Source organism: Paraburkholderia solisilvae, assembly GCF_902859875.1.
GTDB classification, from domain to species: Bacteria; Pseudomonadota; Gammaproteobacteria; order Burkholderiales; family Burkholderiaceae; genus Paraburkholderia; species Paraburkholderia solisilvae.
Genome location: NZ_CADIKF010000059.1, coordinates 1 through 45,713 on the forward strand (window position 1 = coordinate 1; position 45,713 = coordinate 45,713).

Annotated in this window: 44 protein-coding genes and 1 pseudogene; 24 read left to right on the top strand and 21 right to left on the bottom strand. The window is 64.4% G+C overall.

Annotated elements, in window-relative coordinates:
- From HV675_RS26970 to HV675_RS26980, 3 genes and pseudogenes are all read right to left on the bottom strand, one after another.
- A pseudogene (locus tag HV675_RS26970) lies at positions 1-396 on the bottom strand (hypothetical protein); the annotation flags it as partial.
- Positions 397-1,089: 693 nt separating this feature from the next.
- Positions 1,090-1,848, bottom strand: a complete 759-nt coding sequence (locus HV675_RS26975) for an alpha/beta fold hydrolase (RefSeq protein WP_175114517.1) — start codon at positions 1,846-1,848, stop codon at positions 1,090-1,092.
- Positions 1,845-2,882, bottom strand: coding sequence for a M14 family zinc carboxypeptidase (locus tag HV675_RS26980; RefSeq protein WP_175114518.1), 1,038 nt, complete (start codon positions 2,880-2,882; stop codon positions 1,845-1,847). The genes HV675_RS26975 and HV675_RS26980 overlap by 4 nt, the downstream gene beginning before the upstream one ends.
- 279 nt (positions 2,883-3,161) lie before the next feature.
- On the opposite strand from HV675_RS26980, the gene phnC reads away from it, so the two are divergent.
- From phnC to HV675_RS27000, 4 genes are all read left to right on the top strand, one after another.
- Positions 3,162-4,007 carry a phosphonate ABC transporter ATP-binding protein gene (gene phnC, locus HV675_RS26985; RefSeq protein ID WP_377700606.1) on the top strand — a complete coding sequence of 282 codons (846 nt, stop codon included), beginning with the start codon at positions 3,162-3,164 and terminating at the stop codon, positions 4,005-4,007.
- Between the two features lie 66 nt (positions 4,008-4,073).
- On the top strand, positions 4,074-5,057 hold the full coding sequence (phnD, locus tag HV675_RS26990; RefSeq protein WP_175114519.1) for a phosphonate ABC transporter substrate-binding protein: 984 nt from the start codon (positions 4,074-4,076) through the stop codon (positions 5,055-5,057).
- Positions 5,054-5,884, top strand: coding sequence for a phosphonate ABC transporter, permease protein PhnE (gene phnE / locus HV675_RS26995; RefSeq protein ID WP_175114520.1), 831 nt, complete (start codon positions 5,054-5,056; stop codon positions 5,882-5,884). Before phnD ends, phnE begins: the two co-directional genes overlap by 4 nt.
- Positions 5,885-6,172: 288 nt before the next feature.
- Positions 6,173-7,459, top strand: coding sequence for a 4-aminobutyrate--2-oxoglutarate transaminase (locus HV675_RS27000; RefSeq protein WP_175114521.1), 1,287 nt, complete (start codon positions 6,173-6,175; stop codon positions 7,457-7,459).
- Positions 7,460-7,490: 31 nt separating this feature from the next.
- Here HV675_RS27000 and lipA read toward each other — a convergent pair whose 3' ends face one another.
- The 5 genes from lipA to HV675_RS27025 are packed head-to-tail and all read right to left on the bottom strand — an operon-like array spanning position 7,491 to position 12,801.
- The gene (lipA, locus tag HV675_RS27005; RefSeq protein WP_175114522.1) at positions 7,491-8,480 is read right to left on the bottom strand and encodes a lipoyl synthase; all 990 of its coding nucleotides are present in this window, start codon (positions 8,478-8,480) and stop codon (positions 7,491-7,493) included.
- A gap of 2 nt (positions 8,481-8,482) precedes the next feature.
- The gene (locus tag HV675_RS27010) at positions 8,483-9,601 is read right to left on the bottom strand and encodes an acetoin dehydrogenase dihydrolipoyllysine-residue acetyltransferase subunit (RefSeq protein ID WP_175114523.1); all 1,119 of its coding nucleotides are present in this window, start codon (positions 9,599-9,601) and stop codon (positions 8,483-8,485) included.
- 40 nt (positions 9,602-9,641) lie between these two features.
- Positions 9,642-10,646, bottom strand: a complete 1,005-nt coding sequence (locus HV675_RS27015) for an alpha-ketoacid dehydrogenase subunit beta (RefSeq protein ID WP_175114524.1) — start codon at positions 10,644-10,646, stop codon at positions 9,642-9,644.
- Positions 10,647-10,705: 59 nt separating this feature from the next.
- A complete protein-coding gene (locus HV675_RS27020) occupies positions 10,706-11,689 on the bottom strand; it encodes a thiamine pyrophosphate-dependent dehydrogenase E1 component subunit alpha (protein ID WP_175114525.1) in 984 nt (327 codons plus the stop codon).
- Positions 11,690-11,745: 56 nt separating this feature from the next.
- Complete coding sequence (locus HV675_RS27025) at positions 11,746-12,801, bottom strand: ATP-NAD kinase family protein (protein ID WP_175114526.1); 1,056 nt, start codon at positions 12,799-12,801, stop codon at positions 11,746-11,748.
- Between the two features lie 414 nt (positions 12,802-13,215).
- Here HV675_RS27025 and HV675_RS27030 point away from each other — a divergent pair, with 414 nt between their 5' ends.
- Positions 13,216-15,180, top strand: a complete 1,965-nt coding sequence (locus HV675_RS27030) for a sigma-54-dependent Fis family transcriptional regulator (protein ID WP_175114527.1) — start codon at positions 13,216-13,218, stop codon at positions 15,178-15,180.
- A 72-nt stretch (positions 15,181-15,252) separates the two neighbouring features.
- Here the strand turns inward: HV675_RS27030 and HV675_RS27035 are convergent, their stop codons facing one another.
- Together HV675_RS27035 and HV675_RS27040 are read right to left on the bottom strand one after the other, a co-directional pair.
- Positions 15,253-15,522, bottom strand: a complete 270-nt coding sequence (locus HV675_RS27035) for a hypothetical protein (RefSeq protein ID WP_175114528.1) — start codon at positions 15,520-15,522, stop codon at positions 15,253-15,255.
- 112 nt (positions 15,523-15,634) lie between these two features.
- Entirely contained in the window at positions 15,635-16,615 is a 981-nt protein-coding gene (locus tag HV675_RS27040) for a helix-turn-helix transcriptional regulator (protein WP_175114529.1), read from the bottom strand.
- Positions 16,616-16,766: 151 nt separating this feature from the next.
- Between HV675_RS27040 and HV675_RS27045 the strand changes: the two genes are divergently transcribed.
- From HV675_RS27045 to HV675_RS27055, 3 genes are all read left to right on the top strand, one after another.
- Complete coding sequence (locus HV675_RS27045) at positions 16,767-17,093, top strand: putative quinol monooxygenase (RefSeq protein WP_175114530.1); 327 nt, start codon at positions 16,767-16,769, stop codon at positions 17,091-17,093.
- Positions 17,090-18,415 carry an APC family permease gene (locus HV675_RS27050; protein ID WP_175114531.1) on the top strand — a complete coding sequence of 442 codons (1,326 nt, stop codon included), beginning with the start codon at positions 17,090-17,092 and terminating at the stop codon, positions 18,413-18,415. Before HV675_RS27045 ends, HV675_RS27050 begins: the two co-directional genes overlap by 4 nt.
- A gap of 266 nt (positions 18,416-18,681) precedes the next feature.
- A complete protein-coding gene (locus HV675_RS27055) occupies positions 18,682-19,080 on the top strand; it encodes a DUF2917 domain-containing protein (RefSeq protein WP_175114532.1) in 399 nt (132 codons plus the stop codon).
- Positions 19,081-19,205: 125 nt separating this feature from the next.
- Here the strand turns inward: HV675_RS27055 and HV675_RS27060 are convergent, their stop codons facing one another.
- Both HV675_RS27060 and pcaF read right to left on the bottom strand, forming a co-directional pair.
- Entirely contained in the window at positions 19,206-19,796 is a 591-nt protein-coding gene (locus HV675_RS27060; protein ID WP_175114533.1) for a hypothetical protein, read from the bottom strand.
- Between the two features lie 229 nt (positions 19,797-20,025).
- On the bottom strand, positions 20,026-21,228 hold the full coding sequence (gene pcaF, locus HV675_RS27065; RefSeq protein ID WP_175114534.1) for a 3-oxoadipyl-CoA thiolase: 1,203 nt from the start codon (positions 21,226-21,228) through the stop codon (positions 20,026-20,028).
- A 502-nt stretch (positions 21,229-21,730) separates the two neighbouring features.
- Between pcaF and HV675_RS27070 the strand changes: the two genes are divergently transcribed.
- Positions 21,731-22,516 carry an IclR family transcriptional regulator gene (locus HV675_RS27070; RefSeq protein WP_175114535.1) on the top strand — a complete coding sequence of 262 codons (786 nt, stop codon included), beginning with the start codon at positions 21,731-21,733 and terminating at the stop codon, positions 22,514-22,516.
- 49 nt (positions 22,517-22,565) lie between these two features.
- On the opposite strand, the gene HV675_RS27075 is transcribed toward HV675_RS27070, so the two are convergent.
- The 4 genes from HV675_RS27075 to phnF form a co-directional block, all read right to left on the bottom strand.
- A complete protein-coding gene (locus tag HV675_RS27075) occupies positions 22,566-23,756 on the bottom strand; it encodes a M20 aminoacylase family protein (protein WP_175114536.1) in 1,191 nt (396 codons plus the stop codon).
- 79 nt (positions 23,757-23,835) lie between these two features.
- Positions 23,836-24,381, bottom strand: a complete 546-nt coding sequence (gene phnN, locus HV675_RS27080) for a phosphonate metabolism protein/1,5-bisphosphokinase (PRPP-forming) PhnN (RefSeq protein ID WP_175114537.1) — start codon at positions 24,379-24,381, stop codon at positions 23,836-23,838.
- A 2-nt stretch (positions 24,382-24,383) separates the two neighbouring features.
- Positions 24,384-25,154, bottom strand: a complete 771-nt coding sequence (locus tag HV675_RS27085) for a DUF1045 domain-containing protein (protein WP_175114557.1) — start codon at positions 25,152-25,154, stop codon at positions 24,384-24,386.
- Between the two features lie 17 nt (positions 25,155-25,171).
- On the bottom strand, positions 25,172-25,924 hold the full coding sequence (gene phnF, locus HV675_RS27090; protein ID WP_175114538.1) for a phosphonate metabolism transcriptional regulator PhnF: 753 nt from the start codon (positions 25,922-25,924) through the stop codon (positions 25,172-25,174).
- 173 nt (positions 25,925-26,097) lie between these two features.
- Here phnF and phnG point away from each other — a divergent pair, with 173 nt between their 5' ends.
- The 10 genes from phnG (at position 26,098) to HV675_RS27140 (ending at position 36,324) form a co-directional block, all read left to right on the top strand.
- Complete coding sequence (gene phnG / locus HV675_RS27095) at positions 26,098-26,595, top strand: phosphonate C-P lyase system protein PhnG (protein WP_175114539.1); 498 nt, start codon at positions 26,098-26,100, stop codon at positions 26,593-26,595.
- A 101-nt stretch (positions 26,596-26,696) separates the two neighbouring features.
- The gene (gene phnH / locus HV675_RS27100; protein ID WP_175114558.1) at positions 26,697-27,338 is read left to right on the top strand and encodes a phosphonate C-P lyase system protein PhnH; all 642 of its coding nucleotides are present in this window, start codon (positions 26,697-26,699) and stop codon (positions 27,336-27,338) included.
- A complete protein-coding gene (locus HV675_RS27105) occupies positions 27,338-28,549 on the top strand; it encodes a carbon-phosphorus lyase complex subunit (protein ID WP_175114540.1) in 1,212 nt (403 codons plus the stop codon). The genes phnH and HV675_RS27105 overlap by 1 nt, the downstream gene beginning before the upstream one ends.
- Positions 28,546-29,526 carry an alpha-D-ribose 1-methylphosphonate 5-phosphate C-P-lyase PhnJ gene (locus tag HV675_RS27110; RefSeq protein ID WP_246270568.1) on the top strand — a complete coding sequence of 327 codons (981 nt, stop codon included), beginning with the start codon at positions 28,546-28,548 and terminating at the stop codon, positions 29,524-29,526. The genes HV675_RS27105 and HV675_RS27110 overlap by 4 nt, the downstream gene beginning before the upstream one ends.
- Positions 29,523-30,305: a phosphonate C-P lyase system protein PhnK gene (gene phnK, locus HV675_RS27115; RefSeq protein WP_175114541.1), complete on the top strand. Its 783-nt coding sequence runs from the start codon at positions 29,523-29,525 to the stop codon at positions 30,303-30,305. The genes HV675_RS27110 and phnK overlap by 4 nt, the downstream gene beginning before the upstream one ends.
- 8 nt (positions 30,306-30,313) lie before the next feature.
- Entirely contained in the window at positions 30,314-31,090 is a 777-nt protein-coding gene (gene phnL / locus HV675_RS27120) for a phosphonate C-P lyase system protein PhnL (RefSeq protein ID WP_175114542.1), read from the top strand.
- A 26-nt stretch (positions 31,091-31,116) separates the two neighbouring features.
- Positions 31,117-32,250, top strand: a complete 1,134-nt coding sequence (locus HV675_RS27125) for an alpha-D-ribose 1-methylphosphonate 5-triphosphate diphosphatase (protein WP_175114543.1) — start codon at positions 31,117-31,119, stop codon at positions 32,248-32,250.
- Positions 32,251-32,631: 381 nt separating this feature from the next.
- Positions 32,632-33,414, top strand: a complete 783-nt coding sequence (locus HV675_RS27130; protein WP_175114544.1) for an ABC transporter substrate-binding protein — start codon at positions 32,632-32,634, stop codon at positions 33,412-33,414.
- 243 nt (positions 33,415-33,657) lie between these two features.
- Entirely contained in the window at positions 33,658-34,773 is a 1,116-nt protein-coding gene (locus HV675_RS27135) for a succinylglutamate desuccinylase/aspartoacylase family protein (protein WP_175114545.1), read from the top strand.
- A 390-nt stretch (positions 34,774-35,163) separates the two neighbouring features.
- Entirely contained in the window at positions 35,164-36,324 is a 1,161-nt protein-coding gene (locus tag HV675_RS27140; protein WP_175114546.1) for a porin, read from the top strand.
- Positions 36,325-36,505: 181 nt separating this feature from the next.
- On the opposite strand, the gene HV675_RS27145 is transcribed toward HV675_RS27140, so the two are convergent.
- Together HV675_RS27145 and HV675_RS27150 are read right to left on the bottom strand one after the other, a co-directional pair.
- Positions 36,506-36,829, bottom strand: coding sequence for a type II toxin-antitoxin system HicB family antitoxin (locus tag HV675_RS27145; protein ID WP_175114547.1), 324 nt, complete (start codon positions 36,827-36,829; stop codon positions 36,506-36,508).
- Positions 36,819-37,001: a toxin HicA gene (locus HV675_RS27150; RefSeq protein ID WP_175114548.1), complete on the bottom strand. Its 183-nt coding sequence runs from the start codon at positions 36,999-37,001 to the stop codon at positions 36,819-36,821. Before HV675_RS27150 ends, HV675_RS27145 begins: the two co-directional genes overlap by 11 nt.
- A 210-nt stretch (positions 37,002-37,211) precedes the next feature.
- Between HV675_RS27150 and HV675_RS27155 the strand changes: the two genes are divergently transcribed.
- From HV675_RS27155 to HV675_RS27165, 3 genes are all read left to right on the top strand, one after another.
- Positions 37,212-37,595: a DUF6232 family protein gene (locus tag HV675_RS27155; protein ID WP_175114549.1), complete on the top strand. Its 384-nt coding sequence runs from the start codon at positions 37,212-37,214 to the stop codon at positions 37,593-37,595.
- A gap of 172 nt (positions 37,596-37,767) precedes the next feature.
- Positions 37,768-38,106 (top strand): hypothetical protein, encoded by a 339-nt coding sequence (locus HV675_RS27160; RefSeq protein ID WP_246270569.1) that lies wholly within the window; start codon positions 37,768-37,770, stop codon positions 38,104-38,106.
- A gap of 138 nt (positions 38,107-38,244) precedes the next feature.
- Positions 38,245-39,315, top strand: coding sequence for a hypothetical protein (locus HV675_RS27165; protein WP_175114550.1), 1,071 nt, complete (start codon positions 38,245-38,247; stop codon positions 39,313-39,315).
- 124 nt (positions 39,316-39,439) lie between these two features.
- Here the strand turns inward: HV675_RS27165 and HV675_RS27170 are convergent, their stop codons facing one another.
- Positions 39,440-41,893 (bottom strand): glycogen/starch/alpha-glucan phosphorylase, encoded by a 2,454-nt coding sequence (locus HV675_RS27170; protein ID WP_175114551.1) that lies wholly within the window; start codon positions 41,891-41,893, stop codon positions 39,440-39,442.
- A 292-nt stretch (positions 41,894-42,185) separates the two neighbouring features.
- Between HV675_RS27170 and HV675_RS27175 the strand changes: the two genes are divergently transcribed.
- A complete protein-coding gene (locus tag HV675_RS27175; protein WP_175114552.1) occupies positions 42,186-42,413 on the top strand; it encodes a hypothetical protein in 228 nt (75 codons plus the stop codon).
- Between the two features lie 357 nt (positions 42,414-42,770).
- The gene (locus tag HV675_RS27180) at positions 42,771-44,183 is read left to right on the top strand and encodes an MFS transporter (RefSeq protein ID WP_175114553.1); all 1,413 of its coding nucleotides are present in this window, start codon (positions 42,771-42,773) and stop codon (positions 44,181-44,183) included.
- Here HV675_RS27180 and ltaE read toward each other — a convergent pair.
- Together ltaE and HV675_RS27190 are read right to left on the bottom strand one after the other, a co-directional pair.
- Positions 44,168-45,172, bottom strand: coding sequence for a low-specificity L-threonine aldolase (gene ltaE, locus HV675_RS27185; protein ID WP_175114554.1), 1,005 nt, complete (start codon positions 45,170-45,172; stop codon positions 44,168-44,170). The two genes, HV675_RS27180 and ltaE, sit on opposite strands and share 16 nt — an antisense overlap.
- Before the next feature lie 137 nt (positions 45,173-45,309).
- On the bottom strand, positions 45,310-45,713 hold a 404-nt coding region (locus HV675_RS27190), incomplete at its 5' end, for a murein hydrolase activator EnvC family protein (RefSeq protein WP_175114555.1).

Consider the following 45,713-nt stretch of genomic DNA (forward strand, 5'->3'; position numbering starts at 1 on the left):
GGCCCCGCCCGCACCGCCATTGCCGCCGACACCGATGCCGCCGAAGCCTGCGGCGCCCCGGCCGCCACGTCCGCCCGCGGCGCTGCCGTAGTTGGTTGCGACGTTGCCGATATTAGTGACGCCGACATTGCTCACGGTGCCGTCGAGCCGGCTCAAGGCGACGACCTTCGTCGTGTTGTACGAGTCCTGCCACAGGTTCGCGCCCGACGCGATTTCGTTCGCGTTGCTGCCGGTGGTCGCACTTTGCGTCGATGCGGCCGAACTCGTCAGCGTGTTGCTGCCGCCGGCCGCCGTCTGGTCGCACGACGAGTCATTGCTGCTGCATGGATTTGCCATTGCGTAGCCGCTGAAGCCGAGGGCGAGAGCTGCGGCGGTCGCCAGTAAAGTTTTTCGCATGAGATCCTCCTGACAGGATGGGGGGCGGCTTGGCAGCATTACGCCAATCCGCGACACTCCCTGCATAGGCGGTGCCATGCGCGCAAACGTTTGACGGAAAAAGGCTGAATGGCGTTTTCTCGTAACGCCTTATAATTTATCCAGGGTTTACACTCTCGCTTTACGTTTCCATTCTGAAACATTCAAATTGACATTTCATCTTTAAACCGTTTTTATGCGTCTTTATAATTTATTTAAATTCAACCGGTTAGACTGCTTCACCATTCAATATTCCAGAATTAAAAAACGTTTCTTTTTTGTTGGGTAAGTCCCCCGTTTAGCCCGTCAAGCGCGCCTTCACTACGCATAGGTCATGCCGGAAGTCCTTGCCAGAAGCGGATCCGATCACCTGGTCCGCCACTTTGGCCCAGACTACAAGCCACCCGGCATGGCTCTGGAAATGTATCTTTTACGATTTCCTTAACGTCACCGGGTACATTTCCCGGTGCATTTCTTCCCATTCCCAAAAATCCGTCAACTTATATTACAAAGCAAGTGCATCCTGCAAAGTTGTCCAGCACACAAAAGATAACAATCCTTTTTAAAAATGGTTAGTTAACGTTATTTAATTTCAAATATAAATGCTAGCTTTCATTACGCGAAATATGACTGGCAAACGGCTTCCGTCATTCGACGTCGGCCATCACGCGGCAATCAGGACGCGTGCTGACGCAAGCCGTCATGCAGTTGTTCGACGACCCACGCCGGGTCGTCGTGCGGCAGATCGTGGCCGGCGTCAGCATGCTGCCGGTGCGGCGCCCGCCATGCTGCGGCGATGCTCGCCGAGCAGGCCGGATCGACGAGCGCGTCCGCTGCCGATGAAAGAATCAGCGTGCGGCACGACGGCGGCTGCAGCGCCGCGCGAAACGAAGCCGCGGCGATCAACTGGCGTAGCGCATTCGCACGGCTGACCGGCGCGCTGCGTCGAATCGCGATCCACGCGTCGAGGTCGTCGGCGAGCGTACGGCGGTTGTTGCAGGTCAACGCATGAATCGCGCTTTCCGCGGCGCGCGGATCGCGCCAATGCGCGGCGATCCGCATCAGCACCGGCCAGGCATGCGGGCGCAGCCGTTCGTACGGCCGGTTGAACGGCCGCATGCTGGTGTTGATCAACGCGAGCGATTCGATTTCGTGCGGATGCCGCTGCGCCCAATCGGTTGCGACCATTCCGCCGAGCGACATCGCAAGCAGACGGTACGGCCCCGGCACGCCGCTGTCGAGCGCCACGAGACGCACGAAACCAACCATATCGGCGACGCTGCGATACGAGTGCAAGGCCGCGAATTCGCCGTTGCCGGGCAGATCGACCGGCAGCACGCGCGCGCCGTCGAACGCGTCGCTCACGCGCTGCGGCAACGTGCCCCAGTGGCGCGTTTCGCGTGTCAGGCCGCGCAACATGATCCATGCGCTCATACGCGCTTCGCCTGGTACCAGTAGTCAAAGGCGCGCTGCAGCAGTTGCTGGCGCGCCGCGCCTTGCGGCAGCCAGCGCTGCGACGAATACGCGGCGCGTGTCAGAAAGTCGAGCAGATTCGCGTGCCGCCGCAGCACACGCGCGGTGCGATGCGCCTTCACCGGATTGAACATGCCTTGCCGCGAGAAAATCTGCCGCGGGTTCTTCTTGATCCACAGCCACGAACCGAGTTCGAGTGTCATCGGCAGGAAAATGCTGGAGGGCGGCCGCCTGTCATACGCGCAGTCCCACAAATCGCCATGCAGCAGATACTGATGGCTTTGCGGTTCGAACAGGTAACCATGGTGAGGATGCGCGTGCTCGAACATCGTCTTCAGCGCGTACATTTCCGGCAGATGCGGCATCGCACGGCGCGTGCGCGCGTAGGGAAACCAGATGCTGTCGCGCCAGCCGTAACCGGAATGGCAGTCGAGCGCGAAACTGAGCGGACGTGACGCGAGTTCGTTTGCCACCACCTGCAGCAGCGCCGCCGCTTCCGGTTCCATCGGCGCGCCGCGCCGGCCGCGATACCACGGCAGCCACGAGCCGAGGCGCTGTCCGCCGGCGAGCCACGGCACATGTTCGTCGGCATCCTGCGGGCCGTTGCGCATCAGATCGACGCCATTCGGATTCGCACGCGTAGCGGCCCACATCCCCCCCGGATTGACGATCGGCACAAAAATCAGACGAATCGATTGCAACTGGCGCACCAGCAGTTCATCCCATTCGAGACGGCCGACCAAAGAACGCATGTAATCGAGCACGAGCTGCGAGCCGATCCGTTCGAGCCCATGGATGCCGCCGAAAAATCCGATGGCGGGCGCAAGCGGGTCCGTCGAGCCGATGCTCGCGGTGAACACAGCGAACGTTCTGCCTTGCACCCGCGCTTCGCAGGCTTTGCGAATCTCGAAGAGTGCGCTGCTGCCTTCGAGTATGGCCTGCAGTTCTTCGTACTCCGCGAATGTGTCGGGCAAAAAGCTGAGAACCTGTTGCATGGCGGCGCCGGCGTGAAAGGCTGCGTTTTTGGGGACGGCTCATGCACTGACCCCTTCAAATATAGCCTGTCCGGTACCGAAATAAATGACAGCGGCGCGAAGTGCGTGACGCCTCGTCACATGGTTGACACATGCATTCGCGCCGCGCCGCGCCCCGGATTTACGTTCTGATACATATAGTCGTCTAGACGTTGCGACACCTTCACCGAACGGTCATAGTCGCTTCCTAGAATGTGCCCGAACGTCCCGGTGCTAGCCGGCGTCATCGACAGGATATCTATGGAAGCCATCCGCATCGAACGTTTGAGCAAGACGTTCAGTAACGGCCGCAAAGCGCTCGACGAAATCGACTTGCGTGTCGAGCCCGGCGAAATGGTTGCGCTGATCGGCGCGTCGGGTTCGGGTAAATCGACCTTGCTGCGGCAAATCGCCGGCTTCACGGTGTCCGATGCGCAACCGTCGCAGATTCAGATTCTCGGCCGGCCGATTCAGCAGAACGGCCGCATCGTGCGTGAAGTGCGGCGCATTCGCCGCGATATCGGCTTCGTGTTCCAGCAGTTCAATCTCGTCAACCGGATGACGGTCGAAACCAACGTGCTGGTCGGCGCGCTCGCGCGGCTGCCGCTGTGGCGACGGTTGACGGGCGCCTTTCCGCGCGGCGAACGCGAACTGTCGCTCGCCGCGCTGCGTGAAGTCGGCATCGGCGACCATGCGCGCGAACGCGCAGGCAATCTGTCCGGCGGCCAGCAGCAGCGCGCGGCGCTTGCGCGCGCGCTCGTGCAACAGGCGCGCATCATCCTCGCCGACGAGCCGATCGCGTCGCTGGACCCTGAATCGTCGCGCCGCGTGATGGAAATGCTGCGCAAGCTGAACACCGAACATCGCCTGACTGTGCTGGTTTCGCTGCATCAAGTCGATATCGCGATGCAGTACTGCGCGCGCACCGTTGCGTTGCGCAAAGGCAAGGTCGTCTACGACGGCCGGTCGGCCGACCTCACGCCCGCACTGTTGCAACAACTGTATGGCGACGACGCGCGCGAACTGCTCGACGAACACGCCAGCGACGACGCACCGCTTGCGTCGGAGTCGTACCCGTTTGCGCTCGATGCGGCGCATTCCACGTGATGCCGCGCAAGCGGACGCACGCTTCCAAGCTGTTCCATAACGACCCACCATCGGGATTCAGACCTCATGAAATTCTTGCGCTCACTGATCGTCGGCGTAGCCGCATTTGCCTGCGTCGCCGCTCACGCTGAAGACCCCAGCCAGGACCTCAGTTTCGGCATCATCTCGACGGATGCGTCGAGCACGCTGCGCCAGCGCTGGCAGCCGCTGATCGATGACCTGAACAAAAAAACCGGTCTTCACGTGAAGGCGTTCTTCGCGACCGACTACGCGGGCATCATCGAAGGGATGCGCTTCAACAAGGTTCAGATCGGCTACTTCGGCAATGCGTCGGCGATGGAAGCCGTGGACCGCTCGAACGGCGAGGTCTTCGTGAAGACGGTCAACGCGAACGGCGAAGGCGGCTACTACTCGCTGCTGATCACGAACGTGAACAGCCCGTACAAGACGCTCGATGACGTATTCAAGAACACGAAGAACCTGAACCTGGGCTGGGGCGATCCGAACTCGACGTCCGGTACGCTGATTCCGGGCTACTACCTGTTCGCGAAGCGCGGCGTGCCGGTGACGCCGGCGTCGTTCAAGACGTTGCTGCCGTCGAGTCATGAAGCGAACCTGCTCGCGGTCGTCAACAACAAGATCGACGTGGCGACGAACAATACGATGGAAGTCGACCGCCTGCAGCAGCAACATCCGGACAAGTTCGCGCAGGTGCGGGTGCTGTGGAAATCGCCGCTGATTCCGAGCGACCCGCTGGTGTGGCGCAAGGATCTGCCGCAAGCGACCAAGGACAAGTTGCGCGACTTCTTCATCAACTATGCGAAGACCGATCCGCACGAGAAGGAAGTGATGAAGAATCTGACCACCTTTAGCGGCTTCGTTGCATCGTCGAATGCGCAGCTGATTCCGATCCGCCAGGTGGCGCTGTTCCAGCAGAAGCAAAAGCTCGAGGCGGACAAGAACCTGTCCGACGCGGAGCGCAAGACGCAAATGGCCGCGCTCGATGCGCAACTGAACGCGCTCAACAGCGAGGCTGCGAAGCAACAATGAACTCTGCCGACCTGACCTCCGGTCGCGGCGCGCAACAGAAGGCGGCCGCCGCGACTGACGCGGCGGCCGCGGGCAAGCGCAGCTGGGGCTCGACGTTCAGCTGGATCGCGTTGATCGCGGTGCTCGGACTGTCGTGGCACGCCGCCGACATGCGACCGCTCGATCTGTTTACCGACGCGGGCAATATGGGAACCTTCGCGAAAGAGTTCTTCCCGCCCGACTTCAGCGACTGGCGCATCTATGCGCACGAGATGATGGTGACGCTGGCGGTCGCAGTGTGGGGCACCGCGCTTGCGATCGTCTGCGCGATTCCGTGCGGCTTGATGTCGGCGCACAACATGGCGCCGGTGTGGGTTGTGCAGCCGATGCGGCGCGCGATGGACGCTTGCCGCGCGATCAACGAGATGGTGTTCGCGATGCTGTTTATCGTCGCGGTGGGTCTCGGTCCGTTTGCCGGTGTACTCGCATTGTGGGTGCATACGACCGGCGTGCTCGCGAAGCTGTTTGCGGAAGCGGTCGAAGCGATCGATCCGCGCCCGGCCGAAGGCGTGCGCGCGACCGGCGCGACGAGTCTCGACGAGATTATCTACGGCGTGCTGCCGCAGGTGTTGCCGCTGTGGATCTCGTACACGCTGTACCGGTTCGAGTCGAATGTGCGCTCGGCGATGGTGGTCGGGATGGTCGGCGCGGGCGGGATCGGCGTGGTGCTGTATGAAGCGATCCGCTCGTTCGATTATGCGCAAACCTCCGCGGTGCTGATCATAGTGATCCTCGTGGTAACGGCGATCGACCTGTTGTCCGCGAAATTGCGGGAGCGGGTGATCTGACGCAGGCGCGGTCGGGCGCACAGCGAATGCCGCGCTGCTGCCCGACCGCAACAAAAACTGTGCGAACGCACGGTTTCTGGAAAAATACGACACGGCTCAAGCAGAAACCGTTCGATCGCACAGTTTCAGTCAGACGCGGGCAAGCAGGCCCCTCCTTCTCCGCCACTCGTCGAAGTGGCTCCCCCATTCTCTCCAGAATGGCTCTGAAATTGAGAGCCAAACCTGTCTATAGTCGCGCCATATAGCGCGCCATGTGAGCGTCCGCCCATCCGACAGGAGGAGATTCCCATGAACAATGCCGACCTGAACGCCCGCAAGAATGCCGCCACGCCGCGCGGCGTCGGCGTGACGTGTGATTTCTACGCGCAACGTGCCGAAAACGCGGAATTGTGGGACATCGAGGGACGCCGCTTTATCGATTTCGCCGCCGGTATCGCGGTCAACAACACCGGGCATCGCCATCCGAAAGTGGTGGCCGCGATGCGTGCGCAGCTCGACCGTTTCACGCACACCGCGTATCAGGTCGTGCCGTACGCGTCGTATATCGAGCTTGCCGAACGGATCAACGCCCGCGCGCCTGGCGACTTCGCGAAAAAGACCGCCTTCTTTACGACCGGCGCCGAAGCGGTGGAAAACGCCGTCAAGATCGCGCGCGCCGCGACTGGACGGCCCGGCGTAATCGCGTTCAGCGGCGCCTTTCATGGCCGCACGCTGATGGGCATGGCGCTGACCGGCAAAGTCATGCCGTATAAGGCCGGATTCGGCCCGTTCCCGTCCGATGTGTTCCATGCGCCGTTTCCGAACCCGCTGCACGGCGTGACGAGCGCGGACTCGCTCAAGGCGCTCGACACGCTGTTCAAGGCCGACGTCGACCCGAAGCGCGTGGCGGCCATCATCTTCGAACCGGTGCAGGGCGAAGGCGGTTTCTATCAGGCGCCCGCCGATTTCGTCAGCGCGTTGCGCAAGCTGTGCGACCAGTTCGGCATCCTGCTGATCGCTGACGAGGTGCAAACCGGTTTTGCCCGCACCGGCAAGCTGTTCGCCATGCAGCACTACGACGTCGCGCCGGACCTGATGACGATCGCCAAGAGCCTCGCGGGCGGCATGCCGCTATCGGGCGTGGTGGGTCGCGCGGACATCATGGACGCGGCCGCGCCCGGCGGGCTGGGCGGCACCTACGCGGGCAACCCGCTCGCGGTGGCCGCCGCGCTGGCGGTGCTCGACGTGATCGACGAAGAGCAACTGTGCGAGCGAGCGGACCGGCTCGGCGAAAAACTCAAGGCAAAGCTCACCGACGTGCGAGGCAGCGTGCCGCAGATCATCGATGTGCGCGGCCCCGGCGCAATGGTCGCCGTCGAATTCTGCCGGCCCGGCACGCACGAGCCGGATGCCGACTGCGCAAAGCGCGTACAGGCGCGCGCACTCGAGCGCGGACTTCTGCTGCTCGTGTGCGGCGTGTATTCGAACGTGATCCGGTTTCTGTTTCCGTTGACGATTCAGGATGCGGTGTTCGATGAAGCCCTCGTCATTCTCGACGACGTATTGAAGGAGACGTCGCGCGCCGCGGTTGCGTGATCGGATTGCATGACCGGATTGCCCGATCAGATCACCTGAGGCCCACCTCGTCCGCGTGATATGAAGACCGCACGAGCGGACCCGCGACGACCTCCTTGAAGCCGAGCCGCCGTCCTTCGTCGCGCCACGCGTTGAACATTGCGGGCGGCACATATCGCCGCACCGGCATATGAAACGCCGACGGCGCCAGATACTGGCCGATCGTCAGTATGTCGACGTCGCGCGAGCGAATGTCGCGCATCGTATCGAGTAGCGCGTCGTCGGTTTCTCCGAGCCCCGCCATCAATCCCGACTTCGTCAGCATGCCCGGACGCGCGCGCTTCACGCGCGCGAGCAGTTCAAGCGAACCTTCGTAACTCGCTCCCGCACGCGCGGCCCGATAGAGCGACGGCACCGTCTCGATGTTGTGATTGAACACGTCAGGCCAGGCCGCAGACAACGCATCGAGCGCGCGCTCGATACGGCCGCGAAAATCCGGCGTCAGCAGTTCGATGCGAATGCCCGGCACGCGCTCGCGCAGCAGCGCGACACAACGCGCGAAATGGGCAGCGCCGCCGTCGCGCAGATCGTCGCGATCCACCGATGTGATCACCACATAGCGCAAACCGAGCGCCGCCACCGCATCGGCGAGGCGCGCGGGTTCTTCATCATCCAGCGCCGCCGGCCGCCCGTGCGCGACATCACAGAATGCGCAGCGCCGCGTGCATACGCCGCCCATGATCATGAATGTCGCGGTCCGCTGCGCGAAACATTCGCCGATATTCGGGCACATCGCCTCTTCGCACACCGAATGCAACCGGTGTGCACGCAGAATCGCCGCCATGCCGGCCACCGTCTCGCTCATCATCGGCTTCGCATGCAACCACGGCGGCTTGCGCAATATGTCCGCGCGCGGCGGCGGCACAACCTTCACCGGAATGCGCGCGAGCTTGTCGCGGCTGCGCAGGCCGTGCTGACCGAGCGCCGTCGCGCCCGGCTCATGCGTTTGCTGTTGCACCTGCGTTTGACGCGCGGCGGCCATTGTCACGTTCCTCCAAAGAAGTCGTTCAACAGCCGGTTCACTTCCGACGCCGCCTCCATATGCACCATATGGCCCTTGCCTGCGAGCACGTGCACGCGCACGTCGCCGGGCAAACCTTGCGCGTGCCGCGCGGGGATAATCTGATCCTGCTCGCCCCAGATCACCATCGCGCGCGGCGCGAGCGCGCCGACGCGGTCGCGGTAGAGGGTCTGCTGCACGCCGTCGACGAACGCGAGCGCCGCGATCTTCTGCAACGCATCGTTGACGCCCTCGAGCCGTTTGTACTTCACGATGTCTTCGATCATCTGCCGCGTGACGAGCGCCGGGTCCGCGAAAAGCTGCAGCATATGCGGCTTCAGCGTATGGCGGCTGCTGCCCGCGACAAAGCCTTCGATATACGCGCGGTTGATCTCCTCCCCGAGCCCCGCGCCGCTGATCAGCACGAGCGACGCGACACGCGCGGGCGCTTTCGCGGCGATCGTCATCGCCACCAGACTGCCCATCGAATGACCGACCAGATGCGCGCGCTCGATGCCGCGGTCGTCGAAAAACGCGAGCGCCGCATCGGCCAGTTCGTCGACGCTGCCGGTGTCGACCGCCTTGCCCGATTCGCCGTGTCCCGGCAAATCGAGCGCCCACACCGTGCGGTGCGCGGCCAGATCCGCATGATTGAACATCCATGCGTTCAGATCGCCGCCGAAGCCGTGGATCAGCACTGCGGGCGTGAACGCGCCGTCGCCGATCTTCAGGAAGCGCACCGTGCGCCCGCCGATCTGCACTTTCTCCGGTTGCGGTCCCACGTCGGCATCCGCCGCGGCGAGCGGTACGAAATCGCGCTGGAATGCGGCCACCGCTTCGTCGATCTGCGCATCCGGCGCCTCCGCATCGGCAACCACGCCGAGCAGCGCGCCGACCGGCAAGGTGTCGCCCTCCTGCGCGATCTGCCGGCGCAATATGCCGTCGAACGCGCACTCGACGCCCGACGAAATCTTGTCGGTCTCGACGTCGAGCAGTTCATCGCCGCGGCTTACCTTGTCGCCGACCGATTTCAGCCAGCCGTTGACCTGGCCCTGCTCCATCGATAAGCCCCACTTGGGCATCGTAATCATGTGAATCGGCATTGCTCGGTTCCTCGCTCAGTGTGGACGCTCAATTGGCCACTCAATGGGCCGCTTTCGTGACCGCCGCGGCGATCTGGTCCGCCGACGGGATGTACAGATCTTCGAGCACGCCGGCAAACGGCGCGGGCGTATGCGGCGCGGTCACGAGTTCGATCGGCGCCTTCAGCGCATGAAACGCCTTCTGCGCGACGAGCGCCGCGATATCGGTCGCAATCGAACAACGCGGGTTCGACTCGTCGACGACAATCACGCGGCCGGTGCGCTCCACGCTTTCGAGGATGGTTTCCTCGTCGAGCGGCGAGGTCGTGCGCAGATCGATGATCTCGGTGTGGATGCCGTTTTTCGCGAGCTTGTCGGCGGCTTCCGTCGCGAAGTGGACCATGCGGCCATATGTGACGATCGTCGCATCGTCGCCTTCGCGCACGATGTTCGCTTCGCCGAACGGAATCGTGTACAGCTCTTCGGGCACGTCGCCCTCACGACCGTACAGCAATTTATGCTCGCAGAAAATGACCGGATCGTTATCGCGGATCGCCTGGATCATCAGGCCCTTCGCGTCATACGGCGTCGACGGGCACACCACTTTCAGTCCCGGTACATGCGTAAACAGCGAGGTCAGCATCTGCGAATGCTGGGCCGCCGCGCGCAAGCCCGCGCCCTGCATCGTGCGAATCACGACCGGCGTCACCGCCTTGCCGCCGAACATGTAGCGGAATTTCGCGGCCTGATTGAAGATCTGATCGAAACAGACGCCCATGAAATCGATAAACATCAGTTCCGCGACCGGCCGCATCCCGCACGCTGCCGCGCCGACTGCGGCGCCAATAAAGCCGCCTTCCGACAGCGGCGTATCGAGCACGCGCCCCGGATACTTGTGATAGAGCCCTTTCGTCACGCCGAGCACGCCGCCCCACGCATCGTGCTCGCCGGGCGCGCCTTCGCCGCCCGCGTTGTCCTCGCCCATCACGATGACGCTTTCGTCGCGCGCCATCTCCTGGCTCAAGGCCTCGTTGATTGCCTGTGAAAAGCTGATCTTGCGTGCCATGTCTGTCTCCGGAATTGTGACTGGTCGTCGCGCGTGGTTGGCCACCCGCCGTTAGTGCGTTACGGGTACGACACGTACACGTCGGTCAGCAGATCCTCCGCACCCGGCAGCGGCGCCGCCTTCGCTTCGCTCACCGCGCTATCGATCAGCTGCTTCACTTTCGCGTCCACCTCGCGCAGCTCCGCGGCGCTCAGCATCTCCGCCCGCACGACGCGCTCCTCGAAGCGCTTCAGGCAATCCTTCTCGTCGCGCAGTTTCTGCACTTCGCCCGCCGCGCGATAGGTTTGCGCATCACCTTCGAAATGGCCGAAATAGCGCGACAGCTTCATTTCGACAAGCGTCGGTCCACCACCGCCTCGCGCGCGCTCGATCGCCTCACCAACCGCTTCATGCGCGGCGAAAAAATCGAAACCGTCGACAATCACCCCCGGCATGCCGAAACCGCTCGCCCGATCGGCGATGTTGTCCGCCGCGACCGCCCACGACGATGACGTCGACTCCGCATAGCCGTTGTTCTCCGCGATAAAGATCGCGGGCAGACGCCAGATCGACGCGAGATTCATCGACTCGAAAATCACGCCCTGATTCGATGCGCCGTCGCCGAAAAAGCACACGCCGACGCCGCCGTTCTTCTTGTACTTCGCCGCGAGCGCCGCACCGCACACGAGCGGGCCGCCCGCGCCGACAATGCCGTTGGCGCCGAGCATGCCCTTCGACAGATCCGCGATATGCATCGACCCGCCCTTGCCGCGGCACACGCCTGTCGTGCGGCCGTAAATTTCGGCCATCATCCCGCGCACGTCGACGCCCTTTGCGATGCAATGGCCGTGTCCGCGGTGCGTGGTCGCGACGTAGTCGGCGTCGTTCAGATGCAGCATCGTGCCGACCGCGGATGCCTCCTCGCCCGCGTACAGATGCACGAAGCCCGGAATCTCGCCGGTCGCGAACTCGACATGCAGCCGCTCCTCGAACTCGCGGATCGTGCGCATCAGCCGGTACGCTTCCAGCAGCCTGTCCTTGCTCAACTGACTCGAAACAGCCATGGTGTGTCTCCTTTCGATTGGTCATACCGCGGCATGAACCGCTCCTGTCGTACCTGTCATTGGCGATGCGCGGCCATCTCGCGCATCAGTTGCCGCGACGCCGAGAAGCGCAGCGTGCGGCCCACGTCGACCGTCAACGGCCCGGCCCAATCCAGCGCGATCTCGTAGCGGTCGCCGCGCTCTATTTCGATTTCGCGTTCGCCGTCGAAGGCGAGCGTGCCGTGCCCCGCATCGATCGGCAGCCACTCGCCCACTTCAAGCCGGTCGCAGGTGCGCATCGTCACCTGCTCGACACGGCCCGGCGCGATCGGCGCAAAGATCGGCACGCCCGGGCCGCCGTTGTGCGCGAACGTCAGGTACAAGCCATGCGATGCGCTGCGCTCGACCGGCGCCCATGCGCCGCCGATCGACGACAAACCAATTCCGTCGGGCGCCGCGAACGTGAGAAACAGCGACTCGATATCGGCGGGCTCGGAGATCGCGCGTGCGCCGATAAAACGCTGGCGGCTCACGCACACGTCGACAAGCGCGATTTCTTCGCGGCCGCGATTCGGGCCATCGACGCAGCGCACGACAAGGCGCTTGTTGCGCGTCAACGCGACATCGGGCGGCACGACGCCGGCCGCGACGAGCGCGCCGGCGAGGCCCGCGATGGTCGCTTCGCGCATCTCGGGAAACGCATTGTTGGTGCCGGTGGAAAGCGTCAGCAACGGCACGCTGCCGCAATGCGCGGCGACCGCGCGATGCGTGCCGTCGCCGCCCAGCACCGCGATCAGATCGACACCCGCGCGCACCATATGAGCGACGCCGACGTGGGTATCCGTCACGCTGTCGGTAATCGGCAGTTCGAGAAACTCGACGTCGGGCCAACGTTCCGGATTACCGAGTGCCGCATGCGTATCGAGTGCGCGGCGCAACAGCGCGGCCACGCCGGTCTTGTCGCGCAGCGTCAGCACGCGGCCGTGCCCGAGCATGCCGAGACCGGCCAGCAGGCGCACGACCATATTCGCCTTCTCCGCGGTGGGAAAGACGGATGCATGCGTCGTCAGCCTGCGGATGTCGCGTCCCGAAGCGGGGTTCGCGATCACGCCGACGGTGATGGGCGATGGCAACGGTTGTCTCCTTCTGGATGAGCGCTACGCGTCACGTTTTTTTCGAAACCCATCACCGCAAAGGCCATGCCAAAAATTTTCTGCACTCCGTTCCATGCTGCGAGCCGCCACCGCCAAGGCTCGCAACGAAAGCGATCGAACGTCGAGCGGTTTGCAAACGCGACATGACGCGCTGCAGGAAGCGCGAGGTGTCTCACACGCCGCATGCGCCAAGCATTCCGAATCATCTGCAATCAGCGCGATGCCATGCTCCGCCTGACATCGGCACACCATCGACGCCGCACGCTCCGTCTCACCCGGCGCTGAGACAAACGTCTCAACCGTCTCGCGTGCTGCGTTGCAGTGTGATCGCGCGGCACAGATGTGCTACAAGAAGGTCCCACTCCAGCGTGCGCCGCTCGACGGGAGCCAGCCATGCCTTATGTGTCTCCAACGCAGCACATCGATCGTGTGCGGGGCGCCATCGAAGGACGCTTGCCCGCGCCGGCCAGTTCGCCCGACGCGCAACGGCTCGTCTCCTCATGGCAGCGCTCGTACGAGCAATACCGGCTCGATCCGGGCTCGGTGGTCGGGCCGCGCGTGCTTACGTCTGCGGAATTGCGGGAAGTGCAAGGCAAGGAAGAAGCCTTTCTGCGCGCATCGGGGCAATGTTTGACGCGGCTGCATGACATGATTCGCGTCGCCGACTATTGCGTGCTGCTGACCGACGCGCACGGCGTGACCATCGACTACCGGATCGACCGTGACCGGCGCAGCGATTTCAAGCATGCCGGACTCCATATCGGTTCGTGCTGGTCGGAGCGCGAGGAAGGCACCTGCGGCGTCGCCAACGTACTGACCGATCTCGCACCGATCACGGTGCACAAGGTCGATCATTTTCGCGCGGCTTTTACGACGCTCACCTGCAGCGCGTCGCCGATTTTCGCGCCGACCGGCGAGCTGATCGGCGTGCTCGATGCATCGGCGGTGCAGTCGCCGGACCATCGCGACAGCCAGCGGCTCGTGTTTCAGCTCGTGCGGCAAAGCGCGACGCTAATCGAAGACGGCTATTTCCTGAACCAGACCGCGCAGCATTGGGTGCTGTTCGGCCATCAGAGCCGCGACTTCGTCGAGGCGCAGCCCGAAGTGCTGATCGCGTTCGACGAGTGCGGCAATATCGCCGCATCGAACCGCAAGGCGCGGGAATGCATCGCAGGCCTCGCCGGGCCGCGTCACGTCGACGAAATCTTCGATACCTCCACGCTTCATCTGCACGATGTCGCGCGCAGCGACACAATCGTGCCGTTGCGCTTGCGCGCAACCGGCGCACTGCTCCATGCGCGCATTCGCGAACCGCTCAGGCGCGCGTCGCGCACCACACACGCGACGGCATCGCCGGGCGACCTGCATGACGCCGGAGGTCATCGTCATGCTGACTCGCAGCGCGAGCTCGGCGCGCTCGGCGGCTTTCTGCGCAGCCGCGACGCGCGCATCGCGCGCAACGCCGAAGTCGCATTGCGTATCGCCGGCAAGCGGCTGCCGATTCTGCTCCTCGGCGAAACCGGCGTCGGCAAGGAAGTGTTCGCGCATGCGCTGCACGATGCGGGCGCACGGCGCGCGCGTCCGTTTGTCGCCGTCAATTGCGGCGCGATTCCGGAGGCGCTGATCGAAAGCGAACTGTTCGGCTATGCGCCCGGTGCATTTACCGGCGCGCGCAGCCGCGGCGCACGCGGCAAGATCGCGCTCGCGCATGGCGGCACGCTGTTTCTCGACGAGATCGGGGATATGCCGCTCAGCCTGCAAACCCGTTTGCTACGGGTGCTCGCGGAAGGGGAAGTGATGCCGCTCGGCGGCGATACACCGGTACACGTGGACATCGACGTGATCTGCGCGACGCATCGCGACTTGCCGCGCATGGTCGCCGACGGCGCGTTCCGCGACGATCTGTACTACCGGCTCAGCGGCGCGACGCTGCAGATGCCGCCGTTGCGCGAACGCGCCGACGTGCTCGACATCGTGCATGCGGTATTCGAAGAGGAAGCGCAAAGCGCCGGTCATGCGCTGACGCTCGATCCGCGCCTTGCCGAACAGCTGTGCGGCTTTAGCTGGCCGGGCAATATCCGGCAGTTGCGCAATGTGCTGCGCTACGCGTGCGCGGTTTGCGATTCGACACGCGTCGAATTGCGCCATCTGTCACCGGATGTGGCCGCAGTGCTTGCGCCCGGCAACCCCGCGGTCCCGGCGCTTGCGCAGGTCGGCGACGAACGCGCACGTATTGTCGATGCACTGACGCGGCATCAGTGGCATCCGAACACGGCGGCCGATGAACTGGGTATCTCTCGCGCTACGCTGTACCGCCGTATCGCAAAGCTGGGCATTGTCGGGCCACATCGTCGCTAGTTCCGTAGCATGTCCGCGCCCTGCGCCATAGTTTTTCGGTGCGCTTTCCGCGGACTTTCAGCCTCGCACCGGTTACTGCTCGGCCAGTTTGCTGCGGCTGCGGCTGCGGCCGTAACGGCGGCGTCCGCGTCCCACATCCTGAACCTCAGCGACGGTGTCGCTCGCCAGTTCGGCATAGCGCCCATGGCGCGCGGCACGCGTCAGCAACTTTTGAGGAATGCCGGTTGCCAGCAGATATGTCGTGTATGCGCCGAATCCCACCGCCGCAATCGCCAGAAAAACAAGTTGCATAACGCCTCCAGAATCCTTCCGCGCACTTGCGCGGCTGTACAGGATCGACATTACAGGAGCGACAGCGCCGCAGGAGGCACACTTTGGCGGGTTGGCCGGAATTACAGTTCGGTTGGCAGAAAAGAGACGTATCGCGTACCGACGAGCGGGCTCACGCGCCGCGCTACGCGGCGTTGAGCGCCGCGACGCGTTGCGCGAGGCGCCTTAACCGCGCGCGCAGTTCCGGTGGTTCGAGCACCTGAACGTGCGCTGCAAAGCCAAGCAGTTGCTCGGCCGCATAGTCGAGCTGTTCGACCGGCAGCGTGACCTCCTGCCAGCCGTCGTCGTCCGGCGGCGCGCCTTGCGCCTGCTCGACCGCCGCGGCGCCGAGCCGGGACAGCCGCGTCATGCCTTCCTGCGTCAGCCGCAAACGCGCGACATGCTTGAGCAGACTCTTTTCGAACGTCGCGACCGAGCTCGCCCACTCACTGCGCAGATCAAAGCCGGCGGGCCGCTCGAAGGTTTCGTCGAGCACATTCAGCTGCGCAATGCTGGCAACCTTGTAGATGCGCATCTGCGTGCGCGCCCGCGCGACCAGGTACCAATCGCCGGCTTTCAGCACCAGACCCAGCGGATCGCGAATGCGCTCGCGTTCGGGTTCGCCGTCCGTTCCGTTCAACGATGCCCAGCTCTGGTACTGCATCGCGATCCGCTTCTGCTCCCACACCGCGCCGGCGAGCAGCGTCAGCTGCGGCACCTGCGCAGGCCGCCGATACCAGCCGACCGGATCGATATGCAGCCGCGAGCCGATACGCGACGCATCGGGCGCCGCATCGGGCAGCGCGGTCACGAGCTTCAACTGCGCCGCGCGCAACTGCTCGGACAAACCGAGGTCGGTCGCCGCGCCGGCGAGACCGGCAATCGACAGCGTCTCGGCCTCCGCTTTCGTGATGCCGGTCAGCCGTGCCCGGTAACCGTCGAGCAGCGTAAAGCCGCCGCCCGGGCCGCGGTCCGCGTACACCGGCACGCCCGCCGCGCTCAGCTGGTCGATATCGCGGTAGACCGTGCGCACCGACACGTCGAATTCCTCGGCGAGCGCCTGCGCGGTCACGCGGCCTTTGACCTGCAGCAACAGCAGCATCGATACGAGCCGGCCCGGACGCAATTGAGGTCTCCCGAAAAATTCCTGACATCGGTTGTCAGCTATTGACGAGTATAACTGCTGACATGCGCGGTCCGGCTTGCGCCTGCTTTGCGTTCCGCCGGTCGTTTGCCCGTTGCGAGCGGCGTTTTCCGCACTGTTAAGGAGTGGCGATATGTCGGTGACTTACGTGGTGCGTTTTCAGGTCATTCCGGAACAGCTCGATCGTTTTATGAGCTTGCTGAACGGCGTGCTCGACGCGATGCGCGTCGAACCCAATTTCCACGAGGCGATGCTGCATCGCGATCCGGATAGTCCTCATCGGCTGATGCTCTACGAGACGTGGGAAAGCCACGACGACGTGCTCGAAGAACAGTTGAACCGCCCGTACCGCCAGGCCTGGCACGAGGCGTTGCCCGAACTGCTCGCGAGGCCGCGTGAAATCACGATCTGGCAGGCCGTACGCGCCGATCGCAGTCGCGTCGAAGCGTGGGCCGCATGAGTGCGTCGACTGCCGCTCCTGCCGGCGCGGGCCGCTTGAGCGTGATGCAAGGCGCGGCGCTCTATGTCGGCGCGGTGCTCGGCACGGGCGTGATCGCGCTGCCCGCTTTGGCCGCCGACGTGGCGGGCCCGGCATCGCTTGTCGCGTGGGCCGCGCTGGTGCTGCTATCCGTGCCGCTTGCCGCGACGTTTGCCGCACTTGGCGCGCGCTACCCGGACGCGGGCGGCGTGTCGACCTATGTGCGCAATGCGTTCGGACCGCGCGCGGCCGCGGTGATCGGCTGGTGCTTCTACTTCGCGGTGCCGGCCGGCGCGCCCGCCGCGGCGATGTTCGGCGGCGCCTATGTGGCGGCGGCATTCGGCGGCGGGCAGGTCACCGTGATCGGCAGCGCGGCGGCGCTGATGCTGGTCGTGACTGTCGCGAATGCATTCGGCGTCACCGTGTCCGGGCGTTTGCAACTGATGCTGGCAGTCGTGCTCGTCGCGCTGCTGCTGGCGGCGATCGGCGCATCGGCGCCGCATGCGAACCCGGCGAATTTGCGGCCGTTCGCGCCGCACGGCTGGCTCGCCGTCGGCCCTGCGGCGGCGTTGCTTGTCTGGAGCTTCGCGGGCTGGGAAGCGATCACGCATCTGGCCGCGGAATTCCGCCGGCCTGCCCGCGATCTGCCGCTCGCGACCGGCATTGCCGTGTGTGTCGTCGGCTTGCTGTATATGGGCGTAGCGACCGCGAGCGTGCTGGTGCTCGGGCCCGCGGCCGGCCAGTCGAATGCGCCGCTGGCCGAACTGCTCGCAAGAGGACTCGGCGGCAAGGTTCAGGTGCTCGCAGCAGCAGCCGCATTGCTGTTGACGCTCGGCACGATGAACGCATACTTCGCCGGCGCGGCGAAACTCGGCGCCGCGCTCGGGCGCGACGGCGCATTGCCGGCGTGGCTCGCCGCGGGCAGCCGCGCGGGCGACGTGCCGCGCCGCAGTTTGCTGGTGGTCGCCGGGCTGGCGCTCGTCGCATTGGGCGCAGACGTGATCGCCGGGGTCGGGCCGCGACCGCTCGTGCTCCTGACGACCGGCTCGTTCGTCACCGTCTATGCGCTTGGCACCGCGGCCGCGCTGCGGTTGCTGCAGAAGCGCAGTTGGGCACGCCGCTCGGCATGGGTCGCGCTCGTCGCCGTTGCGGCGCTTTGTGTGGCGACCGGCTGGTATCTGCTATGGCCGTTGGCGATGACCGGCTGCGCGCTGCTGTATCTGCATGTGCGCCAACGTCGCGCCGCCAATGCCACGCGTCATGCTGAACGACACGATGTATCGCACTGCGTGAAAATTCGATAACCGTCGAGTTCGATGTTTCAGCAACAAATTTTATTGACAAGCCGCGCACCACCAGACACACTCGCTCGCATGCTTACGTTCACCGCCACCGCCATTGCAATTAACAACCCAATGCGAGCCAGCAATGGCGGGCCATTGGGAGCGTGTGCGCGTTAGCAGTCTGGATTAGCAAAACATTCCCCAAGGCCCCGCCGGCGACGGAAGGGGCCTTTTGTTTTGCGCGTGGCTTTCCGTTCTGTTCTCCGGCTCAGAAGATGGAGTGCAACATGAACCAGGCAAGCCCGCAATTCACCGATCCCGTATCGGATGTCTCACCTTCCGGCGTCTCGCATGCTTGCGCCGGGACACTACCGCGAGTGGTCGTTCATTTCGAAGTACAGCCCGGCGCCACGCTGTCATGGCGAGTCGACGCGCACTGCGAACTGAGTGTGAATAGTGAACGCGTGTGGCTCACGCGCATTGGATCGCCGTACGACTACTGGCTGCAGCCAGGGTATCCGATTCAATTGCGGCGCGGTGAACGTGTGTGGGTCAGCACCGATGGCCATCTCGCGGCACGTCTTGCGCTGACAACCTATCCGCGCAAGCGGCGCGGCAAGTTTTATCGCTGGCTCGAACGCCTGTCGCTGCTCAATCCGGATCTGCATGCGCCGCCATCGCGCTGATTGATGTCGCCGATTGGCGTGGCTTGCGGCGCCGCGGCTCGCGCAGGCGAGCAGGTGAGAAACGCTGGAGTGGAAAGGCAAACGCTGCCGCGCAACGCAGCGCGGCAGCCTCGTTGCCGGTTGAATTACTGCTTCGCAGTCGACGCGCCGCTCGGCGTGATTTTCACCGCGGCAGCGGAAACGAAGACCGCATGGACCGTGTCGCCTACTTTCAGATCCTTCAGATCGACATCGGGTCCGACATCCAGCGTCTGCGTTTGATAAGCGCCGCGCAATGTAACCGTGCGCTTCTTGCGATCGATCTTCTGCACGGTGGCCAGCACTTCGATCTGACGCGCCGACTGGTAGCCGCCCGAAGCCGGCTGATAGACCTGCGTCTCGACGCGCTCGCGAATGCCCTTGTCGGCGCCCTTCACCTTTTCGGCGGTGACGAGCAACGCATTCTTGTATTGCGCATCGACGTGGTCGCCCACCTTCAGTTTGTCGAAGCCCGGCACCTGGTCGCTCACGAGGATGATCGCGGTACGGCCATCGGCGCCTTGCAGCGTGACCGTGCGGGCCGCCGCGTCGATACCGACGATCTTCGCCTGGATATGCACGGGCTCGACTGCGCCGACTACGCCCTGCGCGGCACTCGCAAGCGTGTCTTGTGCCCACGCCGGTTGCGCAATGTATGCCATTGCGATCAAAGCGGCTGCTCCCATTGCTTTTTTCATCTGGGTTCTCCTTCAAGAGCGTTTTCAGTTATCGCCTAATACAGGTTTCGTTATTTTGAATGTCGTATTAGTAAAAACAGTTCGTCATGCAGACGAAAAAACATCATAACCCAGTGGAAAGCCGATCGCGCCTGCGATCTTTCATATTGTGTAAATGTTTGGGATGCCGCCTGAATAACGGAGAAGCGCCGGCCTTCATGCGGCGCTTCTCCCGTGATGCAACGCGTCGCTATACGCGTTCGAGCGCGATCGCGATGCCCTGTCCGACGCCGATGCACATCGTGCATAGCGCGAAGCGGCCTTGCACGCGCTGCAATTGATACATCGCGGTGGTCACGAGACGCGCGCCGCTCATGCCGAGCGGATGGCCGAGCGCGATCGCGCCGCCGTTCGGATTGACGCGCGGGTCGTCGTCCGCGACGCCGAGCATGCGCAGCACCGCGAGCCCTTGCGACGCGAATGCTTCGTTGAGTTCAATCACATCGAATTGATCGAGCTTCATGCCGAGACGCGCGAGCAGCTTTTGCGTCGCGGGCGCCGGCCCGACGCCCATCACGCGCGGCGCGACGCCGGATGTCGCGATGCCGAGTACGCGCGCATGCGGCGTGAGGCCGAAGCGCCTCGCGACCGCTTCGTTCGCGAGCAACAACGCGGCGGCGCCGTCGTTGACGCCGGATGCGTTGCCGGCCGTCACCGTGCCGTCCGCACGCACGATGCCCTTGAGTTTCGCGAGCGCTTCAAGGCTGGTTTCGCGCGGATGCTCGTCGTGCGAAACCACGAGCGGATCGCCCTTCTTCTGCGGCACGGCGAGCGCGACGATTTCCTCCGCGAGCGTGCCGTCACGCTGCGCGCGCGCCGCGTTGCGCTGGCTGCGCAGCGCGAACGCGTCCTGGTCGGCGCGGCTCACGTTGAATTCCTGCGCGACGTTCTCGCCCGTTTCGGGCATCGAATCGATGCCGTACATCTGCTTCATCAGCGGGTTGACGAAACGCCAGCCGATCGTCGTATCGAAGAGTTCGGCCTGCCGCGCAAACGCGGCGGTCGCTTTACCCATCACGAACGGCGCGCGGCTCATGCTTTCAACGCCGCCCGCCACCATCAGCCCGGCCTCGCCCGCCTTGATCGCGCGCGCGGCGATGCCTACCGCGTCCATGCCCGAACCGCACAGCCGGTTGATCGTCGCGCCTGGCACGTCTTGCGGCAAACCCGCGAGCAGCAGCGACATGCGCGCGACGTTGCGATTGTCTTCGCCGGCCTGATTCGCGCAACCGTAGATCACATCGTCGACGGCCTTCCAGTCGACGTCCTTGTTGCGCTCGATCAGCGCTTTCAACGGTACAGCGCCGAGGTCGTCCGCGCGAACCGCCGACAGCGAGCCCGCGTAGCGGCCGATCGGTGTACGGATAGCGTCACACAGGAAAGCTTCGGTCATCTCAATGTCTCCAACAATGCTGCATCAGCGGCCGTTTCGACGCCGCGGCGGGCGGCGGCTGCGCCGCTTGCGTACGCGACGTGGCGCGCGGCGAGCAGAAATGAAGTGTGCGTGCCCTTGCGGAAAGGCTTCGGCAAACTACGCGATAAATCGCACGACATTCAGTACGCGAGACGGCGCGATCCCCAGCGCCGATCACGCCATTTGTTCTATATACGAACAAATGATCTAATATCGAACAATTCAGGCCATAATAGGCGCGTGCCGGAAACAGTGTCAAGCGCGGGAACAGCAGGGCAACGCATGATGAAGCGTGCCTCGCGCATCACACGCTGCCTGCGTTCGCCGCTCTGCCGCTCATGCTTCGCCCGGTTGGCGAATTGCAGCGCCTGCGCTATCGTCACCGCTTTGCACATCGGCGTCATGCCTTGCTTCGCATTTCATCGTCCCACGCACCATGCCTGCCAATAAAAACACTCGCGCGTCGCAACCCGCACCCTCAATGGAATCGGACACGCCCGACAAGCCGGGCGATTCCTATGTGCAGTCGTTCGCGCGCGGCCTGGCGGTGATTCGCGCGTTCAACGCGGAGCGCCCTGCGCAAACCCTCACCGACGTCGCCGCCGCAACCGGCCTCACGCGCGCCGGCGCGCGCCGCATTCTGCTCACGCTGCAAACGCTCGGCTATGTCGAAGCGGACGGACGCCTGTTCAGACTGACGCCACGCATTCTCGATCTCGGCTTCGCGTATCTGACGTCGATGCCGTTCTGGAACGTCGCCGAACCGGTGATGGAAGCATTGTCGGCTCAGGTTCACGAGAGCTGCTCGGCGGCCGTGCTCGACCGCACGGAGATCGTTTATGTGCTGCGCGTGCCGACACGTAAGATCATGGCGATCAACCTGTCGATCGGCAGCCGGCTGCCCGCGTGGTGCACGTCGATGGGACGCGTGCTGATGTCCGCGCTCGACGATGCGACACTCGACGCCACGCTCGACGCATCGACTCTGCATCCGCATACGACGCGCACGATTGCCGACAAGGCGCAGCTGAAACTGGTGATCGCGCAAGTGCGCCGCCAGGGTTGGGCGGTCGTCGATCAGGAACTTGAAGACGGGTTGATTTCGATATCCGCGCCGATTCGCAACCGGCAGGGCCGCATTATCGCGGCGATGAATATCAGCGGCAATGCGCAACGCCATTCGGCAAAGCAGATGGTGAGGGCGTTTCTCGAACCGCTGCAAACGGCCGCGCAAAACGTCTCCGATATGGTCGCGCTGCGCGGCTAAGATTCAACGCGGTTGAAGTTCGCAGGCCAAGCCCGCCTTCCGCTCGGACTCAGCGGCCGAGATAACGCTCGACGAGCCGCGCCCAGTACGCAGCGCCGATCGGCAGATTGCGATCGTTGAAGTCGTAGTGCGGGTTGTGCACCATGCAGCCATCCTCGCCGACGCCATTGCCCAGACGCAGAAACGTGCCCGGCCGCTGCTGCAGCATGAACGAGAAATCTTCGCTGCCCATCAGCATGTCCGTATGCTCGACGACATGCTGGCTGCCCACCAGCTCGCGTGCGACTTCGATTGCGAACTCCGTTTCGCTATCCGAATTGATCACGACCGGATAGCCTTCGATGTAGTCGACGTTCGCCTTGCCGCCATAGCTCGCAGCCTGGCCTTCCGCGAGCGCCGTAATGCGCGCTTTCAGCAAAGCGCGCACGTCGGCGCTAAACGAACGCACGCTAAGCTCGAGCTTCGCGGTGCCGGGAATCACGTTATTGACCGTGCCCGCATGCATCGAGCCGACCGTCACCACCGCGGGCTGCGACGGGTCGACGTTGCGCGCGACGACGGTCTGCAAGGCCATCACGATGCTCGCTGCGATCACGACCGGGTCGACGGATAGATGCGGCCGCGCCGCGTGACCGCCGACGCCTTCGATAGTGATGACCGCCTTGTCGCCCGCGGACATGAACGGCCCCTTGCGGAACAGAAACGTGCCCGGCTCCGCACCCGGATGGTTGTGCATGCCGAACACCGCATCGCACGGGAAGCGCTCGAAGAGACCGTCGTCGATCATCTTCTTCGCGCCGCTGTCGATGCCGCTCTCTTCCGCCGGCTGAAAGTACAGTTGCACGGTGCCCGAAAAACGGCGCGTCGCGGCCAGGTGCTGCGCGGCGCCGAGCAGCATGGTGGTATGACCGTCGTGACCGCACGCGTGCATCTTGCCGTGTGTGCCGCTCGCGTAGGGCAAGCCGGTCTGTTCGACGATCGGCAGCGCGTCCATGTCCGCGCGAATGCCGATGCTGCGCGTGCCCGAGCCGACCTTCAGCGTGCCGACCACGCCGGTACGCCCGACGCCGCGCGTGACTTGCCAGCCCCATGCTTCGAGCTTGCGCGCGACGAGCGCAGCCGTCTCCACTTCTTCGTAGGCGAGTTCGGGATGATGGTGGATCTGATGGCGAATGTCGCGCAGCGCGGCGGCGGCGGGCTCGAGGTCGGCTACTTCGGCAAAGCGTGCTGCATCGTTCATGGGCTGGCTCCGTGCTAGCGGCGCCGCGTCGCACGCGGCGAAGAGGCTTGCACTATAGCAGCGCGGTGTCCTGCCGGCTTCACGCCATCCCGCGCACAACGCGCAGGAACGCGTCGCCCGCCACTTCGAGCGCACCGGAATTGTCGATGCGTGTGAGACGGGTACCGTCGGGCAACGAAAACGGCGCGTGACGCGTGAGCCGCGCCGCGACCTGCTCAGCCGTTTCGCGCGCCCGCGCGCCCAGCCGCGCGGCGAGAATGTGCGGCGCCGCTTCGACATGCACGACTTCGGTATGCGGATAGCGCTCGAGCACGCAATCGAGATGCTGCCGCGAACCGTTGACGACCACCGTGCAACCGCGCGCGAGCCATGCATTGAGCTCGATACCGATACCGTAACGCAGCGCGTGACTCGACCACTCGAGCGCAAAGAGACCGAGCGCCGAGCGCGCTTCGAATTCTTCGAGCGTCAGCGCGATGTGGTTTTCGTTGCTGCCGGCGCTGCGTGTGATGTAACGATGCGCAAACACGACCGGCGCGCCGGCCACGTGATTGCGCGCGAAATGCAGCAGCGAATCCTTGCCCGCGCCCGACGGCCCCATCACATAGATCAAACGGCCTTGCATGCCTATCGCCCCTCCACACTTTTGAATACACACCGCTGCCATACGACGAACGGCTCGCCGGGCGCCGGCTCGACGAACAACGCGATACCGTCGACCGGTAAAGGCCCAAGCCGTTGCACCTGCCGATGCCACCACGCGACGATCGTTTCGCGGTCCTGCGCCGAATCGAGCGAATTCGACAGCGTCATATGGAAGCGAAATTCGTCGAACACGTACGGGTATCCCCATTCGACGAGCAACGCGCGTTGCCGCTCAGTGAGCGGCGCAGCAAGACGTCGTTCGAGATCCGCCGCCGCCGGCGCCGCACGCAACGGGGCGAAGCGGCGCAGCGCATCGGCTGCAAGCTCGCGCATGCGCGCGTCGGCCTCCGCGCCGGCCGGCCTCAGTGCGACGAAATTGCCGAGCGTCGCCGCTTCGACGGGCAGCGCAAAACCGGTTCGCGTTTGCGCCCAGCGCTGCGCCGCATCAACGAGATCGGCCGGCCGCACGCCATCCGCCAGTCGAAAAGGAGCAACCAGCGTGCCGTGCCATCCGTAGCGCCGCGGCGCGTGCGTCAGCTCGGCACGCGCTCGCGACAGCAATGGATATTCCGCATCCGCTTCATGCGCGGAAAAGGCGCGCTCGGCATCACGGCCAAGCCAGGCCGAACCGGCGTCCCACCACCCGGACGCTCGCGGCGGCGCATAGTAAATCGCGAAGCGTGCAGCGGCGCTCCAGTTCGTAGCCGAGCCTGTTGGAGTCGCGGCGTCCGTTGCGGCATCGCCGCCTTGCATATCGGCGCGCGCCGCGCTCATACGTCGTTCTCCACCATCAGTTGAACGCGGTCTGCCGCGAAATGCGTGAAGCCATATTTGATCGGCGTGCCTTCGATATCGACGTCGACGTTTTCGACCCACAACACCGGCTGTTGACGATTGATATTCAGGCGGCGCGCGACATCCGCGTCCGGCAGCACGCTGCCAATACGACTCCATTTGCGCAGATAGTCGGTCACGCCATATTCGGCCAGCGCCTTCGTCATGCCGCCGGTGCGTTCGAGCACGTCGGGCAGATCCGCGAAACGCGCGGCCGGATACCAGCTGCGCGCATAGGTGAGCGGCACCCCATTCGCTTCATGCAGGGTATCGAGCCGGTACACCGTCACGCCCGCGCGCAACCCGAGCGCCTTCGCGACACTCGGCTCAGCCTTCACGCGCGCTGACGACAGCAGCACGCCCGCCGACTGCTGCTGCCGCAAATTTTCGGTGAAGCGGGTGCGGCGCCCGATCGTATAGTCGATCGCACCGGGTTGAACGAACGTGCCACGTCCCTGCTCGACACTCACGAGACCGAGCGCCGCCAGCCCCAGCATCGCACGGCGGATCGTATGACGGTTGACGTCGAAGCGCCGCGCGAGTTCGGCTTCGCTCGGCAGGCGCCCCTCTTCGCCAAAGCCGCTCGCCGCGATTTCCGCCGCCAGTATCTGCTCGATCTGCCTCCATACGGCAACGCCGCCGCCGCGTTCGATCAACGTGCCGGGTGTCGCGTCGTCGTTCGATGTCATAGTGGTGTCATTCCCCTCGGTTCAAATATAACTCTCGATTGTAATGCGCGAGCCGTGATGAAAATATGAACGTGCGCGCTGCGCCGCGCACTGCGGGATTTTACCTATAAACGTCTAGACGTTTAGATGAATAGATGGTCAAATGTCCGCACATCGAAACCACGGAACACCCGATGAGCGACCCTTCCGCCCCCGTTTCTCCCGCCCCGTCACCGTTGCCTGCGCGCCGCGCGTGGATGGCGGTGCTGGCACGCACGCCGCGCGCGGATCTCGAAGCCGCGCTCGAGCGCGCGCTGAACGGCGCAGCGCTGCCGGCGTTCGACTGGCTGCGTCCGCCTGAAATCGGCCTTGCGATGGTGCGCGGCCGGGTCGGCGGCACCGGCGATGCATTCAATCTCGGTGAAGCGACGGTCACGCGCGCCACGCTGCGCCTGCGCGAACCCGCGGCCGATGCGCCGGTCGGCGTCGCGTGTCATCTCGGCCGCGACCGCCGGCGCGCGGAACTTGCGGCCCTTGCCGATGCACTGCTGCAACTGCCGCAACAGCATCCGCATCTGCACGAGCAGCTGATCGAACCGCTGGCGGCGCGCATCGAGGCCGCGCGCACAGCGCGCCGGCACGACACCGCCGATACGCGCGTCGAATTCTTCACGATGGTCCGGGGCGATTGATGAATACACCGAACGATCAGGCGCACGCCGCGCTTTCCGCTACGCTGCCTTCGGCGATGGAGACTTCGGCCAGCTCGGTGGCCTCGTTATCGGCCACCTCAATGGCCAGCTCATTGGCCACTGCATTTTCCACCTCATTTGCCACATTAACGCCCGGCTTCGCCGACCCCGTGCACGACACGCAAGCGGTGTTTCGCACCTTGCTCGACGCGCTATCTCGACCGGGCACGATCGGCACCGTGAACCATGTGCTGCCGGCTTTCGACACAGCGACCGCGCACCGGCCCGCGGCCGATCGCGCGGCATTCGCCGCACTGCTCACGCTATGCGATTTCTCGACGCCGGTCTGGCTCGCACAACCGGATGCGCCGCTTGCCTCCGCATTGCGCTTTCACACCGGCGCACCGCTCGTCGATACGCCGCAGCAGGCTGCTTTTGCTTATCTGCATGACGCCGCCGCCATGCCGGCACTCGAGCAGTTCGCACTCGGCGAACCCGAGTCGCCCGAACTGGCGGCGACGCTGCTCGTCCGCGTCACCGCGCTGACCGGCGGCATGCCGCTCACGCTGCGCGGCCCGGGCATCGAAACGACGCAAATGATCGCGCCCGCCGGCCTGCCCGAGCGCTTCTGGCGCGAACGCGCGGAACTGGCGCCGCTCTTTCCGTGCGGCATCGACTGCTACTTCGTCTGCGGCGACACGCTGATGGGCCTGCCGCGCACAACCCAAGTGGAGCTCAACTAATGTACGTTGCCGTCAAGGGTGGAGAGCGGGCGATCGAAGCGTCGTGGCGCCTGCTCGACCAGGAGCGTCGCGGCGATACGCGGCTTGCCGAACTGAGCGTCGCGCAGATTCGCGAGCAATTGCGGCTCGCAGTCGCGCGCGTGATGACGGAAGGATCGGTGTACGACGAAGAGCTCGCCGCGCTCGCGATCAAGCAGGCGGCCGGCGATCTCGTCGAAGCGATTTTCCTGTTGCGTGCGTATCGCACGACGCTGCCTCGCTTCGGCTATACGCAACCGCTGAAGACCGAAGCCATTCATGCGCAACGGCGCATTTCCGCGACATTCAAGGACGTGCCCGGCGGCCAGTTGCTCGGCCCGACGTACGACTATACGCAGCGTCTGCTCGATTTCGCGCTGCTCGCGGAAGGCGAGGCCGACGGCGCACAAGCGAACCGCGTCAACGCCGGCGCGCGCGACGTGGCACCGGAGCCGATGCCGCGCGTCGTCGCGCTGCTCGACCAGGAAGGCCTGATCGAACAGGAAGCGCCGACGCCCGACGCAGCCGAGCCCGGCGACCTGTCGCGCGAGCCGCTCGCGTTCCCCGCAAGCCGCGCGACGCGCCTGCAGAACCTCGCACGCGGCGACGAAGGCTTCCTGCTCGCGATGGGTTACGCAACGCAGCGCGGCTATGCGCACTCGCACCCGTTCGCGGGGGAAATCCGCTTCGGCCGCGTTGCAGTCGAAATGGAACTCGACGAACTGGGCGTGGCGGTCGACATCGGCGAGATCGACATTACCGAATGCCAGATGATCAACCAGTTCGCCGGCAGCGCCGAAGCGCCGCCGTCGTTCACGCAAGGCTACGGCCTCGCATTCGGTCATTCGGAGCGCAAGGCGATGGCGATGGCGCTGGTGGACCGCGCGCTGCGCGCCGAGGAACTCGGCGAAACGCTGCGCTCGCCGACGCAGGACGTCGAATTCATGCTGTCGCACAGCGATAACGTCGAAGCATCCGGCTTCGTGCAGCACCTGAAGCTGCCGCACTACGTCGATTTCCAGTCCGAACTCGAACTTGTGCGACGGTTGCGCGCGCAACATGCGGCAGCGGCGGCACCGCAACGTGATAACGGCGAAACCGGCGAGAGCGCAGAAAAAAGCGCGGAAAAAAGCACGAACCCCAGCGGCGCGTCCGCCGGCAATCCGCACGCTCAACAGGAACAGGCTGCATGAACGCGCCCGATACCCCTATCACGCCCCGCGAACATGACGATCGCGCGGCCGTTGGCTACAACTTCGCGTATCTCGACGAACAGACCAAGCGCATGATCCGCCGCGCGCTGCTGAAAGCGGTCGCGGTGCCGGGCTACCAGGTGCCGTTCGCGTCACGCGAGATGCCGCTGCCGTTCGGCTGGGGCACGGGCGGCATTCAGGTTACCGCATCGATCATTGGCCGCGACGATACGTTGAAGGTCATCGATCAGGGCTCCGATGAAACCACGAATGCGGTGAACATCCGCCGCTTTTTCGCGCGCACCGCGGGCGTGAAGACGACGCGCCGCACCACTGAAGCGACCATCGTGCAGACGCGTCACCGCATTCCGGAGACACCGCTCACCGACCGACAAATTCTGGTCTACCAGGTGCCGAACCCCGAGCCGCTGTACCGGCTCGAGCCGCGCGTCGCCGAGAGCCGCAAGCTGCATGCGCTCGCCGACTACGGCCTGATCAGCGTGAAGCTGTACGAGGACATCGTGCATCACGGCAGCATCGCCACGACGTACGACTATCCGGTGATCGTCAATCACCGCTATCTCGCGTCGCCGTCGCCGATTCCGAAGTACGACAACCCGAAGATGCATATGAACCGGGCGCTGCAACTGTTCGGCGCCGGCCGCGAGCGGCGCATCCATGCCATTCCGCCTTACACGCCGGTGCGCAGTCTCGACTTCGACGACCATCCGTTCGAAGTGCAGCGCTGGGACCATGCTTGCGCGCTATGCGGGTCGACGGAAAGCTTCCTCGACGAAATGATCGTCGACGATACCGGCAAGCGGATGTTCGTCTGCTCGGATAGCGACTATTGCCACGAGCGGCGCGAAGCGCAGGCGCAACAGGCAGAGCAGGCAGGACAGGCGCAATTGCAGACGCAGACGTCGTCGCAGCAACAGCAGCCGGCCCGCTCGAACGGCACAGGAGAACACGCATGACGGCCGCTCCGACGCCGCTCCTCAGCGCCCGTGCGCTCACGAAACAATATGGCGGGCGCAACGGTTGCAGAAACGTAAGTTTCGATCTGTATCCTGGCGAAGTGCTGTGCATCGTCGGCGAGTCCGGCTCCGGCAAGACGACCCTGCTGAACACGCTCGCGCTGCGCACCGAAGCGGATAGCGGCACGCTGCATTACGCGGCCGCGCATGGTTCGGTGGTCGATCTGCGCGCGCTCTCCGAGCCGCGCCGGCGTCTGCTGATGCGCACCGAGTGGGGCTTCGTGCAGCAGAATCCGCGTGACGGCCTGCGCGCCGGCGTATCGGCGGGCGCCAATATCGGCGAGCCGCTGATGGCGGTTGGCGCGCGTCATTACGGCCAGATTCGTACGCTCGCGACGCAATGGATGGAGCGCGTCGAACTCGATACGACGCGTATCGACGAATTTCCGGCCGCGTTTTCGGGTGGCATGCAGCAGCGTCTGCAAATCGCGCGCAATCTGGTCACGGGCCCGCGCCTCGTGTTCATGGACGAACCGACCGCGGGTCTCGATGTGTCCGTGCAGGCGCGTCTGCTCGACCTGCTGCGCACGCTCACCGCGACGCTGCATCTGTCGGTGCTGATCGTCACGCACGATATCGGCGTGGCCCGCCTGCTCGCACACCGGCTGATGGTGATGCAAGGCGGCGAAGTGGTCGAAGCGGGCCTGACCGATCAGGTGCTCGACGACCCGCAGCATCCGTACACGCAAACGCTGGTTTCCTCGGTTCTGCCGGTTTGAGGTCTTCGATGTCACTTACCGAATTCAATGCCGCGCGCGCGATCGGGCGCACCTTCGTCGACAACCCGGCGCTGATGCTGCACGCGGTCGGCGTCGCGAAAACCTTCACGCTGCATGGTCAGGGCGGCGTGCAGATCGACGCGCTCGACGGCGTGTCCCTTGATGTCGCACGCGGCGAATGCGTTGTGCTGGTCGGGCCGTCGGGCGCCGGCAAGAGCACGCTGTTGCGCTGCCTGTACGGCAACTATCTGGCGAGCGCCGGCACGATCGCGCTGCGCGACGACGCACGCGACGCGCAGCACATAGCGATTACCGGCGCGCAGGCGCATGACGTACTGCATTTGCGGCGCAGCGTGGTCGGCTATGTCAGCCAGTTCCTGCGCGTGATTCCGCGTGTGCCGACCTTGACGCTGGTCGCCGAGCCGCTGGTGTCGCGCGGCATGAGCGAAGCCGACGCCCGCGAACGCGCGGCCGCGTTGCTCGCGCGGCTGAACGTGCCGCAGCGCTTGTGGTCGCTCGCGCCGGCGACGTTCTCCGGCGGCGAACAGCAGCGCGTGAATATCGCGCGCGGCCTGATCGCCGGACATCCGGTGCTGCTGCTCGACGAACCGACCGCGTCGCTCGATGCGGAAAACCGCGACGTGGTCGCCGATCTGGTGATCGAAGCGCGCGAGCGCGGCGCGGCGATCGTCGGCATTTTTCATGACGAGGATACGCGCGCGAAGGTCGCGACGCGGCGCCTCGAATTGAGTCCGCCGCAGCGTCACACGACGGCTCTACACTGATACTCAAACCCATACGGAGCATTCCGATGTTGATCAGGAACGCCCGCGTCGTCACGCGGGATGAAGAATTCACCGGCGTCGTGTGGATCGAGAACGGCGTGATCCGCGATATCTCGCGCGGCACGACCTCGGCGCGCGAATCGGAGGACTGGGAAGGCGATTACCTGCTGCCCGGCCTGATCGAGTTGCATACCGATAATCTGGAGAAGCATCTCGCGCCGCGTCCCGGCGTGTTCTGGAACACCGACGCCGCATTCGTGATTCATGACGCGCAGGTTGCCGCCGCCGGCATTACCACCGTCTTCGACGCGCTGGCGATCGGCTCGCGCGCGCACAACGGGCCGCGCGAGCGCGGCATTCAGACCCGCTGCGCGCATGCGTTGACGCGCTTTTCCGAGCGCAAGCTGCTGCGCGCCGATCACTTCCTGCATCTGCGTTGCGAGGTCGCGACCGGCGATGTGGTCGAGGTCTTCGACGAGTTGTGCACGCATCCGATGCTGCGTCTCGCGTCGGTGATGGATCACACACCGGGCCAGCGGCAGTGGCACGACCGGGTCGCATGGCGCCGCTTCCAGGAACGTCACGGCAAGCTGACCGACGAAGAAGCCGAGCGCACGTTGATGGAGCTCGCCGCGGAACAGCAGCGCTTCGCGGACGCGCATCGTCTGGCGATCATCGAGCGTTGCAGGAAGATGCAAGTGCCGGTCGCGAGCCACGACGACACGCTCGTCGAGCACGTCGAACAGGCGGCCGCCGAAGGCGTCGTGCTGGCCGAGTTCCCGACCACGCGCGTCGCCGCCGAGGCCGCGCACCGCCACGGCATCGCGACCATCATGGGCGCGCCGAACGTGGTGCGCGGCGGCTCGCACTCGGGCAACGTGTCGGCGCTCGATCTGGCGAAGGCGGACCTGCTCGATATCCTGTCGTCGGACTATGTGCCGTCGAGCCTGCTGACCGCCGCGTTCGAGCTGGTCGAGAAGGCCGGCTGGACCTTGCCGCGGGCCGTCGCGACCGTCTCCGCCGAACCGGCGCGCGTGGCCGGCCTGCACGACCGCGGTTCGATCGCGCCCGGCCTGCGCGCCGACTTCGTACGCATCACGATGATGGACGCGCTGCCGGTACCGCGCGCGACGTGGCGCGCCGGCGAGCGTGTGGTCTGAACGGTCCCGGCGCCGGGAAGCACTTGCCCCGGCTGTACTGTGCTCCGCTGCACTGCCGTCACGCGCCGTCGTGCGGCAGTGCAGCGCAAACGGGCGCGTCGCGCGATTTCCCGCGCACCTTTCAACGCGCGCAGGCGTTACCGCGTAACTGTCGATCGCCTTTCATCGAGCGCGTCCGTCCGGAGCCGCGCCAGTCCTCGCTCTCCCGCACCATCCGGGGTTCTACCAGGTCCCTAATATTTTTGGACTGGTAAGCTTGGCGCGCGCTGCTGGCGGCCTGCCGGCGGCCGAACCACCAGACTCAGCCGCCATCCGCGGCGGGTCATGTCGCATAGCACAATCCGCATACGCGACTATTCAGAACCACTCGGGAGTAATTCAGTGAAAAAACTGCTCGCGGCCTTGACGGTTGCCCTGCTTGCCACCGTTTCGATCGGCGCACACGCCAAAGACTGGACGACGATCCGTTTCGGCGTCGACGCCAGCTACCCTCCGTTTGAATCCAAAGGCTCCGACGGCAAGCTGGTCGGCTTCGACATCGACCTCGGCAACGAAATCTGCGCACGCCTGAAGGCGAAGTGCGTGTGGGTCGAGAACGACTTCGACGGCATGATCCCGGCGCTGAAGGCGAAGAAGTTCGACGGCGTGCTGTCGTCGATGTCGATGACGCCGCAACGCGCTGAACAGGTCGCTTTCTCGTCGAAGCTGTTCAACACGCCGACGCGTCTCGTCGCGAAGAAAGGCTCGAACATCCAGCCGACGCCTGAATCGCTCGCCGGCAAGTCGGTCGGCGTCGAACAGGGCACGATTCAGGAAACCTACGCGAAGACCTACTGGGAACCGAAGGGCGCGAAGGTCGTGCCGTACCAGAACCAGGACCAGGTCTACGCGGACCTGATCTCCGGCCGCCTCGACGCGGCGCTGCAAGACGCCGTGCAAGCGGACATCGGCTTCCTGAAGACGCCGCGCGGCGCGGGCTTCCAGTTCGTCGGCAAGGATCTCGAAGACAAGAAGATTCTCGGCGAAGGCGCCGGCATCGGCATGCGCAAGGAAGATACCGATCTGAAGACGAAGGTCGACAAGGCGATCGCCGACATCATCAAGGACGGCACCTACAAGAAGCTCGAGAAGAAGTACTTCGACTTCGACGTGTACGGCGGCTGATCATTCGCGGCGCGCTTCGCCGCGCCGATGGATGTGAGTGTGGATGTGAGTATGGATGTGATACGGACGGGCTCCTTCGCGGAGCCCGTCTTCGTTCCGGGGCGCGGATCGGATAAGATCGTGCAGTTCGCGCGCGCATCGTGCGCAATTCGCCCGCCGCTTGCGAAGCTCGTTGTGCGCGCTACCGTTTTATCCCGCAATCAACCGTATAGCGCGGCCTGCAAGCTCAGCCGCCCCTGAACCATGCATACCCAGACCCATCCGCTGATTTCCCCGTCGCTTGGTACCGCCCGCACTATTACGAGCTTCCACTACGGCCCCGGCGGCGGACAGAAAGTGTATATCCAGTCGTCGCTGCACGCGGACGAACTGCCCGGCATGCTCGTTTCGTGGGCATTGCGCCGCAAGCTCGAAACACTCGAAGCCGCCGGCAAGCTGCGCGGCGAAATCGTCGTGGTGCCGGTTGCGAATCCGATCGGACTGAACCAGCAGATGCTCGGGCTGCTGGCCGGGCGCTTCGAGATGAACACGGCGCAGAACTTCAACCGCAATTTCTATAATCTCGCCGCGCTCGTCGAGCCGGTTATCGAAGGGCGGCTCACCGGCGATATCGAACGCAACCGCGCCGCGATTCGTAGCGCGCTGCGCGAAGCGCTCAATGCGCAGAAGCCGCGCACCGAACTCGAATCGCACCGCCTCGCGCTGCAACTGATGTCGTTTGACGCCGACATCGTGCTCGATCTGCATTGCGACTGGGAAGCCGCGCTGCATCTGTACACAAACCCGGACCTGTGGCCGGACGTCGAGCCGCTGTCGCGCTATCTGGACGCGAAGGCGTCGCTGCTCGCGCTCGATTCGGTCGGCAACCCGTTCGACGAGATTCACAGCTTCTGCTGGTCCGATCTGCGCACGCGCTTCGGCGACCGCTATCCGATTCCGAACGGCTCGATCTCGGTGACCGTCGAGTTGCGCAGCCAGCGCGACGTGTCGTACGAACTCGCGGAAAAAGACGCGCAAGGCATCATCGAATATCTGACACATCGTGGCGTGATCGCGGGCACGCCCGCGCCGATGCCCGCGCTCGAATTCGCGGCGACGCCGCTGGCCGGCACCGAGCCGATCGTGGCGCCGATCAGCGGCGTCCTCGTGTTCCGCGCGGAAGTCGGAACATGGGTCGACGCCGGCAAGGAAATCGCCGACGTCGTCGATCCGCTCACCGATCGCGTCGTGACGTTGACCTGCTCGGTTGCGGGTGTGCTTTACGCGCGCCATGTCACGCGTTTTGCGACCGCCGGCATGGAAGTGGCGCGCGTCGCCGGCTCGAAAGCGTTCCGCACGGGGTCGCTGCTGTCCGCCTGAACCTTTGTGGCGGCCGCTGCAAGTAGTCGGCTGCATCGGCGCCGCATGGTTTTCCGCCGGTCAGGTCAGGCGACGCTTCGCGCCGCCCGAAATACCGATCGCCCGCTTCACCAAGCGGGCGATTTCAACCCGTTCAATTGCTCAACAAAAGTTGAAAATAAATTTCATATTTCTTTCATATATAAGAAATATGAATGCATAACTATAAAAAAGGGGCAAAAATTCCCGCGTTTTAGCCTTACGAATGTAGTTTTTGCACTACATATCCCTTCGAAATTTGCAATTGTCATATTCAGTCTCATGCAATCCCGCTAAATTTGCGGTCGACGAAAGACCTGCCAAAGAGCACGGCAACTGTCGCTCGCATCTTTTCTAAAAACGGAGAATGCATTGAACAAGAAAGTCCTGACCACGGCGCTCCTCGCAACTGTCGCCGGCACCGCCCACGCACAAAGCAGCGTCACGCTCTACGGCCTGATCGACGCTGGTATCAGCTACGCGAACCACAGCGGCAGCAACTCGCAGAAGCTCTTCAAGTACGACGACAGCGTCTCGCAATCGAGCCGCTTCGGCCTGCGTGGCACTGAAGACCTCGGCGACGGCCTGAAGGCGATCTTCACCCTCGAAAACGGCTTTAGCAGCGCGAACGGCACCGCCAGCCAGAACGGCGCACTGTTCGGCCGTCAAGCATGGGTCGGCCTCTCGAAGGACGGCGCCGGTGCGCTGACGTTCGGCCGCCAATATGCACTGACGGTTGACGACCTGGGTGGCCTGTTCTCGAACGGCGGCAACATGGTCGCGGGCAACTACGCGTACCACATCAACGACCTCGACCAGTTGACGTCGAGCCGGATCAACAACTCGGTGAAGTTCAGCAGCGCGAACTTCTACGGCTTGACGTTCGGCGCGTTGTACGGCTTCTCGAACCAGGCTGGCGCATTCGCTGGCGCACCGACGGTTGGCGCGACCACGGGTTCGTCGCGCACGTACAGCTTCGGCGCAGCCTACGCGAACGGCCCGCTCGGCCTCGGCGCAGCGTACACGGACATCCGCTTCCCGGCGCTCTCCACGCCGGCATTCCCGATTACGGCCGCAAACTTCTCCGCCGCTCCCGGCACGGGAAATACGGTCCGCGATCTGCGTACGTTCGGTGTCGGCGCCCGTTACACGATCGGCGCAGCTACGCTGTGGGGCTTGTACACCAATACGAACCTCGAGCCGCTCACGGGCAGCTCGACGCGCTTCACCGCCTATGACGCGGGTGCCAAGTACGCGATTACGCAAGCGCTGTCGGCTCAGCTCGGCTACTCGTACATGCACCTGTCGGGCGGCGGCAACGGCCACTGGAACCAGATCAACGCAGCGGTCGACTACAACCTCAGCAAGCGTACCGACGTCTACTTCCTGACGATCTATCAGGACGCGAGCGGCAAGGTCGGCGCTGCAAACCTGCAAGCGCAGATCGGCGATACGACTTCGTTCTTCGGCAGCTCGGGCACGAACTCGCAGAACCAGCTGGCGTTCCGCGTCGGCCTGCGTCACAAGTTCTAAGCTGACTTGCGGATTGGCCTTGCGCTGCAATGCGTAGGGCCAGCCGGTCGCGAAAGCACGTAAAGACGCCCCGCGGGGCGTCTTTTTTATTTGTCGCGACCGTTCTCACCGACGGACGAACGCGGACCGGCGGCAAGCGGCACGCTGCCGCAAAGCCACCTCTGCGCCGCCGCTTGCCTTGTCAGGCGGCGAGCTTCATGCTGACGAGCCGGTTCAGGCTGACGCCCTGCTCGGCCGCCAGCATCGCGAGTGCGCGATGCTGTTCAGGCGGGATGCGTACCCGGAACTCGCCGCTATAACGCTTTTCCGCAAACGGCTCGGGAACGGATTCACCATTTTTTTTCATATCTGCGATGGTGTCGGCGACCATCGCACGGATCCCCTTCAAGGCTGCATCGGGCGAGCGTGCGAGCCAGGACAGCGACGGGAATTCCGCGCAGAGGCCAACGTGTTCGCCATCTTCCGGCGACCATGTGACGCGGTACGTATAGTGATCAGCGGGCATTTTCACACTCCTTCAGCCTTTCTATGGCCTGCAATACCTGCCTAACCTGGTATGCCTTGGCCTTTCCTTTGTCATTCTGAATATTCACGCGCGGATCGCCGGGCCATGGAGTCTTGAACACCGCGTGGCTGGTGCCGGACTGCCGCGGCTTGCCGAAGATCGCTTCACACACCCTGAATAGCGCCGCATACCTGACATTCGCAGTTCATCGCGCCTTTGTTCAAGGGTCTTCTCGTTCATTCGAGAATGGTACCACTATTGGTACCATCGCTCAAACACCTGGCGAGTGGAGTGCTGCGTCATTTGCCCCCTTTCAGCCCGCCCGCCGTATCTGCTACCCTGCGCGCTTCGCCTCTCCTTTCGCTTCCATTTCGAGCCGATGATGGACATCCCCTTCAATGAACGCGGCGTCTCGGTCACGCGCAATGCTTTGTCTGCCGCTGGCCAGGTCTTTTCGCTTCGGGAAATCGGCAGCGTGCGCGTCGTTACCGTGCCGAAGAACAAGTGGTTGCCGGTCTCCATTTCGGTGATCGGCGTGGCAGGCGCGATTGTCGGCGCAGTGTTCCGGTCGCCGGCCGGCATCGTGTGCGGCGTCATGCTGGCGGTCGTCGGCTGGCTGACGTGGATCAGCCAGGACGTCACGCACCGCCTGATCGTCGAATCCGGCGGCAAGGAGCGCGAGGCGTTGTCGAGCGTCGATCTCGAGTTCGTCGAGCGGGTCGCGCAAACCGTGCGCGACGCGCTGACGGCCGCGCCGGCAAGCTGAGTGCGCAGGCGGCGTGCAACGCATGCCGGCATGCGTCGGCGCCGTTCCGCGTAAAAGTCGTTAACAAAAAATTAACCCGCCGCGGGCGCGCTTTTGCACTCGTTTAAGACCTGCGCGGCTAAAGTGGTCAGGTCTCAACAGCCGTGCCGTCCCCGCTCGCGTCGGCACTTCAATGATGCACGAACCTGTCGCCACACTCGAACGTCCTGTCCCGCGCACGTTTTGCCCGCCGGCCAGGGCGCCTCAGTCGTCCACTTCGTTTGTCACCATCGATATCACGGTATCCGGCACCTCGTCGTCCGCCGGCCGGCGCGCGCTGCACACCGCGCTCGGCGCCAACCTTCGCCTCTATGTGATGACCATCGACAAGCGCCACGAGCGCATCACGTTTCGCGTCGAAGTCATGTCGCGCACCGTCGAGCAGGTGATCGCCGCGCTCACCGGTGCGCTGGACCGGGCGACGATCGGCCGGGTCAGAACGACGGCGATCACCCGCCTGCAGGACGCCTAGCCTTCACAGATTTTTGCAGACGTACCGTGACACACCCGTAGAGTTTGCGGTTTTGTCATCGCGTGTTTCCCTCGCGCGGACCGTGCTGCCGCAACGGGCGCCCGTCGTTGGGACACGCATAACCGCATGGTGTGTCTCATGAACAGGTACTCTTCGCCGCTGCGCGCGGCGGCGCGCGCGAGCGCTGCGCTTGCCGCCGCGTTGTTCGCGCTGGCGTTCTCCGGCTGCGGCACGTCGATCGTCACGCCGACGCCGCCCGCTTCCACCGCCGGCCTCATCAACAACGGCCGCGACGGCCTGCTGGTTCCGCTCCATGTCGAACGCAGCGACCTCGGCCATGCGCGACTCGGACTGCCGGCGCAAGTCGACGGTAAAGCGGTCTATCTGATGTTCGATACCGGCACGCGCGGCGTGCGCGTGCTGTCGTCGGTGCTGCCGCGCACCGGCTATCCGGCCGCCGGCGCTCGCACGTCGCTGATATTTCCGACCGGCGCGCAAGCATCGGGGCCGGTCGTCACCGTGCCGTTCAGCGTGGCCGGCACGAAGCCCGTCGAGGTCGCCGCGCAATCGGTCGACGATGTGCACTGCCTGCCGGGCTGGAAACGTTGCGTCGCGATGGACGGTTATACCGGCGAATTCGGCTGGGCGTTTTCCGGCATTCTCGGCGCGGCCGCGGACGCGCCGGACGATACGTGCTGCACGCCCGCCTTGCGCGCACTGCCCGCGCGGATCGGCGAGCGATATCTCGTGCATCCGGATCTGGCGCGGCCGTATCTGGTGCTGAGTCCGTCGGACGCGGTCGCGACCGGCTTCACGATGATGCCGCTGACGGTTGCGACGGACGGCGCGCTGCAATGGCCAACCGGCTGCGTGCAGGTGGCCGACAAGATGCGCTTTTGCGCGCCCGTTGTGTTCGCAACGGGCGGCGCCGGGATGATTCGCATCGAAACCGACAAGGCGCCTGGCTGGCTGCCCGACGACGACGACAACAAGGTGCTCGGACAAGGAAACTACGCTGTCGCGCTCGGTGTCGGCGGGTGGGTGCACCGGTTCGACGGCGCGCAGGTGACCATTGCAAAGACGCGCGCCGGCGCGAACCGCATCGTCGTCGGCCTGATGGCGCTGCAGAACATCGACTTGCTGCTCGACTTCACGAATCGGCGGCTCGGCGTGCGCGCCGCGCGGGATGTCGAGACGATCGATGGTTAAGCACGGCCGGCAGCGCTAGCAGCGCGCGCGCACGAGACAGGCGCGCCTCGCGTACCACGCGGGAAAGCCGTCGTACGCGAGGCGCAGCGGCGCAGGCCGTCTGACAGACCGCGCCGCCTTCGCGTCACGCCAGATTCAGCGACTTCACCTGCCAGATATCCCGCGCGTACTCGGCAATCGTGCGATCGGAAGAAAACTGCCCCATGCCGGCGACGTTTTCAATCGCGCTCGCCGCCCAGCCGCGCGCATCGACAAAGCGCCGGTCGACTTCATCCTGCGCCTTCGCAAACGCGGCAAAATCGGCGAGCACCATATAGTGATCGCCCCAATCGACGAGCGTGTGAAAGATGTCCGAGAAGCGCAGCGGATCGTCGGGCGAGAAAAAGCCGGTACGGATCTGGTCGAGCGCCATGCGCAGTTCGGGATCTTCCTCGTACACCTGGCGCGGCCGGTAACCCGTCGCGCGCAGGTTGTCCACTTCATCGGCGGTGTGCCCGAAGATAAAGATATTCTCGCGGCCCACCGCATCGCAGATCTCGATGTTCGCGCCGTCGAGCGTACCGATCGTCAGCGCGCCGTTCAACGCAAGCTTCATATTGCCGGTGCCCGACGCCTCGGTGCCGGCCATCGAAATCTGCTCGGACAGATCCGCGGCCGGAATGATCAGTTCTGCGACACTCACACCGTAGTTCGGCACGAACACCACCTTCAGCCGATCGCCGATCACCGGGTCGTGATTGACCTTCTCGCCGACGTCGCCGATCAATTTGATGATCGTCTTCGCCATCCGGTAAGCGGACGCGGACTTGCCGGCAAACATCACGACGCGCGGCACCCAATCGCGTTGCGGTTCCGCGAGAATGCGGTTGTAGCGCACGATCACATGCAGCACGTTCAGCAACTGGCGCTTGTATTCGTGAATGCGCTTGACCTGCAGATCGAACAGCGCATCCGGGTGAACCGGTATCTTCGTATGGTGCGCGAGGCGTTGCACGAGGCGCAGTTTGTTTTGCCGCTTCGCTTCGCGAAACGCATCGACGAACGCGGTATCGTGCTTCAGGTCGCGCAGCTTCGCGAGTTCGAACAGATCGCGGCGCCAGTCCGTCCCGATCCGGTTATCGATCAGCGACGACATCGACGGGCTCGACTGTGCGAGCCAGCGCCGCGGCGTGACGCCGTTCGTCACATTGGTGAAGCGCTCGGGGAACATGCGCGCGAAGTCCGCGAAGATATCGCGCGTCATCAACTGCGAATGCAGCTTCGACACGCCGTTCACCTTCTGGCTCGCGACAATCGCCAGGTGCGCCATCCGTACGCGGCGCTGCCCATATTCATCGACCAGCGAGATGCGGCGGATCATATCGACGTCATGGCCCGAATGATCGCTCACGCGCTTCAGGAAGTCCGCATTGATCTCGAAGATGATCTCGAGATGGCGCGGCAACAGACGCGCGAGCGTCTCGACATCCCATGTTTCAAGCGCTTCGGGCATCAGCGTGTGATTCGTGTACGAGAACACCTGCTGCACGTCTTTCCACGCCTTGTCCCACGGCACGCGATGCACGTCGACGAGCAGGCGCATCAGTTCGGGAATCGCGAGCACGGGGTGCGTGTCGTTCAGATGCACGGCCACTTTTTCCGTGAAGCGACCGAACGTGCTGTGCGTGCGCAGGTAGCGGCGAATCAGATCCTGCATCGTCGCTGATACGAAAAAATACTCCTGACGCAGCCGCAATTCGCGCCCGGCCGATGTCGAATCGTCCGGGTACAGCAGGCGCGATACGTTCTCCGACATGTTCTTCGCATCCACCGCGCGACGATAATCGCCCTGGTTGAACGCGGACAGATCGAGTTCTTCGGTTGCGCGCGCAGACCACAAACGCAGCGTGTTGGTCGCGCTCGTCGCGTAGCCCGGAATCACCGTGTCGTACGCCATCGCATTCACGTGCTGCGTTTCGATCCATTCGATATGGTCGTTGCGCTGCACGGTGCGGCCGCCGAAATGCACGATGTACTGCACCTCGGGGCGCGGAAACTCCCACGGGTTGCCCGCGCGCAGCCAGTAGTCCGGCGTTTCGACCTGCTCGCCATCGACGATCTGCTGGCGGAACATCCCGTACTCGTAGCGAATACCGTAGCCGAAGCCGGGAATGCCGAGCGTGGCCATCGAATCGAGAAAACACGCGGCGAGCCGGCCAAGACCGCCGTTACCGAGCGCCGCATCGGGCTCGAGATCGGTCAGCGCCTCCATATCGACGCCGAGACCCGCGAGCGCTTCCTTCATCGGTTCGTAAATGCCGAGCGCGAGCAGCGCGTTGGTGAAGGTCCGGCCGATCAGAAATTCCATCGACAGGTAATACACGCGCTTCACATCCTGCTCGTATTGCTGGCGCGTGGTTTTCATCCAGCGCGTCACGAGCCGGTCACGCACGGCCAGCGCCGCGGCATGCAACCAGTCCTGAGGGCGCGCGGTGACGGCATCCTTGCCGACGCCGTACATCATGCGGTTCGAAATCGAGCGCCGCAGCGCGTCGACGGTGCTGTTGAGCTGGTCGAATTCCAGATCCACCGCTGTCATCGAAGCCTCCGGTAAAGCGACGCGGCGCACGCCTTGAACGCGAGCGGTAAGGCGCAGGCGGCGCGAGCCGGTCAGGTGGATAAATAAGCAGATTAGGACATTTTGCCGTGTGCCGTCACCCGCGAAGGCAAGATCACGCAATGAACATGCCGCAGCCGACGTGCCCCGCGCACCGGCCCGCCCTCGATCGCGGCCGGCCGGCTGCGCACGCTCGCGGTGCGACCTGCAACCGGCTTGCACTAGTATGAAATTGAAAGAAGACATATCGGCGACAGCCGCGATGGAGGTCGACATGAACACGCAAGCGCTGCTCGGCGTCATCCATGCACAGGAACTGCTGATCGTGTCGTTGATTCGCACGATGCCGCCCGACGAGCGGCGCAAGATCGCCGATGAATTCCAGCAGCAGGTCGAGCTGGCCGACGCCCCGCATCTGAGTTCCGGGCACGACCGGGAAATTACCGACGCGTTCAAGGCTCATATTCGCAAGCTGTCTATCCTGCTGGCCTCCCTCAGCTAGAGACAGGCGTGCCGCGTAGCGCAGGCGCGCGCGTGGCAGGGTTGACCGTTAGTTGCGTTTGGTTAGCAAACATCGCGCCGTTTGCAACACACTCCGTGCGCGTTGTGACGCAATGTGACCCGCATCCGACGCGATCCATCTTTCGCGCCATCGCTTCGCTTGCATAAGCCTTTCATCGCATCGCGCCGCTGACTTCGCGATGTACGTAATCCAGCAGGATTTTTCTGCGTCTGCAACAATTACGAAAGTTCGCGGCGCTCCGGCATTCCGCGCGCCGCACCTCCTCTTTTCAGGCAGAACCCCGGTTTGTCAGAACGCCAACCCGCCCCCGAACCCGCACGCGTCGACGATGGACCGATGTCCACCGGCCACCGCTTCGCGTTCGTGGCGATCATGCTGTCCGTCGCGCTCGCGTCGATCGACACCGCGATCGCGAACACCGCCCTCCCCGCCATCGGCGCCGATCTGCACGCCAAACCTGCCGCCTCGGTATGGATCATCAACGCGTATCAGCTCGCGATGATCTCGACCCTGCTGCCGCTCGCGGCGCTCGGCGACATCATTGGCCACCGGCGCGTCTACATCAGCGGCATCGTGCTGTTTACCGCGGCATCGCTCGGCTGCGCGCTGTCGCCGAGCCTCGCGCTGCTCGCCGCCGCGCGTGTCGCGCAGGGCGTCGGCGGCGCGGCCATCATGGGCGTCAATTCGGCGATCATCCAGAGCCTCTATCCGCCGCACCGGCTCGGGCGCGGCCTGGGCCTGAACGCGCTCGTCGTCGGCGTCGCGTTCGCGGCCGGCCCGACGGTCGCTTCGCTGATCCTCTCCGTCGCAAACTGGCCTTGGCTGTTTGCGGTCAATGTGCCGCTCGGCTTGCTCGCCATTTCGTTTGCACTGCCGGGCCTGCCGGACACGCCGCGCGGCAAGCATCATTTCGACCGCGTCGCGGCCATCCTCAACGTGATCCTGTTCGCCACGCTGATCTTCGCGCTCGCGGAAGCCGCGCAGCGCGCGCCCGCGCATATCGTGCTGGTCGCGGCGGCCATCGCGCTGGTGTTCGGCGTGCTGATGGTGAAACGCGAAGCGGGGCATCCGGCGCCGATGCTGCCCGTCGATCTGTTCAAGCTGCCGGTGTTCGCGCTGTCGGCGTTGACCGCCGTCTGTTCGTTCGCGGCGCAAGGGCTCGCGTTCGTGTCGCTGCCGTTTTACTTCGAAACCATCTTGCAGCGCAGCCAGGTCGAGACGGGCTTCCTGATGACGCCGTGGTCGGTCGTGGTCGCGTTTGCTGCGCCGTTCGCCGGCCGGCTGTCCGATCGCTATCCGCCGGGGCTGCTCGGCGCGATCGGCCTTGCGGTGCTGTGCGCGGGCATGGTGTCGCTCGCGCTGCTGCCGCCGCATCCGTCGGTACTCGATATCACGCTGCGCATGTCGTTATGCGGCGCGGGCTTCGGTTTCTTCCAGTCGCCGAATCTGAAGGCGATCATGGCGAGCGCGCCGCGTGAACGCAGCGGCGGCGCAAGCGGCATCATCGCAACCGCACGCCTGCTCGGGCAAACCACCGGCGCCGCGCTCGTCGCACTGAGCTTCGGCATTGCCGGCCGACACGGGCCGACGCTCGCGCTGGCAACCGGCGCCGTATTTGCGGGCGCCGCCAGCATCGCGAGCGGCCTGCGCCTCTTTGCGCCGTCGCATCGCACGCGGCGTCGCGAAGGCGGCGGCGACGCGCAAACGCCGTCCGCCACGGTGAAACCGCTCGGTCAGCGCGCGAAGTAGCCCTTCACGGCAGCGATGAACGTGTCGATGTCGGCACGCGACACGTCCATATGCGTGACGAAGCGCGACGCGTACAGCATCTGCGTGAGGATGCCGCGCTCCTTCAGGTACGCTTCGAGCGGCGCGCAGTGTTTTTGCGGCGTTTGCACAAACACCATGTTGGTCGCCTGCGATTGCACCTTCAGCGCGTCGATTTGCGCGAGGCCGGCCGCCAGATGCGCGGCATTGTCGTGATCTTGCGCGAGACGCTCGACGTTGTGCTCGAGCGCATACAAACACGCCGCGGCCAGCACGCCTGCCTGCCGCATGCCGCCGCCCAGCACCTTGCGCCAGCGATGCGCGCTTTCGAGCAACGCCTTGCTGCCGACCAGCACCGAGCCCACCGGCGCGCCGAGCCCCTTCGAAAAGCAGATCGATACCGAATCGAACGGCGCGCACAGCGTCGCGAGCGGCTGACGCGACGCGACCGCTGCATTGAAGACGCGCGCGCCGTCCAGATGCGTCGCGAGGCCGCGCTCGCGTGCGAGCTGCGTCGCTTCCGCGACGTAACCCGCGAGCAGCACCTTGCCGCCGATCGTGTTTTCCAGCGCCAGCAGGCGCGTGCGCGCGAAGTGATCGTCGATCGGCTTGATTGCGGCGGCAATCTTGTCGAGCGGCAGCGAGCCGTCGAGCGCGTTTTCGATCGGCTGCGGCTGGATGCTGCCGAGCACCGCCGCGCCGCCGCCTTCGTACTTGTACGTGTGAGCGGCCTGGCCGACGATGTATTCGTCGCCGCGCGCACAATGCGCCATCAGTGCGGCGAGGTTGCTTTGCGTGCCGCTCGGAAAGAACAGCCCCGCCTCCTTGCCGGCCTGTTCGGCGAGCGTCGCCTGCAGACGCAGAACGGTCGGGTCGTCGCCCCAGACGTCGTCGCCGACCTCGGCGGACGCCATCGCGGCGAGCATGGCCTTGCCCGGCCGGGTAACGGTATCGCTGCGCAAATCGATCATGGACTTTTCCTGTAAGGATCGCGGAGAAACGCGTCGCGCACCGCGCGCCGCGCACATGACTGAATTCGCGAGTGTATCAACTCTGGACGATGCAAAGCGCACGCGGGCGCCGCATCAGAAAACGCGATGAGCGCCGCCTAGCGCGGCAGCCAGGCGAGCGGATCGGCCGGGCGGCCGTCCTGACGCACCTCGAACTGGATCGAAGCGATACCGTTGCTGTCCTGGCCGACCTCGCCGACCGGCTGCCCCTGCGTCACGGCTTCGCCTTCCTGCACGAGCAGCTTGCCGTTCTGGCCATACGCGGTGATCAGCGAATCGTTGTGCTTGATGATGACGAGCGGTCCATAGGCCGGAATACCGGTGCCTGCATAGACGACGCGCCCCGCTGCCGCGGCCCGCACGGGTTCGCCGGCTTGCCCGCCGATCACGATGCCGTTCGTCTTGCCCGGCACGAAGCGCTTCAGGACCGGCCCGCGCAACGGCCACGCGAGCACGCCGGGCTGCGGCGCGGCCGACGACGGCGGCTGCGGGGCGCCGGGCG

Coding starts and splice junctions, on each gene's coding strand:
- pcaF (WP_175114534.1), bottom strand. CDS start 21,228: ATGACCGAAGCTTTCCTGTGTGACGCTATCCGTACACCGATCGGCCGC.
- HV675_RS27085 (WP_175114557.1), bottom strand. CDS start 25,154: ATGCAAGGCGGCGATGCCGCAACGGACGCCGCGACTCCAACAGGCTCG.
- HV675_RS27180 (WP_175114553.1), top strand. CDS start 42,771: ATGTCCACCGGCCACCGCTTCGCGTTCGTGGCGATCATGCTGTCCGTC.
- HV675_RS27010 (WP_175114523.1), bottom strand. CDS start 9,601: ATGCCGATTCACATGATTACGATGCCCAAGTGGGGCTTATCGATGGAG.
- HV675_RS26980 (WP_175114518.1), bottom strand. CDS start 2,882: ATGCAACAGGTTCTCAGCTTTTTGCCCGACACATTCGCGGAGTACGAA.
- HV675_RS27015 (WP_175114524.1), bottom strand. CDS start 10,646: ATGGCACGCAAGATCAGCTTTTCACAGGCAATCAACGAGGCCTTGAGC.
- phnF (WP_175114538.1), bottom strand. CDS start 25,924: ATGACATCGAACGACGACGCGACACCCGGCACGTTGATCGAACGCGGC.
- HV675_RS27155 (WP_175114549.1), top strand. CDS start 37,212: ATGGACATCCCCTTCAATGAACGCGGCGTCTCGGTCACGCGCAATGCT.
- HV675_RS27035 (WP_175114528.1), bottom strand. CDS start 15,522: ATGTCGATCCTGTACAGCCGCGCAAGTGCGCGGAAGGATTCTGGAGGC.
- HV675_RS27165 (WP_175114550.1), top strand. CDS start 38,245: ATGAACAGGTACTCTTCGCCGCTGCGCGCGGCGGCGCGCGCGAGCGCT.
- phnG (WP_175114539.1), top strand. CDS start 26,098: ATGAGCGACCCTTCCGCCCCCGTTTCTCCCGCCCCGTCACCGTTGCCT.
- HV675_RS27125 (WP_175114543.1), top strand. CDS start 31,117: ATGTTGATCAGGAACGCCCGCGTCGTCACGCGGGATGAAGAATTCACC.
- phnD (WP_175114519.1), top strand. CDS start 4,074: ATGAAATTCTTGCGCTCACTGATCGTCGGCGTAGCCGCATTTGCCTGC.
- HV675_RS27000 (WP_175114521.1), top strand. CDS start 6,173: ATGAACAATGCCGACCTGAACGCCCGCAAGAATGCCGCCACGCCGCGC.
- HV675_RS27070 (WP_175114535.1), top strand. CDS start 21,731: ATGGAATCGGACACGCCCGACAAGCCGGGCGATTCCTATGTGCAGTCG.
- HV675_RS27135 (WP_175114545.1), top strand. CDS start 33,658: ATGCATACCCAGACCCATCCGCTGATTTCCCCGTCGCTTGGTACCGCC.
- HV675_RS27020 (WP_175114525.1), bottom strand. CDS start 11,689: ATGGCTGTTTCGAGTCAGTTGAGCAAGGACAGGCTGCTGGAAGCGTAC.
- phnH (WP_175114558.1), top strand. CDS start 26,697: ATGGCCAGCTCATTGGCCACTGCATTTTCCACCTCATTTGCCACATTA.
- HV675_RS27030 (WP_175114527.1), top strand. CDS start 13,216: ATGCCTTATGTGTCTCCAACGCAGCACATCGATCGTGTGCGGGGCGCC.
- HV675_RS27050 (WP_175114531.1), top strand. CDS start 17,090: ATGAGTGCGTCGACTGCCGCTCCTGCCGGCGCGGGCCGCTTGAGCGTG.
- HV675_RS27160 (WP_246270569.1), top strand. CDS start 37,768: ATGATGCACGAACCTGTCGCCACACTCGAACGTCCTGTCCCGCGCACG.
- HV675_RS27045 (WP_175114530.1), top strand. CDS start 16,767: ATGTCGGTGACTTACGTGGTGCGTTTTCAGGTCATTCCGGAACAGCTC.
- ltaE (WP_175114554.1), bottom strand. CDS start 45,172: ATGATCGATTTGCGCAGCGATACCGTTACCCGGCCGGGCAAGGCCATG.
- lipA (WP_175114522.1), bottom strand. CDS start 8,480: ATGGCCGCCGCGCGTCAAACGCAGGTGCAACAGCAAACGCATGAGCCG.
- HV675_RS27175 (WP_175114552.1), top strand. CDS start 42,186: ATGAACACGCAAGCGCTGCTCGGCGTCATCCATGCACAGGAACTGCTG.
- HV675_RS27075 (WP_175114536.1), bottom strand. CDS start 23,756: ATGAACGATGCAGCACGCTTTGCCGAAGTAGCCGACCTCGAGCCCGCC.
- HV675_RS27105 (WP_175114540.1), top strand. CDS start 27,338: ATGTACGTTGCCGTCAAGGGTGGAGAGCGGGCGATCGAAGCGTCGTGG.
- phnE (WP_175114520.1), top strand. CDS start 5,054: ATGAACTCTGCCGACCTGACCTCCGGTCGCGGCGCGCAACAGAAGGCG.
- phnN (WP_175114537.1), bottom strand. CDS start 24,381: ATGCAAGGCCGTTTGATCTATGTGATGGGGCCGTCGGGCGCGGGCAAG.
- HV675_RS27145 (WP_175114547.1), bottom strand. CDS start 36,829: ATGCCCGCTGATCACTATACGTACCGCGTCACATGGTCGCCGGAAGAT.
- phnK (WP_175114541.1), top strand. CDS start 29,523: ATGACGGCCGCTCCGACGCCGCTCCTCAGCGCCCGTGCGCTCACGAAA.
- HV675_RS27060 (WP_175114533.1), bottom strand. CDS start 19,796: ATGAAAAAAGCAATGGGAGCAGCCGCTTTGATCGCAATGGCATACATT.
- phnC (WP_377700606.1), top strand. CDS start 3,162: ATGGAAGCCATCCGCATCGAACGTTTGAGCAAGACGTTCAGTAACGGC.
- HV675_RS26975 (WP_175114517.1), bottom strand. CDS start 1,848: ATGAGCGCATGGATCATGTTGCGCGGCCTGACACGCGAAACGCGCCAC.
- phnL (WP_175114542.1), top strand. CDS start 30,314: ATGTCACTTACCGAATTCAATGCCGCGCGCGCGATCGGGCGCACCTTC.
- HV675_RS27110 (WP_246270568.1), top strand. CDS start 28,546: ATGAACGCGCCCGATACCCCTATCACGCCCCGCGAACATGACGATCGC.
- HV675_RS27170 (WP_175114551.1), bottom strand. CDS start 41,893: ATGACAGCGGTGGATCTGGAATTCGACCAGCTCAACAGCACCGTCGAC.
- HV675_RS27055 (WP_175114532.1), top strand. CDS start 18,682: ATGAACCAGGCAAGCCCGCAATTCACCGATCCCGTATCGGATGTCTCA.